Annotated in this window: 50 protein-coding genes and 4 pseudogenes (1 of these 54 cut by a window edge); 18 read left to right on the top strand and 36 right to left on the bottom strand. The window is 71.3% G+C overall.

Features of this window, described 5'->3' with window-relative positions:
• The 6 genes from ABT123_RS32215 to ABT123_RS32190 form a co-directional block, all read right to left on the bottom strand.
• A protein-coding gene (locus tag ABT123_RS32215) for an IPT/TIG domain-containing protein (RefSeq protein ID WP_351321170.1) crosses the window boundary here: on the bottom strand, nt 1-694 show its 5' portion. 326 nt of this gene lie to the left of the window's left edge; only the first 694 of its 1,020 coding nucleotides appear in the window; it begins with the start codon at nt 692-694; its stop codon lies off the left edge, out of view.
• 93 nt (nt 695-787) lie between these two features.
• Nucleotides 788-1,537, bottom strand: a complete 750-nt coding sequence (locus ABT123_RS32210) for an IPT/TIG domain-containing protein (RefSeq protein WP_351321168.1) — start codon at nt 1,535-1,537, stop codon at nt 788-790.
• Between the two features lie 804 nt (nt 1,538-2,341).
• Nucleotides 2,342-8,668 carry a type I polyketide synthase gene (locus ABT123_RS32205; protein ID WP_351321166.1) on the bottom strand — a complete coding sequence of 2,109 codons (6,327 nt, stop codon included), beginning with the start codon at nt 8,666-8,668 and terminating at the stop codon, nt 2,342-2,344.
• A 271-nt stretch (nt 8,669-8,939) separates the two neighbouring features.
• Nucleotides 8,940-10,208, bottom strand: a complete 1,269-nt coding sequence (locus tag ABT123_RS32200) for a beta-ketoacyl synthase N-terminal-like domain-containing protein (protein ID WP_351321188.1) — start codon at nt 10,206-10,208, stop codon at nt 8,940-8,942.
• Nucleotides 10,209-10,379: 171 nt separating this feature from the next.
• Nucleotides 10,380-10,586, bottom strand: a complete 207-nt coding sequence (locus ABT123_RS32195) for a DUF5988 family protein (protein WP_351321164.1) — start codon at nt 10,584-10,586, stop codon at nt 10,380-10,382.
• Between the two features lie 592 nt (nt 10,587-11,178).
• On the bottom strand, nt 11,179-11,586 hold the full coding sequence (locus ABT123_RS32190; RefSeq protein ID WP_351321162.1) for a hypothetical protein: 408 nt from the start codon (nt 11,584-11,586) through the stop codon (nt 11,179-11,181).
• A gap of 1,204 nt (nt 11,587-12,790) precedes the next feature.
• Between ABT123_RS32190 and ABT123_RS32185 the strand changes: the two genes are divergently transcribed.
• On the top strand, nt 12,791-13,093 hold the full coding sequence (locus ABT123_RS32185; protein ID WP_351321160.1) for a hypothetical protein: 303 nt from the start codon (nt 12,791-12,793) through the stop codon (nt 13,091-13,093).
• 156 nt (nt 13,094-13,249) lie between these two features.
• On the opposite strand, the gene ABT123_RS32180 is transcribed toward ABT123_RS32185, so the two are convergent.
• Nucleotides 13,250-13,858, bottom strand: a complete 609-nt coding sequence (locus ABT123_RS32180; RefSeq protein WP_351321186.1) for a DnaB-like helicase C-terminal domain-containing protein — start codon at nt 13,856-13,858, stop codon at nt 13,250-13,252.
• Nucleotides 13,859-14,693: 835 nt separating this feature from the next.
• Between ABT123_RS32180 and ABT123_RS32175 the strand changes: the two genes are divergently transcribed.
• Together ABT123_RS32175 and ABT123_RS32170 are read left to right on the top strand one after the other, a co-directional pair.
• A complete protein-coding gene (locus tag ABT123_RS32175) occupies nt 14,694-14,978 on the top strand; it encodes a hypothetical protein (protein WP_351321158.1) in 285 nt (94 codons plus the stop codon).
• A gap of 82 nt (nt 14,979-15,060) precedes the next feature.
• Nucleotides 15,061-15,431: pseudogene (locus tag ABT123_RS32170) on the top strand (CapA family protein); the annotation flags it as partial.
• A gap of 640 nt (nt 15,432-16,071) precedes the next feature.
• Here the strand turns inward: ABT123_RS32170 and ABT123_RS32165 are convergent.
• The 7 genes and pseudogenes from ABT123_RS32165 to ABT123_RS32135 form a co-directional block, all read right to left on the bottom strand.
• Nucleotides 16,072-16,262 (bottom strand): annotated as a pseudogene (locus tag ABT123_RS32165) (HNH endonuclease); the annotation flags it as partial.
• Nucleotides 16,263-16,537: 275 nt separating this feature from the next.
• Nucleotides 16,538-16,813, bottom strand: coding sequence for a hypothetical protein (locus tag ABT123_RS32160; protein ID WP_351321156.1), 276 nt, complete (start codon nt 16,811-16,813; stop codon nt 16,538-16,540).
• A gap of 218 nt (nt 16,814-17,031) precedes the next feature.
• Nucleotides 17,032-17,307, bottom strand: a complete 276-nt coding sequence (locus tag ABT123_RS32155) for a PLD nuclease N-terminal domain-containing protein (RefSeq protein ID WP_351321154.1) — start codon at nt 17,305-17,307, stop codon at nt 17,032-17,034.
• A gap of 111 nt (nt 17,308-17,418) precedes the next feature.
• A complete protein-coding gene (locus tag ABT123_RS32150) occupies nt 17,419-17,670 on the bottom strand; it encodes a hypothetical protein (protein WP_351321152.1) in 252 nt (83 codons plus the stop codon).
• A 14-nt stretch (nt 17,671-17,684) separates the two neighbouring features.
• Entirely contained in the window at nt 17,685-18,707 is a 1,023-nt protein-coding gene (locus ABT123_RS32145) for a ParB/RepB/Spo0J family partition protein (protein ID WP_351321150.1), read from the bottom strand.
• A gap of 5 nt (nt 18,708-18,712) precedes the next feature.
• Nucleotides 18,713-18,940: a hypothetical protein gene (locus tag ABT123_RS32140; protein ID WP_351321148.1), complete on the bottom strand. Its 228-nt coding sequence runs from the start codon at nt 18,938-18,940 to the stop codon at nt 18,713-18,715.
• A gap of 50 nt (nt 18,941-18,990) precedes the next feature.
• Nucleotides 18,991-19,326 carry a hypothetical protein gene (locus ABT123_RS32135; RefSeq protein ID WP_351321146.1) on the bottom strand — a complete coding sequence of 112 codons (336 nt, stop codon included), beginning with the start codon at nt 19,324-19,326 and terminating at the stop codon, nt 18,991-18,993.
• A 136-nt stretch (nt 19,327-19,462) separates the two neighbouring features.
• Between ABT123_RS32135 and ABT123_RS32130 the strand changes: the two genes are divergently transcribed.
• The gene (locus ABT123_RS32130) at nt 19,463-20,464 is read left to right on the top strand and encodes a helix-turn-helix transcriptional regulator (RefSeq protein WP_351321144.1); all 1,002 of its coding nucleotides are present in this window, start codon (nt 19,463-19,465) and stop codon (nt 20,462-20,464) included.
• A 65-nt stretch (nt 20,465-20,529) separates the two neighbouring features.
• On the opposite strand, the gene ABT123_RS32125 is transcribed toward ABT123_RS32130, so the two are convergent.
• The 8 genes from ABT123_RS32125 to ABT123_RS32090 form a co-directional block, all read right to left on the bottom strand.
• Nucleotides 20,530-21,126, bottom strand: a complete 597-nt coding sequence (locus tag ABT123_RS32125) for an LOG family protein (RefSeq protein ID WP_351321142.1) — start codon at nt 21,124-21,126, stop codon at nt 20,530-20,532.
• A gap of 35 nt (nt 21,127-21,161) precedes the next feature.
• The gene (locus ABT123_RS32120) at nt 21,162-22,451 is read right to left on the bottom strand and encodes a Zn-dependent hydrolase (RefSeq protein WP_351321140.1); all 1,290 of its coding nucleotides are present in this window, start codon (nt 22,449-22,451) and stop codon (nt 21,162-21,164) included.
• 1 nt (nt 22,452) lies between these two features.
• The gene (locus ABT123_RS32115; protein ID WP_351321138.1) at nt 22,453-24,456 is read right to left on the bottom strand and encodes a M13-type metalloendopeptidase; all 2,004 of its coding nucleotides are present in this window, start codon (nt 24,454-24,456) and stop codon (nt 22,453-22,455) included.
• Nucleotides 24,453-25,688, bottom strand: a complete 1,236-nt coding sequence (locus tag ABT123_RS32110) for a JmjC domain-containing protein (RefSeq protein WP_351321136.1) — start codon at nt 25,686-25,688, stop codon at nt 24,453-24,455. Before ABT123_RS32110 ends, ABT123_RS32115 begins: the two co-directional genes overlap by 4 nt.
• 360 nt (nt 25,689-26,048) lie before the next feature.
• Complete coding sequence (locus ABT123_RS32105; protein WP_351321134.1) at nt 26,049-26,555, bottom strand: DinB family protein; 507 nt, start codon at nt 26,553-26,555, stop codon at nt 26,049-26,051.
• 34 nt (nt 26,556-26,589) lie between these two features.
• Nucleotides 26,590-27,771 (bottom strand): cupin domain-containing protein, encoded by a 1,182-nt coding sequence (locus ABT123_RS32100; protein ID WP_351321132.1) that lies wholly within the window; start codon nt 27,769-27,771, stop codon nt 26,590-26,592.
• Nucleotides 27,772-27,818: 47 nt separating this feature from the next.
• Nucleotides 27,819-29,813 carry a carbamoyltransferase C-terminal domain-containing protein gene (locus ABT123_RS32095; RefSeq protein WP_351321129.1) on the bottom strand — a complete coding sequence of 665 codons (1,995 nt, stop codon included), beginning with the start codon at nt 29,811-29,813 and terminating at the stop codon, nt 27,819-27,821.
• A complete protein-coding gene (locus ABT123_RS32090; RefSeq protein ID WP_351321127.1) occupies nt 29,797-31,821 on the bottom strand; it encodes a S9 family peptidase in 2,025 nt (674 codons plus the stop codon). The genes ABT123_RS32095 and ABT123_RS32090 overlap by 17 nt, the downstream gene beginning before the upstream one ends.
• Before the next feature lie 160 nt (nt 31,822-31,981).
• Here ABT123_RS32090 and ABT123_RS32085 point away from each other — a divergent pair, with 160 nt between their 5' ends.
• The 7 genes from ABT123_RS32085 to ABT123_RS32055 all read left to right on the top strand — a co-directional run bounded on the left by ABT123_RS32085 (nt 31,982) and on the right by ABT123_RS32055 (nt 37,736).
• Entirely contained in the window at nt 31,982-33,334 is a 1,353-nt protein-coding gene (locus tag ABT123_RS32085; protein ID WP_351321125.1) for an MFS transporter, read from the top strand.
• Nucleotides 33,335-33,381: 47 nt separating this feature from the next.
• Complete coding sequence (locus tag ABT123_RS32080; RefSeq protein WP_351321123.1) at nt 33,382-34,212, top strand: MerR family transcriptional regulator; 831 nt, start codon at nt 33,382-33,384, stop codon at nt 34,210-34,212.
• 564 nt (nt 34,213-34,776) lie between these two features.
• The gene (locus tag ABT123_RS32075; protein WP_351321121.1) at nt 34,777-35,079 is read left to right on the top strand and encodes a hypothetical protein; all 303 of its coding nucleotides are present in this window, start codon (nt 34,777-34,779) and stop codon (nt 35,077-35,079) included.
• Complete coding sequence (locus ABT123_RS32070) at nt 35,076-35,732, top strand: hypothetical protein (RefSeq protein WP_351321119.1); 657 nt, start codon at nt 35,076-35,078, stop codon at nt 35,730-35,732. Before ABT123_RS32075 ends, ABT123_RS32070 begins: the two co-directional genes overlap by 4 nt.
• 30 nt (nt 35,733-35,762) lie before the next feature.
• Nucleotides 35,763-36,008 (top strand): hypothetical protein, encoded by a 246-nt coding sequence (locus ABT123_RS32065; protein ID WP_351321117.1) that lies wholly within the window; start codon nt 35,763-35,765, stop codon nt 36,006-36,008.
• 49 nt (nt 36,009-36,057) lie between these two features.
• A complete protein-coding gene (locus ABT123_RS32060) occupies nt 36,058-37,050 on the top strand; it encodes a DsbA family oxidoreductase (protein ID WP_351321115.1) in 993 nt (330 codons plus the stop codon).
• A gap of 56 nt (nt 37,051-37,106) precedes the next feature.
• A complete protein-coding gene (locus ABT123_RS32055) occupies nt 37,107-37,736 on the top strand; it encodes a TetR/AcrR family transcriptional regulator (protein WP_351321113.1) in 630 nt (209 codons plus the stop codon).
• A 63-nt stretch (nt 37,737-37,799) separates the two neighbouring features.
• On the opposite strand, the gene ABT123_RS32050 is transcribed toward ABT123_RS32055, so the two are convergent.
• Nucleotides 37,800-38,936: an MFS transporter gene (locus ABT123_RS32050; RefSeq protein ID WP_351321111.1), complete on the bottom strand. Its 1,137-nt coding sequence runs from the start codon at nt 38,934-38,936 to the stop codon at nt 37,800-37,802.
• A 125-nt stretch (nt 38,937-39,061) separates the two neighbouring features.
• Entirely contained in the window at nt 39,062-39,637 is a 576-nt protein-coding gene (locus ABT123_RS32045; protein ID WP_351321109.1) for a hypothetical protein, read from the bottom strand.
• Between the two features lie 296 nt (nt 39,638-39,933).
• On the opposite strand from ABT123_RS32045, the gene ABT123_RS32040 reads away from it, so the two are divergent.
• On the top strand, nt 39,934-41,253 hold the full coding sequence (locus tag ABT123_RS32040) for a cytochrome P450 family protein (protein ID WP_351321107.1): 1,320 nt from the start codon (nt 39,934-39,936) through the stop codon (nt 41,251-41,253).
• A gap of 27 nt (nt 41,254-41,280) precedes the next feature.
• Nucleotides 41,281-42,423 carry an amidohydrolase family protein gene (locus ABT123_RS32035; RefSeq protein WP_351321105.1) on the top strand — a complete coding sequence of 381 codons (1,143 nt, stop codon included), beginning with the start codon at nt 41,281-41,283 and terminating at the stop codon, nt 42,421-42,423.
• Between the two features lie 37 nt (nt 42,424-42,460).
• Here the strand turns inward: ABT123_RS32035 and ABT123_RS32030 are convergent, their stop codons facing one another.
• From ABT123_RS32030 to ABT123_RS32010, 5 genes are all read right to left on the bottom strand, one after another.
• A complete protein-coding gene (locus tag ABT123_RS32030; protein ID WP_351321103.1) occupies nt 42,461-42,871 on the bottom strand; it encodes a VOC family protein in 411 nt (136 codons plus the stop codon).
• 178 nt (nt 42,872-43,049) lie between these two features.
• Nucleotides 43,050-43,994 carry a DMT family transporter gene (locus tag ABT123_RS32025; RefSeq protein ID WP_351321101.1) on the bottom strand — a complete coding sequence of 315 codons (945 nt, stop codon included), beginning with the start codon at nt 43,992-43,994 and terminating at the stop codon, nt 43,050-43,052.
• 9 nt (nt 43,995-44,003) lie between these two features.
• Complete coding sequence (locus ABT123_RS32020) at nt 44,004-44,486, bottom strand: GNAT family N-acetyltransferase (RefSeq protein WP_351321099.1); 483 nt, start codon at nt 44,484-44,486, stop codon at nt 44,004-44,006.
• Between the two features lie 131 nt (nt 44,487-44,617).
• On the bottom strand, nt 44,618-44,983 hold the full coding sequence (locus ABT123_RS32015; protein ID WP_351321097.1) for a hypothetical protein: 366 nt from the start codon (nt 44,981-44,983) through the stop codon (nt 44,618-44,620).
• 14 nt (nt 44,984-44,997) lie between these two features.
• Nucleotides 44,998-46,251: an NsdA family TPR-like regulatory protein gene (locus ABT123_RS32010; RefSeq protein ID WP_351321184.1), complete on the bottom strand. Its 1,254-nt coding sequence runs from the start codon at nt 46,249-46,251 to the stop codon at nt 44,998-45,000.
• A gap of 670 nt (nt 46,252-46,921) precedes the next feature.
• Here ABT123_RS32010 and ABT123_RS32005 point away from each other — a divergent pair.
• From ABT123_RS32005 to ABT123_RS31995, 3 genes are all read left to right on the top strand, one after another.
• Entirely contained in the window at nt 46,922-48,046 is a 1,125-nt protein-coding gene (locus ABT123_RS32005; protein WP_351321095.1) for a radical SAM protein, read from the top strand.
• On the top strand, nt 48,043-48,207 hold the full coding sequence (locus ABT123_RS32000; protein WP_351321093.1) for a hypothetical protein: 165 nt from the start codon (nt 48,043-48,045) through the stop codon (nt 48,205-48,207). Before ABT123_RS32005 ends, ABT123_RS32000 begins: the two co-directional genes overlap by 4 nt.
• A gap of 86 nt (nt 48,208-48,293) precedes the next feature.
• On the top strand, nt 48,294-49,163 hold the full coding sequence (locus ABT123_RS31995) for a GNAT family N-acetyltransferase (protein WP_351321091.1): 870 nt from the start codon (nt 48,294-48,296) through the stop codon (nt 49,161-49,163).
• Between the two features lie 148 nt (nt 49,164-49,311).
• Here ABT123_RS31995 and ABT123_RS31990 read toward each other — a convergent pair.
• From ABT123_RS31990 to ABT123_RS31975, 4 genes and pseudogenes are all read right to left on the bottom strand, one after another.
• Nucleotides 49,312-49,778: pseudogene (locus ABT123_RS31990) on the bottom strand (NUDIX hydrolase).
• 55 nt (nt 49,779-49,833) lie between these two features.
• A complete protein-coding gene (locus tag ABT123_RS31985; RefSeq protein ID WP_351321089.1) occupies nt 49,834-50,454 on the bottom strand; it encodes a TetR family transcriptional regulator in 621 nt (206 codons plus the stop codon).
• Nucleotides 50,455-50,545: 91 nt separating this feature from the next.
• Nucleotides 50,546-51,181, bottom strand: coding sequence for a ScbR family autoregulator-binding transcription factor (locus ABT123_RS31980; protein ID WP_351321087.1), 636 nt, complete (start codon nt 51,179-51,181; stop codon nt 50,546-50,548).
• Nucleotides 51,182-51,271: 90 nt separating this feature from the next.
• Nucleotides 51,272-52,000, bottom strand: a complete 729-nt coding sequence (locus tag ABT123_RS31975; protein WP_351321085.1) for a DUF1838 family protein — start codon at nt 51,998-52,000, stop codon at nt 51,272-51,274.
• Nucleotides 52,001-52,057: 57 nt separating this feature from the next.
• On the opposite strand from ABT123_RS31975, the gene ABT123_RS31970 reads away from it, so the two are divergent.
• The gene (locus ABT123_RS31970) at nt 52,058-53,086 is read left to right on the top strand and encodes a S66 family peptidase (protein ID WP_351321083.1); all 1,029 of its coding nucleotides are present in this window, start codon (nt 52,058-52,060) and stop codon (nt 53,084-53,086) included.
• Here ABT123_RS31970 and ABT123_RS31965 read toward each other — a convergent pair.
• Nucleotides 53,071-54,063, bottom strand: coding sequence for a GlxA family transcriptional regulator (locus tag ABT123_RS31965; RefSeq protein ID WP_351321081.1), 993 nt, complete (start codon nt 54,061-54,063; stop codon nt 53,071-53,073). The genes ABT123_RS31970 and ABT123_RS31965 overlap by 16 nt on opposite strands.
• 70 nt (nt 54,064-54,133) lie before the next feature.
• Here ABT123_RS31965 and ABT123_RS31960 point away from each other — a divergent pair, with 70 nt between their 5' ends.
• Nucleotides 54,134-54,544, top strand: a complete 411-nt coding sequence (locus tag ABT123_RS31960; protein ID WP_351321079.1) for a cupin domain-containing protein — start codon at nt 54,134-54,136, stop codon at nt 54,542-54,544.
• On the opposite strand, the gene ABT123_RS31955 is transcribed toward ABT123_RS31960, so the two are convergent.
• Both ABT123_RS31955 and ABT123_RS31950 read right to left on the bottom strand, forming a co-directional pair.
• Entirely contained in the window at nt 54,468-55,874 is a 1,407-nt protein-coding gene (locus ABT123_RS31955) for an AMP-binding protein (protein ID WP_351321182.1), read from the bottom strand. The genes ABT123_RS31960 and ABT123_RS31955 overlap by 77 nt on opposite strands.
• Before the next feature lie 81 nt (nt 55,875-55,955).
• A pseudogene (locus ABT123_RS31950) lies at nt 55,956-56,362 on the bottom strand (NADP-specific glutamate dehydrogenase); the annotation flags it as partial.

Here is a 56,362-nt window from a genome sequence, read left to right as displayed (position 1 = left end):
TTCCCGTACCTGGTGGTGCGGTCGCCGTGATCTGTGTCGATGACACGACGGTGAAGGAGGTGGCGTTCGTGGCGCCGAAGCGGACTGCGCTCGCGTTGAGCAGACTGGACCCGGTCAGCGTCACCACCGTTCCCCCGGACGTCGAGCCCTGGGCCGGGCTGGCATCGGTCAGTACGGGAGGCGCGGCGTAGAAGAAGTAGGCGGCGGCGGAAACGGCACTGGTGCCGCCGGGCGTGGTCACGGTGACCGCGGCGCCGCCGGGGTTTCCGGCCGGCGTCACGGCGGTGATCTGGGTGGCCGAGTTGACGGTGAACGACGCCGCCGGCACACCGGCGAAGCGCACCGCGGTGGCGCCGGTGAACCCGGTCCCGGTGATGGTGACGCTGGTGCCGCCCGATGTCGGACCGTTGTTGGGCGCCACCGCCGTGACCACCGGGACCGCGGCTACGACGTAGGTGAAGGTCACCGCGTTGCTGGTGCCGGTCGGGCTGACGACCGTCACCGCCACCGCGCCCGCGCTGCCGGCGGGCGTGGTGGCGGTGATCTGGGTGGCCGAGTTGACGGTGAACGGGGCAGGGGTGCTGCTGAATCGCACGGAGGTGGCCCCCGTCAGGCCGGTGCCGGTGAGGGTGACGGTGGTGCCTCCGGTGGTGGGGCCTTGGGAGGGGCTGATGGCACTGAGTGTGGGCGGCATGAAGTGCTCCTGCAACGGCCTGGGTTGGGGCCCGGAGTCGGGCACGGCGGTGCCGCCGCCCGGTGGTGAACCGGGCGGCGGCAGGGCGAGTGCTTAGATGCCGGGGCCTGCGACGTAGGTGAAGGCGCCGATGGCCGTGGCCGCGCCAGCCGGGTTGGTGACCACCACGTCCACCGCGCCGGCGGCAGCACCGGGCGGAGTCACCGCCGACAGCGTGGTGGAGTTCACCACGGAGAACGGTGCCACGACGCCGTCGAAGGTGACCGAGCCGGTGGTGTCGAGGTTGGTACCGGTGATCGTCACGGCGGTACCACCGGACGTGGGCCCGGAGGACGGGTTGACCGTGGCCACGGTGGGAACGTCGACGTAGGTGTAGGAGAAACCGTTGTTGGTACCTCCCGCCGTGGTGACGCTCACCCCGACGGAACCCGCCGCCGCACCCGCCGGCACCGTGACGCTGAGCAGGCTGTCGGAGACAACCGTCGGGGTGGCGGGCACCCCGCCGAAGGACACACTGGTCGCGGTCGACAGCCCCACACCGGTGATGGTGATCGTGTTCCCGCCGGCCAGCGGGCCTGACGTCGTCCCCAGCGAGGACTTGAACGGGGCGCCGACGTAGAAGAAGGGAATCGGGTTGCTGGTGCCGCCCGGAGTTGTCACGGTGAGGCCGACCGTGCCGGTACCTGACGGCGATACCGCGGTGACCTGGGTCGGCGAGACGTTGGTGAAGCTGGTGGCCGGCTTGCTGCCGAACTTCACCGCGGTGGTGCCGGAGAGGTTCGTACCGGTGATGGTCACCAGCGTGCCACCGCCGGTCGACCCCTGATTCGGAGAGATGGGCATGGAGGGACTCCTTGCTGTCAGAACAGGGACAGAGGACACAGCCGACCGGTGGGACACCCGGGCGCCGGAGACACGACTGGCTGAGCGTCACCGAAGTGCAAGGTGAGTTCCGGCATTCGGGGAAGCCGCTTGAGGGGAGGGGAGGAGGAGCGGCTCGATCAGGCTGCGGGGTCTCGCGGAGTACTCCTGCACACGCCTAAAGGAAAAAACCGGCAGGCGCCGCCATTACCACGATCCCCCGGATATGGGATGGGCGGCCCACCGGTTGCTGATTCAAGTGACCCATACGGGTGTATCGCCGACAAGATGCCAACTCCATTTGTCACCCGTATGGAGGAGCGCACACCCGGAGAAGGGGCGAGTGTTGGCGAAGGCCCAGTGCGGGCGGAACGTTTCTTCGCGGTCAGGAAGTTTTCGGCTCATCATGTGATGAGCTCGCCCGGGCGCGACTCCCGGTGACCGGGTCCGACAACCGACCAGTCGGTGCCGCATAAGCGACACCGACTGGTGATCCAACCCCCCTCGAGGGGGCCCATCGCGACTCCGGTACGCCAGCGGCTCCCTGACCAGCAGAGAGCCGCAGGCCATATCAAGGCCACGCCCCCCGAGAGGGATGGGCTGCCCACCGGTTGGATACTCAATTGACGCAGGATTGTGGAATGTGCCACAAGCATCTGCTGACATCGTCACCCCAATGGAGGGGCGCGCCGCGGGGCGTATCGGGGGCACCATTGGTGGCTCGGACAGCGGTCGCCGTCGGCGGTCCCGTCCCGGGCCTGGCGTCGCCTTCGGGTCGCGGTCCGGTCAGGCGCCGGAACGGGTGGGGTTCGCCTCTGGTGCCAGGCCCATGAGGGTGGCGAGGGCCGTGGCGAGGGCGGCCACGGTGGGGTGCTGCCAGATGAAGTTCCCGGCGAGACGGACGGGGAGTTCGGTTTCGAGGCGGACGCGTAGTTCAGTGGCCAGCAGCGAGTCAAAGCCGAGGGCCTTGAGAGGGGTCTGCGGATCCAGCGTGGTGCTGCCGGTACGCAGGATGGCGCGGATGTGGTCGCCCAGGTAGGTCTCCAGGGCGCTCTGGCGTGCGATGCCGGCGGGCAGGGTTTCGAGGCGGGCGCGGATGCCGGAGCCGCCGGACTCGGGCTTGTCCGGAGCCGGGAGGTCGTCCGGCGCGAGGAGGGCGAAGAGGCTGGAGGCCGAGCCCGTGCGGGGGATCCAGGTTTGCGGCGGACCGGGGATGACGGCCGTCTGGACCCGTTGGTGGGCCAGCAGGGTGTGCAGGGCCTTGATCCCCTCGCGGGTGGGAATGGTCTCGTAGCCGCGATCGGCGAAATCGGTGGCCTGCCCCGTCTCGCCCCAGGGACCCCAGTTGACGGCCAGTGTGGGCAGGCCGCCACGGGTGCGCCAGGTGGCGAAGGAGTCGAGCCAGGCGTTGGCGGCGGCGTACGTTCCCTGTCCGGCGTTGCCCAGCAGGGAACTCATGGAGGAGTACAGGACGAAGAAGTCCAGGGAGTGTCCGGTCGTGGCCTGGTGGAGGTTCCAGGCACCGGTGACCTTGGGGGCCCACACCCGCTTGATCTGGTAGTCGCGGATGGTGCCCAGGGCGGCGTCGCTGAGGACCATGGCGCAGTGCACGATCCCGCGCAACGGCACATCGCCTTCGGTGGCGGCCTCGACGAGCCGTTCGGCGGTGCCGGGCAGGGAGATGTCGCCGAGGACGATCGTGGTCTGCCCGGGCAGGTCTTTGACGGCGCGTGCGGTCTCGAGAGACGGGGACCCGCGGCCGTTGAGGATGACACGGCCCGCTCCCTGCTCCGCGAGCCAGCGCGCCGTGGCGAGCCCGAGACCGCCCAGGCCGCCGGTGACGATGTAGGCGCCGTCGGGGCGTACGACGGGAGGCCCGTCCGGCAGGACGGCGGTGGTCTCTCCCCCGTCGGGGACGGTGAGCACCATTTTGCCGATGTGCCGGGCGCCGGCCATCAAACGGAAGGCGTCGGCGGCCCGATCGAGCGGATAGGCGGTGCACAGCAGTGGTTTGAGGCGTCCCGCGGTGATGTGGCTCATGACCTCGTGCAGCAGTGTGCCGAACAACTTGGGTTGGCGTTGCTGGAGTTCGATGAGGTCGACGGTGGAGAAGGTGATGTTGTGGCGCAGCGGGGCGAGTTTGAGGGGGGCGTCGGCGAGGATGTCGCGTACGCCGAGTTCGACGAAGCGGCCGAACGGGCGCAGCGTTTCGAGTCCGGCGCGGACGGCGGGGCCGGTGAGGGAGTTGAGGACGACGTCGACGCCCTCGCCGCCGGTCGCCTGGCGGGTCTGTTCGGCGAAGTCCAGGGTGCGGGAGTCCATGACGCAGCGGATGCCGGTGCCGCGCAGGTAGCGTCGTTTCTCCTCGGTGCCGGCGGTGGCCAGGACGTCCGCGCCCAGCAGGCGGGCGACGGCGATGGCGGCCAGGCCGGTGCCGCCGCTGGCCGAGTGGATGAGGACGCGTTCGCCGGGGGCGAGCCGTGCGACGCGGTGGAGGGCGTACCAGGCGGTGAGGAACGCCGTGGGCAGTCCTGCTGCCGCCTCGGTGGTGAGGCCGGGCGGGACGGGGGCGACGGCGGTGGCGGGAACGGTGATGAAGGAGCCGAAGGCGCCGCCTTCGAGCTGGGCGGCGACCACGGTGTCTGCGGCGCGGACGTGGTCCACGCCCGCTCCCACGGCGGTGACCTCGCCCGCGCACTCGAAGCCGATGCGGTACGGGGTGAGAGGCTCTGAACCGAGCATGCCGAGGGTGGTCAGGACGTCGCGGAAGTTGAGCCCCGCGGCCTGGACGCGCACCTCTACCTCTCCCTCGGCGGGGTGACGGCGGCCGGTTGCCGCCAGTTCGAGGCTGTCGGGATCGCCGAGGCGTCCGACGCGCAGGCGGAACCCGTCCTGGCCGTACCGGACGACCCGGGTGGTGCGGGCAGTGTGTTCGGCCGGCGTGACGGGGGCGCGGTCGATGCGTGCCACATATCGGCGGCCGGCGCGCAGTGCGACCTCGTCCTCGGGTGCGTCGGCGAGGAGTTCGGCGGCTAGGGCGCGCAGCCCGTGGGCTCCGGGATCGGCGTCGACGAGGGTGGGGCGCAGGCGCGCGTGCTCGATCGCGAGGACACGTGCCACGCCGCGTACGGTGCTGTGGGCGGGGTGGCCGGTCTCGTCCGCCGTGACGGCGCGGGCGTGCCGGGTGACGGTGTACAGGCGCCATGTTCCGGCGTGGTCTTCGGCGGCCTGAGCGAAGGCGAGCAGTCGCCTGGCGCGTTGTTCCGCGCCGTGGGTGGGATCGCTGTCGTCGGCGGACGGGGTGCCGCACAGCATGACGACGCCGCGCCAGGGTCCCGCTCCGGCGGCCAGGTGGTTGCGGAAGACGTCGGCCAGTGCGGCGAGCCCCTCCGTGCTCAGGGGTGTTTCGCGGACCTCCACGTGGGCGCCGGCGGCCCGGAGGAGTTCTGCCAGGCGTCCGGCTTCGCCGTCTCCCTCGTCCACGACGAGCCACGTGCCGGGCGGTGCCTGCCTGGCGCGGGGACGGGGCTCGTGATGCCATCCGAGTTCCAGGAACCACTGGTCGACGTTGGGGCCGTCGGCGGGTGCGCGGCGGGCGAACCGCGCTCCGTCGAGGGCGAGGACCGGCCGGCCTTCGGCGTCCAGGACACGGACGTGTCCGGCGAGGGTGGTCGCGGTGTTCTCGGTGACCCAGGCGTGCGCGTGGACGGCCTGTGAGGGGTCGCCCAGGATGCGCAGGGCGCCGACCTGGACCGGCAGGATGGGCGCGGGTGCGCTGTCGTGACCGGCTCCGGCGACCAGCAGTTGCAGACACAGGTCGAGCAGGACGGGGTGGGGGCTCAGCGCGTGCTCGGGAGTGCGGGCGGCGGGCGGAAGCTGTACGCGGGCCCAGAAGCTGTCCCGGTGGTTGTTGGTGTGCAGGCTGGTGATGCCGGTGAAGGCCGGGCCGTGTTCGAGGCCGCAGGCACGCAACCCGGCGTAGAGGGCGTCCGGGTCGAGCGGGACGGGGTGCTTGCGGTCGAGGTCCGGGACGGAGGCGGCGCGAGCGGGCTGGGGTGTGAGCACACGGCGGGTGACCGCCGAGGCGTGCAGCTGCCAGGACCCGTCGGGCTGGCGGGAGTGGATCTCTCCGGTGGCCTGCTGGGAGGCGGCAAGGGTGAGCGTGGTGCTGATTTCGGTGTCGTCGGTCAGGCGCAGCAGGTCGTGGAAGGCGATGTCGGTGATCTCGATGTCCGTGGTGTCCGCGTTGAGTGCGGTTCGGGCCGTGGTGTGCAGGAGGGCGCAGAAGGCCGCTCCGGGCAGGACGGCGGTGCCGTGGACGCGGTGGTCGTTGAGCCAGGGCAGATGGTGGGCCGGGGCGGCGGCGCTCCAGGTGTGGCGGATCGGTTCGCCTGGGATCTCGGTGTGCCGGCCGGGCAGGGCTCCCGCGTCGGCCGGCTGCGCGTCGCCCGAGGTCCAGTGGCGGGTGCGGTCGAAGGTGATGGTGGGGGCGTCCGTCAGAAGGCCGCCGTCGTACAGGGGGATCCAGTCGACGGTGCCGCCGTCGCAGTGGACTGCAGCGAGCTGGGTCCGCAGGGTGGTGGTTTCGTCCAGTCCGCGGCGCAGTGAGGGCAGGACCAGTGCGTCCGGGGTCAGTTCGGCCAGGCTGTCCGTGAGGGACTGGGTGATCACGGGATGGGGCGAGATCTCGATGTAGATCTGGTGGCGGTCTTGGGCGGCGGCGGCCACGGCGGAACGGAAGCGGACGGGCTGGCGCAGGTTGTCGCACCAGTAGGCGGCGTCCAGGAGAGGGCTCTGGCGGGGGTCCTCGGTCACGGTGGAGTAGAAGGGGATGCGGGGCGTACGGGGGCGCAGATCGATGAGGTCCTGGTGCAGATCGGGCAGGAGAGGGTCGACGTGGTGGCTGTGGGATGCGACGTCGACCGCGATCGGCTGGGCGAGGATCCCGCGCTTGCCCCATTGGGTGACCAGGCGGGCGATCTGGTCGGCGTCGCCGGAGACGACGGTGGTGCCGGGTGCGGCCAGGACCGCCACTGAGACGGCGCCGGTCCCGGCGTCGGCGAGGTCGGCCTCCACGGTGGCCTGGTCCAGGGCGACGCTGGCCATTGCGCCTGTCCCGGCGATGCGCTCCAGCAGTGCCGAGCGGCGGCAGATGACGCGGACCCCGTCGGCGAGGGTGAGTGCTCCGGCCACGACGGCTGCCGCGACCTCTCCCATGGAGTGCCCGATGACGGCGGCGGGCTGGACGCCGTGTGCCTGCCAGGCCGCGGCCAGGGCGATCTGCAGGGCGAAGAGGACCGGCTGGATTCTCGGGCATCCGGTGAGGGGTTCGTCCGAGCGGATCAGCTCCAGGACGGAGAACGCCGCCTCCTGCTGGATGAGGGTATCGGCCTCGGTCAGGGCTTTCGCGAAGGGTTCGTGGTGTGCGAGGAGCCCGCGGCCCATGCCGGTCCACTGGGAACCCTGGCCGGAGAACACCCATACGGGCTGGTGGGGAGCGGTGACATCGGCCGTGCCTGAGACGAGGGCCGGATGGGGCAGGCCCGCGACGAACAGTCGGAGTGCCTCCAGGGTTTCGGCGCGGGAGCGGGCCACGACCGCGAGGCGTCCGCGTCCGGGGCTGCGGCGCAGGGCCAGGGTGTGGGCGACGTCCCGCAGCGGGACGCGTGCCCCGTCCCCCTCCAGCCAGTCTGCCAGGCGGCCGGCCGCGGCCGGCAGGGCCCGGTGGGATCCGGCGGCGACCAGGATCACCTCGGGCGGTGCGCTCTCCGGCCGGCGTGGGGCGGGCAGGCCGGCGCGGCGGCTGGGCCGCGGGGGCTGCTGGAGGATCACGTGGGCGTTGGTGCCCGAGAAACCGAACGAGGAGACCGCGGCCAGCCTGACCGGCTGTCGCCCTGGCCACTGAGTCGGTTCGACCGGGATGAAGAAGCGGGTGGCGTCCGCGGCGATGGAGGGGTGCCAGCCGGTGAAGTGCAGGTTGGGAGGGATGACCCCCTGCTGCAGGCACAGAACGGTCTTGATCAGTCCGGTGATGCCGGCGGCGGGCTCCAGGTGGCCGAGGTTCGTCTTGACCGAGCCGAGGGCGCACGGGGAGAGGCCGTTGCCGTACACGGCTGCCAGGCTGGTGAACTCGGCCGGGTCGCCGACAGGGGTGCCCGTGCCGTGGGCTTCGATCAGTGAGATCTGCGCCGGGTCGACGCCCGCCTGGGTGAGCGCCGTGCGGTAGAGGGCCTGTTGCGCGGTGGACGACGGGGCGGCGAGGCCGTCGGAGCGGCCGTCCTGGTTCACGGCGGACCCGCGGACGAGGGCGAGAATGCGGTCGCCGTCCTTGCGGGCGTCGGTCAGGCGTTTGAGGACGACGGCACCACAGCCCTCGCCGCGGACGAATCCGTCCGCGGCGGCGTCGAAGGTGTGGCAGCGTCCGGTGGGGGACAGCATGCCCATCCTGGTGAAGGATTGGGTGGTGCGCGGGGTGAGCGTGAGGTTGACGCCGGCGGCCAGCGCGAGATCGCACTCCTCGCGGAGCAGTGCCTGGCAGGCGAGGTGGAAGGCGACCAGGGAGGACGAGCAGGCGGTGTCGAGGGCGATGCTGGGGCCGTGCAGGCCGAGGAGGTAGGAGATGCGGCCTGCGGCCACGCAGTGACCGTTCGTCAGGATGGAGCCTTCGAGTTCCTGGGGCAGACCGACGAGCTGGTCCATGTAGTCGTTGTAGCTCAGACCGGTGTAGACGCCCGTGCGGGAGCCGGCGAGCCGGTCGGGAGGCAGGCCGGCGTGTTCCAGGGCCTCCCAGACGACCTCCAGCAGGAGCCTGTGCTGTGGGTCGAGGACGTCGGCTTCTCTGCCGGAGACGCCGAAGAAGTCCGCGTCGAACCCCGAGACGTCGGTCAGGTACCCGCCCTGCCGGTGCAGGGCTTGGGCGTCGGCTGACGTCCCGGCCGCGGGTGCCGGCGCAGCCCGGCCGGGCGGAGGCTCGCCCACCGCGTCACGGCCCTCCATCAGCAGGTTCCACAAGGCGGCCGGTGAGTCGATGTCTCCGGGAAGCCGGCAGCCCATGCCGATGACGGCGATGGGCCCGTTCGCGGGGCGAGAGGGGTACTTGTCCAGGGCCACCACGGGAGTCTCCTAGTCGTCCATGAGAAAAGCGGGTGCATGTGGTGCGAGGAGCTGGGGGCGTTCGAGGAGAGGGAGGCGTGCCACATGGCCGGCGCGACGATCGGGGCGGGGCGCGCCGGAGCGTGTGCCCGCGGGCGGCAGGTGGCCTTCCGGGGCGGGTCTGCGGGAAACCGCGGGGATGCGGGCGGGACCTCGTGCTCCCGCGGGGCGCCGTCGGCTTCGGATCGGCGACGGCCCGCGAGCAGCTGAGCCGGGCCGGCGGAGGAGGGGCTCAGACTTCGGGGCTCCCCAGCAGGATGGCGCTCTTCAGCCCTCCGACCTGGTAGTTGAAGGTGAAGGCATAGTCGAAGTCGAGGGGCCGCGTAGCCGTCCCCGGAACCGGGTCGAAGGTGAGGTTGTCCGCAGGCTCCTCGCAGTTGGCTGTGGGACACACCTGGCCGTGGTTCATCATCAGCAGGGTCAGGGCCACCCCGAGGACGCCCGCGGGTGCGCCGTTGTGACCGAAGCAGCCTTCCTGGGAGGACATGAGCAGATCACGTGACGCGGGGCCGTACAGCTCCCTGATCGCGTTGGCCTCGAACGTCGTGACCACCACGTTGCCGTCGCTGCCACCGTGGATGTAGGGCACCTGGTCGATCTCCCAGGTGTCGCCGAGGCACCGCCGCACCGCCGACACCAGCGCCCTTCCGGTGTCGTCGCAAGCGAGCGGATTGGCAAGGCCGTCCCGCGTGGTGGCCTGCGAGAGGACCTGGCCGTAGAGGCGGCCGCCCCGTGCGAAGGCGTGTTCGCGGCTCTCCATGACGATGGTCGCGGACCCTTCGCCGTGGTTGATGCAGTCGGCACGCCGGTCGTACGGACGCATCAACGACTCGAACGACGGCAGGAGGGCGGGCATGTCCTGGGACCGCATGGCGTCGTACGTCTGCTGGGCTCCGGACAGCAGACGCTGGATGTTGTGGATGAGGGGGACGCTGAAGACGTCCACCCCGGTCACCACGGCGATGTCGGCCTCACCGTCGGCGATCATGCGCTGGGCGTTGCCGATCTGGAGGGCGGAGGACGCACAGCCGCACGAAACAGTGAAGTTGGCGCCTCTGGAGCGTGTGAGCGCGCCCTGGACCAGGGCCACGTCCGAGGGGGTGACGGACTGCTCCGCCGCGACGAACATCTCCATCGCCTCGGCAACGGGGAGGGTCGCGGGGTCGGCTCTGAGGACGGCGAGGTAGCTGTCGATGTTGGCGTCCACACCCCCGCGGCCGACGAGGACGGCGGCCTCTTCGAGGTCGCGGTGCGCGTCGAGGCCCGCGTCCGTACACGCCTGTACCAGCGATACCAGCCCGAAGCGGTGGGCGTCCGTGTAATGGCGGGAGAAGAAGTCGGGAATACCGGCCACTCGCTCCTCGAACGATTCTTTCGACAGGTTCACGCTGCCGTAGTACACGCCCTTTTTGACAAGGCATGACATTCCTTGGCTGGCCACCTGCCAGAGTTCGTCGGCGGTGAAGACCGGGGACTGGATGCCCGGAAGGCACAGTCCGATTCCGGTGACTACGGCATCTCGCCCCCGTCCCCCGGTCCGCCTGGTCACGAGTCACCCGCAGATGACAATGGATTCTTCATCGAGATTCCTCTTCAGGATCAGCCGGGGGCGGCTAGGATGGGTCACCGTGCCGCAGCGCGGCTCGTTGATCTGCCGGTCCGGTGCATCGGCCTATTCGGCCACATAGGTGCGGCAGCGCCAGTGGTATACCGGCCTCTGCTCACCTTCGACGGGGCAGAAGCCCGAGAACTCGAAATGCTCGTAGGCATTCCCGCACAGGATTTTGACCTTCGGCTCGTCTTCCACGGATTTCACGCTCCAGACCGTGGGAGCCCAGTCCGGCCCTCCGGTAAGCATCACGCTTATCTTTTCCGACATGTCCAGCTCCTGTGTCGAGGTGGCGGTCCGGAGCGAAATGTGCTAACGCCCCGACCTCTACTGTTGTCGGGGCTCGGATTCGCGGGGCGTTCCGCTTTTCCGCCGGCTTGCGGGGAATTTGACTCCTTCATCGGGCCGAAAGGAGTCATACCGGGGAATCAGGCACCGGGAGACCAGGAGAGAGGTCCGGCACAGGGACCGCAAGAATTGGGAAACCAGCACGGTGACCTCGTCATGTGTGGAAAGGAGCCATGACTCGATACGGAAGCCGAATGTCCTGACACCCTGCCTGCGGACCGCGTCCTATGAAGGAAGGGTGAAGGGCGGCGCCGGTGTCTCCACCCGTCGCCAACCGGGCCGGGACATATGGCTCCCGGCGCCTCTACCGGCACACGGGCGGCCTCTCGTCACGCCGCCCGGGCCGGCCTTCCGCCGCCCGGGCCCGCCACCCGCCGCCGACGACGCGGAGAAGACGGGTGGCGGCCTGCGCGCCGAAAGGGGAGACGCGCCGTGGTCCGGCGACGGCGGAGCCGGGCCGTCGCCGGAGTGGAAGGGCAGGCAACCCCGCTCAGGGGTACCCTCCTGCGAACCGTCAGGTCGCGACGGCCAGCGCCTGGGTGAGCGCCGATGCGGTCGCCTGCTCGGCGCTCAGGGCCGATGCCGAGGCACCCAGCAGGTTGTACACGAGCGCGACCGCGTTGCTCGCGGAGGCGGTGAGGATGTTGGAACCCACCACCGGCGGCTGCCCGGCGCAGTCGCCCATCGCCGCGACGAGCGCGGTGGCGGTGGACAGGTTGTAGGTGCGGGCGGCCGCTGTGTTGTTGGCCTGGTCGGCAACGATCGCAGCGTTGTTGGACGTCTGAGCGGACTGCAGGTCGATGACACAGGCCGAGGGGGCCGCGAGGGCGGGAGCCGCCACGGCAAGCGGGGCGAAGCCCACAGCGGCGGCCGCCGCCATAGCGGCGGTAACGGTAGCCGCGGCAAGGCGGGAACGGTTCATGATGAACTCCCTGGAGGTGATGAACGCGCCTGATTTCAAGGGCGGCCGGCGGGAGCGGATCCCCGCTCTGTCCAGAATCTGCTGTGGGAACTGGAACTCGCCCTGATCGTCTGGCACTTCACCTGCTGGGAATGACGAACGGAACGGGTCGCAGACAAATTCCCGGAGATTGGGATGGGCGACCCGCCGGTTCGTCAATCAGTAAGCACCCAAGCTGGACGGCATCTCTAGGGGCGACTCCTCAAATCACCCGATCGGACGCACTGGCAAGCCCCCCACGCCGCAGGTGCAACTACAGAAACACGCCCCTCATATCAGGTGCAGATCCAGCTGCGACACCTCTCGCACACCGTTCGCAACGCGCATGCGGTGCCCGCTCCGTCATGACCTCGGCACTTCCGGGTGGGCGGTGACCTCGCAAGCACCCAACTCCACAACCCCTCACACTCTTGCCGCGCCCGTCAGCACCGACCCCGCAGCCCCATGGACATCCGAAGAAGCAGTGCATCACGCCGGGCTACGCCATCCGAGTGGTAGTCCTTTATGCACTGTTGCGGCCATATGTCAATTCGCTGGATAACGGGTTGTGTCCAACCGGTGGGCCGTCCATCCTCTCCGGGCAACGACTGCCAACCGTCGCGCGTCGCCTCTCGCGGGGTGTGGACTCGATGCACCTTCCACCGAAGACGTGCCTTCCCATGGCATCGGAGTGTGTTCCCGCTCTCGGCTCCGCCGCGCGTGATCGCGCCGACCGCACACGAGCAGCCGGACAGACCACCGCTCTGCGAAGACGCGGTGGTTTCGCCGACTCCCACCCACGAGGCGGATCCGCGACGCCCACCCGAAGGCGAGCAGGGCGGGCCTAAAGTGCCAGGGCGCTCACCCCCGGCCCTCACGCCGGTGAGCGCGCCACCGAGGGCGATGACGCCCACCGACGGGACAGCCCCGTACGCACACGCGACGCGCCCATTGATCGCCGTCACGACCGCATCCGTCGGGGACAGCGGCCGGCCCCGTCGCGCACCGCAGCACCGTCCACACCAGCGCCAGTGATCCCCGGCGCTGGATCACGATCCACCCGGAGTTCGGACCTGGCCTCACCGGCGTGACGGACGCTCCGTGCGCCCCGGCCTCCCCGACCGCCGGAGGCCGGGGTTGTCGCTGTAGTTCCTCACCACCTAAAACACGAGAGGAGCTGGACGTCATGCAGCCGCGCATCTATGTGGTCGACGTCCCGATACACAACACCACCGACCCGGCCCGGCGCGGCCTGCACGTCTTCACTGGCGCCGCCGACTCCCCGGCCGCGGCCCTGCGCCGCGCGCACGAGGTGTACGAGGCCGCGCTCGCCGCGCACACGGCTGGACTGGAGATCCCCGACAAGCAGCCGGACAGCTGGGGAGCACGCGGGCTCAGGCCCGGATGGCATATGGACTGGGCCGCCGCCAAGGCCGGGCTCTGGCACAACCCCGTCAGCTGGACCAGCCGCAGCGACTTCGCGCTGTAGATCCGTCCTGGGACAGGCGCACCACGGCGTTCGAACCAATTCGCCTGCCCAGCCCCCACGTCATTTCCTCAGCTCTCATGCTCGGTGCAAGTCGCTGACCCGCGACATGACACCGGAGTGAGACCGCAATTGAGGAAATGACACGGGATGTGAGAGCTACACGTCCAGTTCGTTGCTGCGGGTCATGTCCCGCAGGCGGGAGTAGTGGAACCGGTGCGCGACGGTGATCGAACAAGTGGGGCCGTTGCGGTTTTCGGCGAGGATGAGATCGCTCTCCCCCGCGCGGGGGCTGTCGGGGGTGTACGCGTCCTCGCGGTGCAGCATGCCGCTCGCATCCTGCTCCAGCTGCCCGGAGTCACGCAGGTCGGACACTTGCGGCTTCTTGCCGTCCCGGTGTTCGGAGCCGCGATCGAGCTGGGCGCAGCAGATGATGACCGCGCCGGTCTCCTCGGCAATGATCTTCAGTTCGCGGCTGACTTCGCTGACACGCTCATAGGCGCTTTGCCGGGTGGTGCGCTGGTCGGTGTACATGAGCTGGACGTAGTCGACGACGACCAGGGGCGCTTGACCCGTCTGCCGGGTCAGGGCCTTGATGCGGGTGCGGACGAGGCCCGGGGTGACGCGGGGGGTGTAGTCCATCCACAGAGGCAGCGCCGAGAGGTCGGGCAGGCGCGGGGCGATGCACCTCCAGTCGTCGTCGGTGACGGCCGGCCCGCCCTCCATGAGTTGGTGCAAGCTGACGCGGGCCCGGCCGGCCCTCGATATCGACGTCCACCTTCACCTGGACGTGATCGGTCTCCCACACCTCATTCCGGTACACCACCGGGCGCTGGAAGAACACGTCATCGGCGCGGCAGGCATTCTCACCACCGCGCAGCCCGGCCCACCGGCCCGGCGACAGGTCCCGGGCCACAGCCCGGTACAACCTCGCAAGCGACGGCGCCTGAGCACCTCCCCCAGCCTGTGCCGCGACCAGCTCCCGATGCAGAGCGGCCCCGTTCCCACGGCGGAACGCCAACTGCTTCAACACCTCAGGCATGACCGTGAACCGCTCCCGCGACGCCGGGGGCGAAACGATCCTCCTCACGCGCTGCGGTAAGCCACCGGCAGACCGTCCGCTCCGATGCCCCGAGCGTCTGCGCCACCATCCGCCTGTGCGCCGGTGTCAACTCACCCCGGCCCTCCAGAGCCAGCAGACGCCGTACCGCTACCCGACGCAACACACCCACATCCGCCGCCAACCCGACAGACCCCACCCGGCACCCCCGGCACACAGTCCAGGCACACCGAACCCATAAATGATCAAGGAAAGCCCACCCCAGCCGGAACTCCCACCCCACCGACCAGCCCATCCTCAACCAGTAACCAACAGACCCTCACCGCCTATCCAGCCCAGACCAACCCCCTACCCCCCAACACAATCCCCACAATCCCACAAACCCCCACAAAGACCACCCACCCCCCAGACACCTAAACAAGAACCACCCCGGACACAAAAGCGGGAACTCCCACCCGATGCCGAGCCGCCGGAACCGTACTCGACACTCCCGCACCGGCACCGAGATCGGCGCGTCGTCCCGTAGCCGCCTACCGTCGAGGTATGAGCAAGATCGTCGTCGTGTACGAGTTCGACAAGCCGGTGACGGCCCACACCCCCGAGGGCTCGCCACGTGCCGACGAGCGGCACGTCCTGCGCGTGCACGCGGCGCCCGCCGCCCCGGGCATGACCGCAATCCCCGGTCCGCGGACCTTCTGCGGCAAGGACACCTTCGCCATGGAAGCGGCCTCATGGAAGCCTTCCGAACATCCCACTTCCTCGTGGTTCACCCCAGAACACGCGAGCCTGGTCTGCCCCGCCTGCGACGACGCGGTGGGCAGCGACTGAGCGGAGCAACGGGGCCGGTCACCGGTGCCGGTCGCCGAGCCCGGAACCCCAGACCGTGACGTCCCCGGCGTAACCCGGACGGATGCAAGGTGAGCTGATCACACCGTGCCTCGTCGGCGACGTAATACTCGGCCGGGGCATCGACCAGGTACTCCCGCATCCCGGCGATCCGGCGCTGGCGGAGGCGAACATCCGCGACGCCCGCACCTACGTCGAGCTGGCGGAGGCGACGAACGGACCGATTCCCCGGCCGGCCGCGTTCGCCTGGCCCTGGGGCGACGCGCTGCGCATCCTCGACCTGGCCGCGCCTGACGCCCCGGTGATCAATCTGGAGACCAGCGTCACCCGCAACGACGACCCCGCACCCGGCAAGGCGGTCCACAACCGGATGCACCCCGCCAACCTGCCCTGGCCGCCGCCCGCCCCGCCGTGTGCGTACCGGCGAACAACCACCGACCTTCTGCCAGCTGCCCGGCGCCCTCCGCCTACCCAACTGACACCCCACACCCGGGTCAAGTCCGGCGTACTCGTACGCGATGAAGGCATACAAGTCCAGATCTCGAGGGTGCAGCCGACGGCCCCCATCGTCACGCTGGCCTTCGCACACGCTACGACGCAGTCCTCCCGCAATTCCTCGACCGACCCGCTCCAAGAGCAGCCAGCAGCGGAGCAGAACCTGGTACGGACGCCGGAACCTGACCACAGACAGCACGACCATGCGTGATACCGATCGTCACCAAAGTGACCAGCAGGACGCCAAAGACGTCCGTCCAAAATCGGCAACCACTGTCAGTGGCAAAACCTGAATGCACAAACCACTGACCAGGGACAACCCAAACTCCGCGCCCGCCTGCGACGGCCGGCCCACACCGCCCTGAACCTCGCCGTCACCACGGCCATCGGCCTGGCCTTCTACCGCGAACACCTCGCCGACCCCTTCGCCGTCGCCCTCGCAGGCATCAGCCTCATACGCGGCTTCCACCGACGCTGACCACACGGAGCCGGTGCCATCCAAGCGCAAGGGCCCCCAACCCCGGGAAAACGGGGTTGGGGGCCCAAGGCCATGCCGTATGCGGTTACGGGGCTGGGGTGAACTCGCGTATGCCTCCCTGCGGGCCGCCGTCCACGCTGAAGCACCGCTGTTCCACGCCTCCGCGAGCGGGACCATGTGGTCGATGTCCAGCGCACCGGCCGGCGGCACCTTCTGCTCATACACGACGGCCTCGGCAGGAGCACCTCCTGGCGGGTGTTGCAGCCGTTGGCGGGGAGGTCACCGGCATTCCAAACGCGCCGCCGAGTAGCGCTCGGCGGGGCTACAGGTCGGTGTAGGGCGGGATTACGCGGACGATTGCGATGAGGTGCATGTGGGGCAGGGGCAGGGCGTAGAACCAGCCGTCGTCCAGCAGAGGAATGCGGGGCGTAGTCCGCCGGGGATGCCTTTGCGGGGTCCTTCGCCGATGTCGGTGACATCGGCGAGGGCTACGAGTTCGTCGGCGAGGCGCTCGACCTCCGCAGTGGCATGGGTGGGCAGTTCGGGTCGTGCTCCCGCCGCCAGGCTGTCACCGGGCCCCGCCGTGGGGGATGCCGGCCTCGGCGGCGGCCTTGTCGAGGATGTGGCCGATCTCAGCGGCGATCGCCCTCGCCTCGGCAGGGTCGGTGACGCGTGCTGCGCGGGCCTCCAGGCTGCGCAGAAGGGCGACAGCGGTAGCGCGTTCGGCATCGAAGGTCGGCACAGCGTCAGGAGCGATCCGAGCCAGGGCAGCACGCAGCTCCTCCGCGGTTGCGGCCGGCTGGGGGACACTGGCGCCGGAGGAAGGCTCAGATGCGGTACTCACGCCGCCTCCACATCATCGACTGCCGCGGCGCGCCGGTGCGCTGTCGCCAAGGGCGAAACATGCGGTCGTAGCGCGAGGCGATCCTCCCTGTCGCCGCCCCCAGCACCGCACGTGCGTGCTCCAGAACCTGGGCTGCCTTCTCGACGGCGCGGACCAGACTGTCCAGCTCATCCGCCTCACCAGGCTCTAGGACCACCCGGGTCGCACGACGTCGACACTCACCACTCGGGGACCGCGCCCGGGCGGCGTTGGGAGTCGCGGCGGCCGATGAGGAACCAGAGGGCGCTTCCTAGGAAGGGGGCCACGCAGGCGAAGACGATCCAGCCCAGCTTCATTGCTCCGGTGAGGGCAGATCTGGCGATGCTGACCAGGGCCGCGATGAACAGCACTGCGTAGGCGATACCGATGACCGCGACCACACCCAGGGCTACGTAGCTGATCGTGTTCTCACTTGTGGCGGCGAGGGTTATGTGGTGTGTGAGCTGCGGGTTCATCGTTCTTTCCTCGGGGTGGGGATCCTCGGAGTCGCTGGTCGGGCGAACTCCGCTGATGCCAGTGTGGGTGGTCCGGGATGCTCATTTCGTCATACTTTGATCCTGATTCGGTCATCCGGAGGTCGGACAGTTGTTGAATTCGACGCCGAGCCGGCAGGGCACCCGGGTGGCGGGGCGTGCGGTGTCGCCGAGCAGGGTGTGGGCGTGTTCGGGGTCCAGGGTGAATTCGATGCGGTCGCATTCGCGCGGCCGGTCGGGCGGGCCGACCAGGAGGTGGAAGGCGAGGGCGCCGTTCGGATCGCGGGATGTGGTGACCACCGCGTCCACGATTCCGGAGATGGGTCGGGGGGTGTGGGTCGGCATGGTCGGCCCTCCTTTCAGGCGGTGAGAGCGGCCGGGTCGTCTTCGGCCGTCGCCAGGTCGTCGGCGAGCTGGGTCCAGAGCCGGGCGTAGCCCTGGGCGAGTTGGGCCACCGGCTGTTTGCAGTGCGCGGGCAGCACTGCGGTGATCTGCTGCCGGTCCTGGGCCATCGCTGTGCAGGCGCTGAGCAGCCGTAGGACGTTGCGGCCGGATTCGCTGAGCCGGAGGGAGGGGTCCCGGCGCAGGGCGTCGAAGATCCGCAGTAGCCGGTCGGGGGAGGGGGCCTGGGTGGTGGTGGCAGTTGGGCGGCGGGGGGTGAGGGGGATGGGGGAGGGGGTGGCCCCGGTGGGTGTGGGGCGGCCGGGGACTGGGTGTTCGCCGCGTTGGAGGCGGTCACGTACGTCGGCCACGGTGGCCGGTGCGAGGCCGGCCTCGGCGGCGATCTGGCGCAGCGAGGCGCCGGGGTTGGCCCGGAGCAGTTCACCGGCGCGTTCCCGGCTCGCGGAGGCGTCCACCGGGCGGACCCGGCCGTCGCGGCCGATCCGGCGGCCGGCGGGGTCGGCTCCGCTGCCCTTGCGCAGCCGGCCGATCCGGCGGGCGGAGAGCCCGGTGAGGGCGGCCACCGCGCGGTCCGACCAGAGCGGGTGGGCGGCGAGGATCCGGGTGGCGGCGACGTCCCGGTCGGCCAGGGTGAGCGGGCGGCCGTGCACGGTGTTGGTGGCCACGGCCAGCAGCCGGGCCTCGGCCTGGGGTCCGTCGAAGAAGCGGACCCGGATGTCGGTGCGGCCTTGGACAGCGGCGGCGCGCAGCCGGTGGGCGCCGTCGACCACGGTCATGGTGAGGCGGTGGACGAGGATGGGCGGGAGTTCGGTCTCGGTCTCGGCGAGGGTGCGTACCCAGTCGGCGTCCTCGCCGTCCGCCCGGGGGGAGAAGCCGACGGATATCTCGTGCAGCGGGACCCGTGCGACGGGGAGGTCGAGGAGCCCGCGGTCGCGGAGTCCGATCAGACGGTCCGCCAGGTCGAGGGGCCCCTGGTCCACGGTTGTCACTGCCAGCCGAGGTCGTCGTGGCTCCGGGTCTGTTCGGGGGTGGTCCCCCCGGTGGTGGGCGGAGGCGGCGGCGTCGTCCCGTTGTCGGCGTGTGCGGCGCCGGCTCCGAAGGTGCTGAGGACCAGGACTGCGGCTACGAGGGCTCCGCGGATGTGGGAGGTCTTTGGTGACATGTTGTTCCTGCCCTTCCCCTGACGGTTGGTGACGTCCATGAGTCTGCTCACCAGCTCGAGTGGTGGGAAAGGGGATGTGAGACGGGTAAACCGGCCTTGGCCTACTCAGTCCAGCCCTGCCCAGGGGATTCTGGTGGCCAGTTCGGCAGGGCTTGGGGCAGTAGCGGGACCTCGGCGCGGAGCAGGGTCCAGCGGGCCAGCGGCGGGATGGCGGTTTGGGCCAGCTGCCAGAGCCGTACGGCCGCCGCTTCGGCTTCTGCCAGTGATCCGGCCCGCAGGTAGACGCCGACGACCGGCCGGTCCTCGGGGTCGGGGTGCACGCTCACGTGCAGCAGGCCCTCGCGGCCCGCGGCGTGGCCGGCGATCTGCGCCGCGGCCCTGTGCGGGAGCCGGTCGCCGGGCAGCGGGGCCTGGAGATGGATGTGGACGAGATACATCCTTCCGCTTTCCGGATGACGACGGCCGGAAGACGTATTCCGGACGCATTTGCCAACGCCGTATTGATCGGGGCTCGAGTCGCCCTTACGTTCGGTGGAATCACGCATATCGTTTCCCGACCCGAAGCGGACCTCCATGCTTGACCTGCTCGGACTCGACACGGTGACCGAATCCGTGTACCGCGGAATCCTCGACGGGCCGCAGGACGTGACCGATCTGTGCGAACTGCTCGGGCTGTCCGAAGAACAGGTCCGGGGCGCGCTCGACCGGCTCAGTTCGATGGCGCTGATCCGCCCGTCGACCGAGAATTCCGGCCAGCTGCACGCGGTCAGCCCGCACGTCGGCATGGAGGTCCTGCTCGCCCGCCAGCAGGCCGAACTCGCCCGCCAGCAGGAGCGTCTGGAGGCCAGCCGGGCCGCCGCCGCGCAGCTGATCCTGGAGTACGACGGGCGGCGCGGCGGTGCCGGCGCGCCGGACTCGGGGGTGCGCTATCTCGACGGGATCGACTCCATCCGCGACCATCTGGCCGCCCTGCGCAACGAGGTGACCCACGAGCTGCTGACTTTCGCCCCGGGCGGTCCGCAGACCCGGGCGAACATGGATGCCTCGCGGCCGTTGAACCAGCAGCTGCTGGAGCGCGGGGTGCAGATGCGCACCGTCTACCTGGACTCCATCCGCAGCTGTCCGGACACCATGGAGTACGCGCGCTGGCTGTCCGAGCAGGGCTGCCAGGTGCGTACCACGCCCTCGCTGCCCAACCGGATGATCATCTACGATCGCCGGGCGGCGGTGGTCGCCGCGGACACCGGCAACACGGCGGCCGGGGCGGTGCAGCTGACCTCGCAGGGCATGGTGGCCACCCTGCACACCCTGTTCGAGAGCGTGTGGCAGTCGGCCGAACCGCTGGAATCGGCCAGCCGGCCGGTGCCGGGCACCCTCAACCGGCAGCAGGCCGAGGCCCTGCGGCTGCTCGCCCAGGGCCATACCGACGAGGCCATCGCCACCCGGCTCGGCGTCTCGCCGCGTACCGCGCGGCGGATTGCCTCCGGCCTGATGGACGTGCTCGACGCGGCGAGCCGGTTCCAGGCCGGGGTGCACGCCGTGCAGCGTGGTTACCTGCCCGCCGCCCCTGGCTGACCGGCCCGGTGCGGGGGCCGGGCCCGGCGCCGGTTCCGGTTCCGGTTCCGCGCCGGGGTCCCGTCTCATGCCGGGGTCAGTACGGCCGCTCCCGGCGCGGCCAGCAGGTCCAGGGCTTCGTCGGCGGTCTCCGCGCTGTGCACGAGGCCGCGTTCCCGCGCGGTCAGGAAGCCCTCGGCCACCAGGTGGTCGAGCATGGCCAGCACCGGGTCGTAGAAGCCGCGGTGGTTGACCACCACGACCGGCTTCTCCATCAGGGAGAGCTGGTTCCAGGTGGCCACCTCCATCAGCTCGTCCATGGTGCCGATCCCGCCGGGCAGGACCGCGAAGCCGGCGGAGAGCCGGTACATCAGCGCCTTGCGATGGTGCATCGAGCGCACCACGAAGATCTCGCCGCGCGCCCGGTCGCCGCGCTCGCGCTCGTACAGGCTGCGCGGCAGCACCCCGGTGACGGAGCCGCCGCCGGCCAGCACCCCGTCCGCGACCGCGCCCATCACGCCGACTCCCCCGGCCCCGTAGACCAGGTCCCGGCCGCGGCGGGCGAGTTCGTAGCCGAAAGCGCGGGCGAACGCGAGGTGGTCCGCGCGGACTCCCGGGCGGGCGCCGCAGAACACCGCGATTCGCTTGTTCCTGGTGACCGGCGTCCCCGTCCGTGTCCGCATGATCGCTTGCTCCTCGGCTTCCTCGATTGCGCGGTTCACAGCACCGTTCCCCGGGCGACGCGCACGGCCGTACGCAGCAGTACCCGGGCCCCGGCCACCAGGTCCTCCGGGCGGCTGTCCTCCTCGGGGACGTGGCTGATCCCGCCCAGGCTCGGGACGAAGATCATCCCGATCGGGGCGAGGTCGGCGACCACCTGCGCGTCATGGCCTGCACCGCTGGGCAGCACCTCGTGCGCCAGCCCCAGCCCGTCCGCGCTCCGCTCGATCTCCGCGCGCAGCCGGAGGTCCGCGGAGACCGGGTCCGAGCGGGTCTCGGCCACCACCTCGATCTCGGTGCCGGTGGACCGCTCGATCTGCCGGAGCATCCGGCGCAGTACCTGTTCGGCGCCGGCCATCCGCCATACGTCGGTGTCGCGCAGGTCCACCGTGAGGCGGACGGTCCCGGCGATGGTGTTGGGCGTGTTGGGGTGGGGGTCGAGCCGGCCCACCGTGGCCACCCGGCACAGCTGCCGGTCGGCGGCCAGGTTCTCCGCCGCGAGGACCACCCGGGCCGCGGCTGCCATCGCGTCGCTGCGCCCCTCCATCGGGCTGGTCCCGGAGTGTCCGGCGGTGCCGCGCACCTCCAGGGTGAGCACGGTGCGGCCGGTGATGGCCTCGACCACGCCGATCCGGCTGCCGCTGCGTTCCAGTACCGGCCCCTGCTCCACATGGAGTTCCAGATAGGCGGCGATGGAGCCGGCCTGCCAGCAGGCGCTGCCCAGTGCGTCCAGGTCGCCGCCGGCCAGCTGCAGCGCCTCGCGCAGCGGCCTGCCGTGGTGGTCGGTGGGCTCCCGGGGCAGCGAGGCCAGCCGGCCGGCGACCGCCATCGAGCCCCAGAACGGCTGCGGGAACAGGGCCCCTTCCTCGTTGGCGAAGGCCACCGCCACCGGCTCGCAGACGGTGTCCAGGCCCGCGTGGGCGAGGGTCTGGAGCACCTCCAGGGCGGCCAGGACTCCGTACGCGCCGTCCAGCCGGCCGCCGTTGACCACGGTGTCCAGGTGCGAGCCCATCATCAGCACCTGCCGATCGCCGGCCTCCCCGCACCCGGGGGCGCGCACCACGATATTCCCGGCCGCGTCCACCGACGGGGCCAGCCCGGCCGCCCGGGCCTGGGCCATCAGGTACGCCCGGGCCTCGCGGTCGGCGGTGCTGAAGCCTTCCCGGGTGATGCCGCCCGTCACCGGGTCCGCGCCGATCCGCGCCAGGTCGGCGACCCGCCGCAGCAGCCGGTCCGGGTCGATGTCCAGCGTGAGCTGTCCGCCCCGCTCCAGTAGCTGGTCGCTCATGTCACTCGCTCCTCGGCGCTGTCAGCGTGAACCGGTCCGCCGGCCGGATGTGCATGCCGTCGCCCTCGCCGACCCCGAACGCCTCGTAGAACGCGGGGACATGGCCGAGGACGCCGTTGCAGCGGAACCGGGGCGGTGCGTGCGTGTCGTTCTCCAGGCGTTCGCGCATCCGCTCCGGGGTGCGCTTGCCGCGCCACATCGATGCCCACAGCACGAAGAACCGGCGCAGTTCGCGGCGGCGGGCGTCGCCGGTCACCCCGCGGGCGGCGAGGTGGTCGTCGAAGGCGGCCTGGGCCACCGTCAGTCCGGCGATGTCGGCGATGTTCTCGGCGAGTGTGCGGGTGCCGCTGACCTTGGGGCCGCGCGGGCCCTCGGGCGCGTAGCGGTCGTACTGGGCGATCAGCGGGGCGGTGTGGTGCTCGAACGCGGCCCGGTCGGGGCCGGTGCGCCAGGCGCGGACGAAGGCGTGTGCCATCTCGTGGCAGACGATCGCGCCGAGTACCGCGTGGTCGCGGGCCGGGTCGGCGCCGGCGGTGAACACCGGGGGCCGCAGCAGTCCGGCCGGGACCACGACCTGGTTGAGTCCGTGCCGGTAGTAGGCGGTGACGGCCTGGGGCAGCACCCGCCATTCGGCGGGGTCCAGGGGACCTGCGAGCCGGCCCAGTTGGTGGGCGAACAGCCGGGCCCGGCCGCGCTTGACGTTGCCGGCCAGGTCGGCGGGGTCGGTGACCAGCGGCGCGGGCTGGCCGGGCGGGGCGGCGGGCGCGGGCCGGCCGGGGCCGGGGTGCGCGTCGGTGGCCGGGCCGCCGAGTTCAAAGCGCATGGTGTCCAGCAGTGCCAGGTCCGCTGCCCGGCCGGCCGGGCTCTGCCAGTCGGCGCCGGCCAGCCGGTCGCGGAAGGCGGCGGCCAGCCGGTCGACCAGGGCGGAGGCGGCCTTGAGGGTGTGCGGGTCCAGGTGGGTGTGCAGGTAGCGGGCGGCGAGCAGGTCGCCCGCGGCGGTCTGTACGAAGGCGGTGGCCCGCAGCCGGCGGGGCCAGGGGCGGCGTACGCCGGTCAGATCCCGCCAGTAGAAGCTGAAGTGCTCGGCGAAGACCCGGCGCGGGCCGAACGGGGCCATCTCGTGGACGTACCGCCAGGCCAGCCAGAGCCGCAGCGACTCCAGCGGGGTGGTGGCCCACCAGTGTTCGAGGGCGGTCAGGAAGCCGGCGGGCCGGATCCGCACCCGGGCGGCGCCGGGCACCGGGCCGAGCTCCGCCAGCCAGGAGGACCAGGGGAACCCGTGGTCCCGGCCGGCCAGTTCGGCGGCGGTGGCGGGCACCGGGGAGGCGTCCGGGGAGACGTCCAGGGCGGCGGTACCCGTGCTGTCCGGCGGGACGTGCCCGCCGGACAGCAGGGTTTCCGCCCGCAGGACGCGGGCCGCGGCCGATTCGGCGTCGGGCAGCCCGGCGAGGGAGAGCATCGCCGCCACGTGGACGGCGTACCGCTCGCGCAGGCGCTCGCTGCGCGCCTCGCGGTACAGCGAGGCGGCGGGCAGGCCGAGGCCGGACGGGGTGAGGTCGAGTACGTACTCCCGCGCGACGGCGGTGACGGCGGGGGCGGCGGCGCCGGTGACGCCCTGTGCCTGGAGCCGTCCCAGCACCCGGGCCAGGGCCCGGCGGTCGGGGGCGGTGCGGATCGCGGCCAGGTCGGCGGCGAGGGCGTCGGCGCCGAGTTCCTCGATCCGTCCTTCGTCCATGAAGCTCGTGTACAGGTCGGCGATGCGGCGCCCGTCGGGGTCGGTGCCGGGCGCCCGGACCAGGGCGGCGACCTCCTCCTGCACCTGTTCGGCGAGGAGGGAGAGCATGGTGGCCTCGGCCCGGTGCTCGGGCAGCACGAACCCGTCGGCCCAGCGGCCCGCCGCGTACCGGTGGAAGTCGTCCTGCGGGCGGACCGACAGGTCGAGCAGCTCGGGCTCGGCGGCGGGGGCGGTGGTCGGGGCGGGGGTGCGTACGGTGGCGGTGGTCATCGGGCTGCGCTCCCCACGCCGGCGGCGGCCGGTTCGAGCACGCCGAGCCGGGTCAGGGACTCGGCGGCGCGGACCGAGCGCGGGCCGGGGGCTTCCCGGAGCAGCTCGCCGGCCGGGACCGAGCCGCCCGTCTCGAGCCGGCGCAGGGTGGCGGCCACCGCGTCCGGAACGGCCAGGGTGTGGCCGTTGACGGTCAGCCGGGTGCGGCCTCCGTCGCTCGGGCCGATCTCGACCGGGACCGGGCTGCGCCGCAGCGGGTCCTGCGGGGCGAGTCCGGAGAGGGAGGCCAGCCGCTCGAACTCGCGGGTGCGGCCGGTGCCCGCCCGTTCGCGGCCGGCCGTGGCGAGCCGGGCCGCCTCGGCGGCGGGGGCGAGTCGGGCCAGCCGTTCGGCGAGCAGCCCGAGCTTGGCGGCGAGCGCGGCGGCGGCCGGGCTGTCGTCCGCGTCGGGGCCGGTGCCGGTGCCGGGGTCGCCCAGGTAAGGGACGGCGGCGAACTCCTCGTCGGCGGTGAGCGCGTCCACCGTCTCGTGCAGCAGGTCCCGCCAGCGGCGGGGGGTGACGGTGACCGATACGTGCAGGGAGACCCGGTCTCCCGCGGCGGCGGCGTGCGGGGTGCCGTACGGCAGGTAGAGCACGTCGCCGGGGTGCAGGGTGATCTCCAGGGCGGGCTCGCCGAGCGTGCCGTCGGGGTAGGTGACGGGGGCGCCGCGGCGTTCGGCCGCAGGCTCCCAGACCCGCCAGTGCTTGGTCCCCTCGGTCTGGACGACGAACACGTCCAGCGGGTCGTGGTGCGGGGCGTACCCGTCGTGGCCGGCCGGGGTGAGGAAGGCGACCGCTTCGGCGGGTGCGGCGAAGGCCCGGGTGAACGCCTGGACCAGGCGGCGGGCGGAGGGCAGGAAGTGGTGCAGGTAGTTCCAGGTGATGGTGGAGCCGGAGCGGAACAGTTCGTAGACCTGCTCGGGTACGACGGCCTCGGTGAGTGCGGCGCCGTGCTCGGCGGCGACCCTGGTGTAGGCCTTGCCGGGGACGCCCTGGCCGCCGCGGGCCACGCGGAGATAGGCGGGGTGCACGGTCTCCATGGCGACGAGGTCGTCGAGCCGGCTCACCGACACCAGCTCCCGGGCGCGGGCGGCGTCCAGTGCCCCGCGGCGCAGCAGCGGCTGCTCGCCGAAGTGCCGGGAGAAGAACTCCCCGGTGTCCCCGACCAGCTCCTCGAAGGTCCAGTCCGTCACGATCCCGCCTTCCACTCGCGTCTTTCCGTCCTTCCGCACGTGCGGCCGTGCGGGCCAAAGGGGCGGCCGAAGCCGCCCCTTACGGCGCTGCCGGGACTTACTGGATGTTCACGTGGTACGCGGTGGCCAGCAGCTCGGCGGAGGTCTCGATGAACTCGATGTCGTCGTAGGTGTTCTCCATGACAATCAACTCCTTTTATTCTGGCCGGGTTGTTCCCGGCGTTGATGAAATGTTGTCCCACGCCGGGGATTCTGGTCAATCTGTTCAACTGGCGTCGCTTACACACTTGAACGACAAAAAAAGGCTGTGCCCCGCTGCCGGAAAGGACAGCGGGGCACAGCCGTAAATCGTTGGGGAATTCAGACCCCGGTGGTGCCGTCGATTCCCTCGCGGAGGAAATCGGCGTGCCCGTTGTGCCGGGCGTATTCGTGGATCATGTGGAGCATCACCCAGCGGAGCGAGACGTCGAGGCCGTGCCGGGGTTCGTGGACCACCAGGTCCAGGGAGGCGGCTTCCTTCTCGATGCGCCGGGCGTGCTCGATCTCGGCCCGCCAGGCGGCGAACGCGGTGGGTGCGTCCGCGTCGGCGGCCTCGTAGGCGGTCTGGAAGTCGAAGTCCTGCGACCACACCAGCGGGATGTCCTGGCCGTCGGCCACCCGCCGGAACCAGGCCCGTTCCACTTCGGCCATGTGCCGGACCAGGCCCAGCAGGCTGAGGGTGGAGGGCGGCATGGAGGGGGTGCGGAGCTGGTCGTCGGTGAGGCCGGCGCACTTCACTTCCAGGGTCTGCCGGTGGAAGTCCAGGTGGGCGCGGAGCATTTCGCGCTCGTCGGCGACGGTGGGCGGGGAGGTGCGTTCGATGGTCACGGCCGGATCCTCTCATCCGGGCGGCGGGTCCGGCTCAGGCCGCGACCTCCAACAGGCCGATCCTGGCCAGCCCCTGTGCGGTACGGGTGGCCCGTTCGGCGGGGACCCCGGGGAAGACGTCGGCTGCGGCCATCCGTTCGCCCACCGCGAGGCCCGCCAGGGTGACGGCCACCTGCTCCGGTACGGCGATCCGGTGCCCGTTGACGGTGAGCTGGACCCGCCCGCCGTCGGGGGTGCCGAAGTCGACGGCGGCGGCGGTGCGGCGCATCGGCGCGTCCGGTTCCAGGGCGTCCAGGCGGGCGGTCGTACGGAAGGTGTTCCCGGCGGAGTTGCCGGGCATCCGGCGGCCGAGTTCGGCCAGCCGGTCCAGCTCCGGTCCGGGGTCGAGGGCGGTCAGCCGGTCGGCGACGGCGCGCAGCTTCTCGGTGAACAGCGCCTCGGTGCCGGCCGCGCGGTCGGCGCCGATGAAGGGGAACTCGTTGAACGCCGGGTCCCGGACCAGCTCCTCGAAGGTCTGCTTGAGCAGGTCCTTCCACATCCGCGGGCGGACCATGATGGAGAGGTGGACCGAGGCCAGCTCCTCGGCGGCAGCCGCGTGCGGGGTGTCGTACGGCAGGTAGAGCACGTCGCCGGGCTCGAGCAGGACGTCGATCACCGGCTCGCCCAGCTGCTCGGCGGTGTACGAGGCGGCTTCGCCGCGGCGGATGTCGGCCGGGTTCCACAGCCGCCACCGCTTGGTGCCCTCGGTCTGCACGATGAACAGGTCGACCGGGTCGTGGTGCGGGGCGAAGCCCTGCTTGCCGGCCGGGGTCAGGAACGCCACGCAGTCGGTCTTGGCGCCGAAGCGGTCGCTGATGACGCGGGTGAAGTCGCGCAGTGAGGTGTCGAGGTGGTTCAGGGAGCTCCACACGATGGTGGCGCCGGCCCGGAACAGCTCGTAGACCTTCTCCGGGACGATGGCGTCGGTGAGGTCGGTGCCCTGGACGGTGATCGTCTGGGTGAACCCCTGGTCGGGGACGCCGGCGCCCTTGAGGTTGGCCCGCAGGTAGGGCGGCCGGATGATCTCCAGCTGGACCAGCTCGTCGAGCCGGCGCAGCGAGAGGATGTCCTGGGGGTCCTTCAGCGCGCCCTTGCGCAGCAGCGGCTTCTTGTTGAAGTACTCGGCGAGGAATTCCTTCTCGTCGCCGACCAGGTCGGCAAAGGTGTAGCGCGTCATGCCGGTAGTCCGTTCCAGGTGTCCCGGATGCCTCCGGGGGGTGGGTGTCAGTGGCGGAGGGCGGGGGCGTCGCCGAAGACCGTGCCGGGGCCGTGGTCGCGGCGGAACTGCTCGAGGTTCTGCGCGAAGGCGGGGTCCTTCGAGGCGAGCCGTTCGGCGAGCAGCCGGACCCGGTTGGGGGTCCAGGTGTCCGGGTCGGCGAGGAGCTGCGGGGTGCCGGTGAGCAGCAGCAGGCCGGCTTCGGTGTGGCCGCGGTCGAGCCAGGACTGCCAGATCGCATCGCGGTCGGCTTCCTGCCCGGCGAAGAAGGCGGTGTCCCGGGGGTGCGGTCCGGTGGGCGGGGTGGCGTCGGCGGTGCCGGGCTCGCGGAGCAGCACGCGGCGGCCGGCCAGGTAGACGATCCGGATGCCCTTGCGGACGGCGAAGTTCAGGGCCTGGGCGGCGGTGTCGGCGATCGGCTCCCCCTTGTCGTTGAGGGAGGTGTTGCAGACGATCGGCACCCCGGTGGCGTCCCGGAACGCCTCGATGGCCCGGTGCAGCAGCGGGTTGTCGGCGGCGGTGAGGGTCTGGTGGCGGGCGGTGCCGTCGAGGTGGAGGATGGCGGGGACGCGGGCGCGGGCCTCGGGGCGGACCCGGGCGGCCTCCAGCATGTACGGGGAGGGGCGGTCCTGCTCGAACCAGTCGCGGGCGTGCTCGGCGAGCACGATCGGGGCGACCGGGCGCCACCACTGGCGCTGCTTGTATTCGTTGAGGAGGTCCTTGACCTTCTCCGAGCGGGGGTCGCCGAGCAGGCTGCGGTGGCCGAGGGCGCGCGGTCCCATTTCGGCGGCGCCGTCGGCCCAGACCAGCACCGAGTCGGTGAGGTCCTCGGCGAACCGCTCCGGGTCGAAGTCCGCGACCTCCTCGACGAACGGCGCGAACATGGCCAGCGCCTCGTCGGTCTCGGCGGGGCGCAGTTCGTTGCCCTGGTAGGCGGTGGCGATGTGCAGGTCGGCGGTTTCGAAGGCGCCGCCGGTCCACAGTCCGAGCAGGCCGAGGCCGAGGGCGACGCCGGAGTCGTTGGCGCAGGGCGGGGTGAGCAGGCCGCGGAACCGGTACCGGTCCAGCATCCGGGTGTTGGTCTGTACGTTGAGGGCGAAGCCGCCGCTGACCGAGAGGTAGCAGTCCTCGGGGCGTACGCCGCCCAGCGCGGCGAGTTTCTCCACGGTGCGGGCGGTGATCAGCTCGCAGCATTCCTGCACCACCTTCATGACGGCGCTGTGCAGGTTCTCCTCGGCGGTGAACCGGGGGTCGGGGGTGGTGCCGGCCAGCTGCCGTTCCGCCTCCGCGAGGACCCGCCCCACCAGGCCGAACGCGGCGGCCCAGGGCTGTACGTGGCCGCCGGGGAAGGTGAGGTCGCCGAGTTCGGCGGCGGCGTCGAGGTCGACCGCGGTGTCGCAGGCGGAGGCGAGTGCCATCAGGGTGCCCGGTTCCTTGCCCAGCACCCGGTCGGCGGCGTGGTAGAGCGGGGCGGGCGACTCGACCGGGGCGAAGGTGATGTCGCCGCGGACCGAGACGCAGCCGGCGTAGTAGGCGGGCGGCAGTTCCCGCTCCAGGACCAGGTCGGGGGCGGCGTCCACGGCCAGTCCGATGATCACGGACTCTTTGAACAGCCGGGTGTCCAGCAGCAGTCCGCTGAACAGGTGGCCCAGGCTGTGCAGCGGCAGCCCCTCGGCGCCCGCGGGCACCAGGAGCGGCTGGTAACCCGGCAGGCCGGGGGTGCCCCAGCTGACGGCGACATCGGCCGGGGTGAGGCCTTCGCCGGCCAGCAGGTGGGCCAGGAAGGCCTCGGTCCGCTCGGCGGTGTAGAGCGGCCAGGAGTGGTGCTTCTGGCCGCTGATCCGCTCCAGCTCCCAGTGCCGGACGAGTTCGACCCGGTCGGGCGTGCGCCGCCACAGCGAGAGGTTGTGGTCGTGGCGCGGGGAGATGACGGCCCGTTCGCCGGGCGGGGTGAGGTAGGCGGAGAGGATGTATTCGGCGGGCTGGTCAGCGTACGGGGGCACGGTGCTCCTCCTCGGGCATCCGACGGGACCACCAGTCGAGGATCGCCTCGTAGCGGGCGGTGCGGTGGCTGGGCAGGCCGGTGCGGGACATGTCGTGCCCCTCGCCGGGGAACAGCAGCAGTTCGGCCGGTACGCCGCGCATCTTCAGCGCGACGAACATCCGCTGCGCCTGCTCCATGGGGGTGTGCCGGTCGTCCTCGGACTGGATGAACATCATCGGGATGCCGATCCGGTCGGCGTAGCTGATCGGGCTGAGCTCCGCCCACCGCTCGGCGTCGGCGCCGTACAGGGCGATGGAGTTGTTGACCCCGTCGTCGGCGGAGCCGAAGTGGCTGTCGATGGCGTAGCAGCCGCGCTCGCCCATCGCCGCCCGGAACCGCTTGCCGTGGTGGGCGGCGAGCCAGGCGGACATGTAGCCGCCGAAGGAGCCGCCCTGGACGCCGACCCGGCCGGCGTCGAGGGATTCGTCGCGCAGCGCGTGGTCCAGCAGGGCCAGCAGGTCGGGGGCGGTCCGGCGGGCCAGGTCGTCGGCGGCCCAGCGGCCGTGTGCCTGCCCGTATCCAGAGGTGCCGCGCGGGTTGCCGAGCACCACCGCGTAGCCGGCGCGGGCGTAGATCTGGGCCTCCTCGAAGGAGGCGGGACCGTTGAGGGTGTAGCCCCACTGGGTGTACGGGCCGCCCTTGATCTGCAACAGCACCGGGTGCGGGCCGGGGCCCTCGGGGCGGACCAGCCAGCCCTGGAGGGGATAGCCGTCCTCGGCGTGTGCGGTGAACTCCTCGACCGGGCGCAGGCGGGCGCGGGCCCGGAGTTCGGCGCCGAAGGTGGTCAGTTCGCGTTCGGGTTCTGGTTCGCGTCCGGTGCCGTCGCGGAGCACGGTGAGGTCGCCGGCGCTGCCTGCGGCGGACAGCACGGCGGCGATGGTGGTGGTGCCGTCGGGGGCCTCCGCCACGGCGAATCCGTTGACCTGGCGGCGGCCGGTGACGACCGGGCGGGGTTCACCGCCGTCGTACGGCACCAGGACCAGGTGGACCTCGCCGCGCCAGTCGTTGGGGAAGTACACCCCGTCCCGGCCGGGCTGGATCATCAGGGAGGAGAAGCTCAGGTGGTAGGGCTCGGGGTCGGTGAGCCGGACCGGGTCGGCGGACCCGTCGGCGAGGACCGTCCAGAGGCCGTAACTGCTTGCGCCGCGTGCCCGGTTGTCCTCGGTGAGGGTCTCGGCGGCGAAGCAGACCCGGCTGCCGTCCGGGGAGAACCGGGGGCAGCTCATCTCCAGGCCGCCCCGGGTGAGCGGGCGCTGGCCGCTGCCGTCGGGGGCGCACACCCACACGTCGCGGCGCAGGTCGTCGGCGTGGCCGGGGTGGCGGCCGGAGACGAAGGTGAGCAGGGAGCCGTCGGGGCTCCAGGACACCTCGTCGTGGTCGTAGGGGCCCGAGGTGAGCTGGGCGGCGGCCGGGGCGGCGGTGAAGGGGGCTGCGGCGAAGGGGCCCGCGGTGAACGGGTCGGTGACGAACACCTGGCGCGGCCGGTCGAAGGTGAAGCCGAGCCCGTCCGCCATGAAACGCAGCGCGGTGATCCGGCGTGGCCGCTCCTTGCCGGGCGGTACGCCGGGCAGGTAGCGGCCCGGTTCGGGCACCCGGGCCGTGAAGGCGAGCCGGGTGCCGTCCGGGCTCCACACCGGCTGACCGGCGCCGAGCGGCAGGTCGGTGACCGGGAACGGGTCGCCGCCGTCCATCGGGAGCAGGTGGATCTGGGCGGGACCGCCGCCGGGCAGCGGGCGCAGGAAGGCGAGCCAGCGCCCGTCCGGGGAGAAGGCGGGGGCGTTGTCGGACGGGCCCCGGGTGAGCCGGCGGGCCGGCGCGGACCCGTCGGTCGGGGCCACCCACAGTTCGGTCGCGTTGGCATCGGCGGCCAGGTCGGGTGCCGTCACGCTGACGGCGGCCAGACGTCCGTCGCCGGACAGTGCGGGCCGTCCCAGAATTCGCAGCAGATCGATATCCGTAGGGAGCATGGACGGAAAAGTAGGAGCGGAATCTGGGCTGGCTCAACCTCGTTCAACTGCGACGTCCAACTGCGGCAATGCCGCGGTTGGACGGGCGGGTTGAGCAGAGCCGCCGGGGTCCGGCATCATCGTGCGTTCCTGCCCGCCGACCGCAGAGGTGAGGTTACGCATGGCACCGGGGAAGGGTCTCCTGAAGGGGCTGCAGAGGGGGCCGCTGAAGGGTCCGCTGAAGAATCCGGATTTCCGGCGGCTGTGGACCGCGGGATTCGTCTCGGAGACCGGCGACTGGATATTCATGATTGCCATGCCGGTGTTCGTCTACCGGCTCACCGGTTCGGTTTCGGCCACCGCGACGAATTTCATCCTGGAACTGCTGCCCGGTCTGCTGCTGTCGCCGGTGGCCGGGGTGCTCGCGGACCGCTGGGACCGGCGCCGGCTGATGATCGGGGTGAGCCTGGTCCAGGTGCTGGTGCTGCTGCCGCTGCTCGCCGTCGACGGGCCCGGCGACCTGTACTTGGTCAACATCGTCACCTGTGCGCAGGCCGCGCTGGCCACCGTCTTCCAGCCCGCCAAGTACGCGCTGCTGCCCTCGCTGGTCGCCCCGGCCGACGTCGCCGCCGCCAACGGACTGGCCAGCCTGGGCGGCAACCTGGCGCGGCTGCTGGGCGCGTCCTGCGGTGGTTTCGTGCTGGCCGGGCTGGGGCTGCCGGGCGTCCTGGTGATCGACGCGGCCTCCTTCCTGCTGGCTGTGGCACTGCTGGCCCGCCCGTTCCGGGTGCCGCGGCCGGCCGCGGCGCGGGAGCGGGTGTGGCGGGCCTGGGTGGCCGGGCTGCGGGAGATCCGGGACCGGCGCGGGCTGCGGCTGATGGTGCTGCCGGTGGGACTGATCGGCTTGGCGCAGGGTCTGTTCGCGGTGCTGTTCGTGGTCTTCGTGACCGAGCGGCTGGGCGGCGGCGAGGGCGAGACCGGTCTGCTGCGCGGGGTCCAGGCGATCGGCGGCATGGCGGGCGGGGCGGTGATCGGCGTGCTGGCCCGGCGTACCGATCCCGGCCGGCTGCTGGGCCGGGCGCTGCTGGTGTTCTCCGCGATGACCGCCCTGACCTGGAACAGCGCCTACCTGACCACCGCGATCTGGTTCCAGGCAGCGCTGTTCGCGGTGCTGGGGGCGCCGGGGATCGGGGTGTTCGCGGGCCGGATGGCGATCGTCCAGCTGCACACCTCGGACGCCACCAGGGGGCGGGTGCTGGCCTCCTTCCAGAGCGTGTTCGACGGGTTCACCGCCCTGGGCATGGCCTTGGCGGGCTCGCTGGCCGGGCTGCTCGGGCTGCCGCTCGCACTCGATGTGCAGGCCGCGCTGCTGGGGGTGGCGGGGCTGCTGGCGCTGTGGCACTTCCGGCCGACGCGGGTGGCGGGGGTCGCGGGGGTGGCTGGGGACGTAAGCCCGCCTTCTCCTGATGGCGGGCCGGAAGGCTGCGTGGCCGGGGCGGGTGGCCGGTCTCACGACGCCGACCGGGTTGCGTAGGTTGCCTGGTTGACCTTGACCCTGGGGAAGACCGGAGCGTAGCGGGCATGGAGGAAGACGCACTGCTCAGCATCGGCGCGTTCGCCCGGCGGGCGCGACTGTCGCAGAAGGCCCTACGGCTGTACGACCGCCAGGGCCTGCTGCCGCCCGACCATGTCGATCCCGTCACCGGCTACCGGTACTACCGGGAGAGCCGGCTCGGGGCCGCCCGGCTGGTCGTGCGGCTGCGCGGGCTGGACATGCCGCTGGCCGAGGTCGGCGCGGTTCTGGCTGCCCCGGCGTCGGAGGCGGCCCGGCTGGTGGCCGCGTACTGGGACGGCGTCGAGCGCCGCCTCGCGGCCCAGCGGGAGCTGGCGGCGTACCTCCGTAACCATCTGCTCGGAGACGAAGGGGTCCTGGACATGTACGAGATTCAGCAGCGCGAGGTGCCGGAGCAGCTGGTCCTCACGGAGCAGCGGCACATCACCCCGGAGGAGCTTCCGGGCTGGATCACCGCGGCCCTGGACCGGCTGGCTCCGGTGGCGGAGGCACACGGGGGCTTCTTCGGGCACCCGTTCGTCGTCTATCACGGCGAGGTGACCGAGGACTGCGACGGCCCCGTGGAGGTCTGCGTCCCGGTGGACCCGGCGCGGGCGGCCGAGTTCCCGGTGGCCAGTCGGATCGAGCCGGCCCATGTGGAGGCTTACACGCGCGTGACGAAGGCTCAGGTGGGCTATCCGCAGATCCTCTCTGCGTACGACGCGGTGTACGCCTGGGCGGAGGAGGAGGCCCGCACGGTGTCGGCGGCTCCCCGCGAGGTCTACTTCGTGGAGTGGGACGAGGTTGCGCCGACGGACCCGGCTTGCGATATCGCCGTTCCGTTGGCCGACGCCGGCTGAGCCAGGCGCCGCAACACGAAGGTGGGCCCGCGTCCGAGGACGCGGGCCCACCGTTTTGCATGTGATCTGCATCACGCAGACCGAGGCGATCGCTGCGAACAACCGCCCCGAGGGCCCTCCAGGCGAAGGAGTGGCTTGGGTACCGAGTTTCCGGCCTCATGCGCGGTAGCGCACGTGGGCCGGACAGCTCCGGACAGAGCCGGACAGGGGTCGACGGCGTCATCGCCCACCGATCCGTCGGCAGAGCTGTCGCCACCTTGAGATCGCCGCGCCCGACGGCATCTCCCGTGCCGGACAGGCCCGGACAGTGCCGGACGGTTCCGGAGGGCAGCCGGACGGCAGCGCGCGGTTCTGGACGGCGGCCCGCACGGCACCGGGCGCGCTTGAATTGACGGCTCGTCAGATTGAGGTCCGGCGCAGCAACTGGGCATGGCCGGGAGCCCGTTGCGGCCCGCTCGGGGCCGGGTCATGCTGCTGTCCTGCCTTTCGCGAGAGAGGCGTCCGAGGGTCTGCGAAACCCTCTGCACCACCCTCCAGGCGAACGTCTACATCAGGAGTGACTCCATGCTGTGGCTCTACGTTCAGGGGAAGGGCTGGGTCCTCCAGCCCGCCCCGCCCGCCCCCTCCGGGTGTGTCATCACGCCCGTCGTCCACCCCGGCTTCGGCTTCACCCGCACAGCCAGGGCAACCGTCGTCTTCACCGCCCTGCTCGGCCTGGCGTGGATGTGGAGCGACGGGCACGAGATCGAGGTCATCGGCGCGGCTCTCGCGGCAGTGCTCATCGAGATCCTCGCCCGACCGGTGCGCCGCACGGTCCGCCTCGTGCGTCGGGGTGGCGCAGGCAGCCCGTGGCACGGTGCCCGATGACCGCGCGCGAGGAGTTCAGCCGGGCCCTCCTGGATGCCAAGGTCTACAGCGGCCTGAGCATGCGGCAGATCGCCGAAGGAGCGGATCCAGCGCTTCCGGTGAGTCTTGTGGCGTCCGTCCTCAATGGAGGATCCCTGCCGGGCAGAGACCGGTTCGAGCGCCTCCTCACCGGATTGCAGCTCCCCAAAGACCACGCCGACCATCTGCGTGTCCTCCGTAATAGGGCAGTGAACGAGTCCGGTCGGGAACGTCCGCCGACGCCACGCGTGCCGGAGCCGTCGTACGTCGTGAACGGCGGCAACGTCACGATTCAGCAGTACGGCCCGTCGTCGGAGTCGGTTCCGCAGTACGGCCGCCCCAGCCCCCTGCATGTCACCACACCCGCCGACTTCGTCGCGGCCCTCAACGCCGTGCACATCTGGGCCGGCAAGCCGACGCTGCGGAAGCTGGTGGCACTGGGCAACGGCATCCTCAAGCGGAGCACGGTCAGCGACATGCTGAACGGCTGCACGGTGCCCTCGCTGGACCGGTGCACGGCCTTCCTCCGGGCCTGCGGCATCTCCGACGTGGAGGACTGGGTGTTCACCTGGCGCCGGCTGAAGGCCCTGGAACAGCCCCACGCCGCCCCGTGGCTCCCCGGGGCATCGGGCTGAGACCGGTGCGGGCCGGGCAGGGTTTGCTGCATGAATGACAAGATTCCTGCCCGGCTCGCCGAGGACCCTGATGGCGGTCTGTACCGACGCACAGCTCAATGGCTGGGCGGCAATCCGCACCGCGGACGTCGCCAAGGTCCGCCGGCGGGGCGACCGGACCTGCCTGACCATCAGGGCGTTGCAGGGCTGCGGCCCAAGTCGCTCCGGATCCGCGAGGTCGACACGGACGGCCGGTACGAGCAGACCCTGCGGGAATTCGCCGGTCCGCGCCCCTAGATATGCGACTCGTGTTGAATACACGACAGGTGTTGATTAGCTTGGAGACATGATCCGGATCGAGTTGTGGGCAGACGTGGTCTGCGCGTGGGCGTACATCGGCAAGCGGCGGGTCGAGGCGGCGCTGCGGGGGCGGGAGGGAGAGGTCGAGGTCGTGTGGCGGCCCTTCCGGATCGATCCGATGACTCCGGCCGAGGCGGCGCCCCTGGCCGAGGTACTGCAGGGCCCGCTGGTCGACGCGGCGTTGCAGCAGTGCGCGCCGGGGCTGTCCGCGGCCGAGAACCGGGTGCGGGTGTCCGAGATCGCGGCGGCCGAGGGGCTGGGTCCCCGGTGGGGAGCCGCCTGGCGTGCGTCCAGCCATGACGCGCACCGGCTGATCGCCCTGGCGTACGAGCACGGGGGCGCACGGCTGCAGGACGCGGTGGTGGAGGTGGTGCTCCGGGCGCACTTCGTCGAGGGCCTGGACATCAGTCTGGCCGAGACGCTGGACGGGGTCGCCGGTGCCGCGGGGTTCTCGGAGGGCGGGCCGCTGCTGCGTGCGGGTGGTGGTGACGCGGCGGTCAGGGAGTTGCTGCTGCGGGGCAAGGCGATCGGGGTGACGACCTCTCCCACGCTCGTGGTGCACGGTGAGGCGCTGGTGGGTGCGCATGCGCCCGAGGTGATCGCGGAGTTCGTGGCCCGGGCGGCGGAGGTCGCGCCCCGGGTACTGCCGGCGGAGGTGGAGCGGTTCCGGCATGCGGAGACCCTGCTCGACAAGGGTGATCCGCTGGGCTGTCTGTCGTTGCTGCAGCCGCTGATGGACGCGTACGAGAAGGACCAGAACGTACGGCTGCTGGCGGCGCGGGCGTACTTCCGTTCGGCGCAGTTGGGGCGGGCGCGTACGACGCTGGAGGCGTTGGTGGCGGAGGTGCCCGACGACGCGTACGCCCGGCTGATGCTGGGGCGCGTACTGGAGCGGCAGGGCCTGGGCGAGGAGGCCGCCCCGCATCTGCGGATCGCCTCGGCGATGGATCCGTCCCTGACGAGGCCTGCTGTGCGATAAGTGTGGCTTAAATGACAGGTGTTGCTTTTGCGTCATGAGTTGCTGATTCTGGGGGCATGCCGACCAACTCGAACACCAGAGGCGCCTCGCGCGACCCTCGCGCCCGGCGGACCAGGGCACTCCTTCGGGCCGCCGTCCTGGAACTCTCGATGGAGAAGGACCTGGACGGCATCACGATGGGTGACATCGCCGAGCGGGCGGAGGTGAACCGGGCCACCGTCTACCTCCACTACAAGGACCGCGAGGATCTGCTCCTCGACGCCACCGAGAGCACGATGGAGGGTGTCGTCGAGGCGGCGCGGGCCTGCCGGCTGACGGCGGATACGCACCGGCTGTTCGAGGAGACCCCGGTCCACCTGGTGAACCTGTTCGGCCACGTCGACCGGCATCGCGCCCTCTACCGCCGGATGCTCGGCGAGGACGGCAGCCCCCGGTGCTCCGCGCGGCTGGAACGGCTGTTGGCGCAGGCCTGGTTCGAGCAGCTGCTGGCGGAAGCCGGGCCCGGCCCGCTGGACGAGGACACCCTGCTGATGCGCGCGCACTTCCTGAGCGGAGGGATGCTGGCCGTCATCGCCCGGTGGACCCGGGGCGAGCTCGACGGCGAGGAGGGCGAGGGGGGCGCTGGCGGCATGGGTGTCGAGCGCGTCGCGGGGCTGGCCTGGGCCCTGATCCGCGGCCGGGGATGACGGAGAGGGAGACGGAGGCCGCGGGAAGGGCGGTTTGGTGCGCTGCCGGGGGCTCTCGCTGCCTCAGCCCGGGGTCCCGTGTGCTCCCGTGCCGCGGCGGAGCAGGTAGGCGGCGGCGGTGGTGACCAGGAGCGTCATACAGGCGATGAAGACCAGGCCGGCGCCTTCCAGGCCGAGCGGGGCGGCCAGTAGGCCGACGCCGATCACCGGGACGGAGATTCCGGTGTAGGCCACGACGAACAGGGTGGAGATCACGGCTGCGCGGTGGTCCGGGGGCGAGGCTCCGGCTACGGCGGAGAGGGCCCCGCGGAAGGCGAGGCCCTGGCCGACGCCGCCGAGGAGGGCGCTGAGGACCACCAGGACGAGCAGGTCCCAGTGGAGGGCGGCGGCGAGGAGGGCGAGGCCGAGGAAGAGCCCGGCGCAGCCCACCGGGAGGGAGCGGGCGACGCCGACGCGGTCGACGGCCAGTTGGCCGGCGGTGGAGGCGAAGAAGGCGAGGGCGACGATCAGGCCGCTCACGGCGTGGTTGGTCACGTGGAGGGACTGGGCGAGGAACGCCGGGCTGACCGAGGTGAAGACGCCGAACAGGGCGAAGCCCACGAAGGAGGCGATGGCCGCCGGGGCGAAGACCGCCCGTACCTGCGGGGGCAGGGCCAGGGGCTGGGGGCGGACCGTACGCAGGGGCTGCCGGTCGCGGACCGTTTCCGGGAGGCGGAGCAGGATCGCGGCCGAGGCGGCGATCAGGGCGAGGTGGACGGCGAAGGGGAGGATCAGCGGCCAGGGGGCGTACTGGGCGAGGAGGCCGGCGAGGAGCGGGCCGCAGCCCAGGCCGCCCATGTTGGCGGCGGTGGCCACGAGGGTGGCGCGGGCGGCGCCGCCGGCGGGGGCCAGGTCCATCACGTACGCGGTGGCGGCTCCGGTGAAGAGGCCGGCGGACAGACCGGAGAGGAGCCGGCCGGCGTACAGCCAGCCGAGTCCGGTGGCGCAGAGGAAGCAGAGGGCGCTGGCTGCTGCGAAGCCCAGGCCGCAGAGCAGGACGGGGCGGCGGCCGACGGTGTCGGAGGCGTTGCCGGTGAGGAGGAGTACGGCGATGACGCCGAAGGCGTAGACGGCGTACACGACGGTCACCGTCAGCTCGGAGAACCCGAACTTCTCCTGGTAGAGGCTGTAGAGGGGGGTCGGCAGGGTGGTGCCGGCCATGCATACGGCGAACACCGCTCCGCTGAGCAGGCACTGGCGCCAGCCCCGCCGGCCACTGTCAGGGTCCTGACGGTGACCGCGTCCCGCCGTGCCCGGGCGGCGCGGCGGGACGGGGCGGGCGGGTGTCATGCCGGGCGGGGCTGGGGGCGGGTGGTGCCCGGGAGGCAGGTGACGGAGGGGTTGAAGGTCTGGTGGAGGCCCTTGGGGTTCTCCTTCCAGAGCCACAGGTGGAGGGCGTAGTGCACCGGCTGGCCGGGGAAGTTGCCGCGGTTGGGGCCCTTGAACGGAGTGCCGAAGAGGGTGGGCCGGTCCTCGTCGGTGGCGGTGTTCTGGTCGCGGTCGTAGACCACCCACTGGACGCCGACGAGGCGTTTGCCGCCCTTTCCGTCGTCTTCGTAGAAGAGGGCGGCGGGTTTGGCGGGGTCGACGGAGTTGTCGAGTGCGTGGTTGAAGTGGGGGTAGCCGAGGGCGCCCGAGCCGGCCCGGTCGGCGACGCAGTACGTGTCGGGGACATAGCCGTCCCGGACGGCGTTGGCGTGGAGGTGGTAGGGGGCGGTGGCGCGGTAGGTGAGGGCGCGCTCGAAGGCGGCCCGGCCGCTGTCGGGGCCGGCCGCGGTCGCGGTGACCGCGGCGGGGCCGGTGACGGCGGCCAGGGTGAGGGTGGCGGCTGTGGTGAGGGCCAGGGCAAGTGGTCGGGCCATGCGCGGACTCCTTGGGGCGGGCTGGCTGCGGGAGGGAGCCTTTCCCCGGGTTCGGCGGGCCTGCCACAGGGGGCCGCTGGACGGCTGACGGCCGTCGGTGCAGCGGGGCGGGGGTGCCGGTCGCGGCTTTTCCCGGTACGGGCCTGGCCGGGCGGGGTGGCGGGGGCCGGGCGGGGTGGCGGTTGCGGCTCACTCGAACGTGCCATGGGCCGTTTCGGGTTCCGTGCGGGCAGGGAACCGGTGTGTCCGCGGAACGCGAGTGTCCGGATGTCCGGGTGTCACGGAGGGTGCGGAACATGGCGCAGGAGAAGGCGGCACCCGGCAGCGGTGCTGCGCTGCAGGAGATCGTGTCGGCCGTGTCGAAGGGTGCGCCGGAGTACCGGACGTGTCCTCATGCGATGTACGCGGCGCTGCGCGAGCAGGCGCCGGTGTGCCTGCTGAAGCCGCCGCACGGGGTGGACACCTACCTGATCACGCGGTACGAGGACGCCCGGGACGCGCTGTCGGATCCGCGGTTCAGCAAGAACATGCGGGGGGCCCTGGACACGTACCACGCGGTGTACGGGAGCTTCTTCGACGCGCTCGACGACAACGTGCTCTTCTCGGACCCGCCGCGGCACACGCGGCTGCGCCGCACGCTGAGGGGTGCCTTCACGCCCCGCCGGGTGGAGGAGATGCGACCGCGCGTCACCGAGATCGCGGAGGGGCTGCTGGCGGCGTGCCGGGCCGGCGGCGAGGGCGGCGAGCCGGTCGATCTGATGTCGTCGTTCGCGTTTCCGCTGCCGATCGCGGTGCTGTGCGAGCTGATGGGTATTCCGGAGAAGGATCGTCCGGAGATCCTGGAGCACTTCTCGGTGGTGACCCGGGCGCGGTTCGATCCCCGGCTGAAGGCGGAGCTGCGGGCGGCGGAGGAGTGGCTGCAGGAGCGGTTGGGGCAGCTGATCACGCACACGCGCGAGCATCCGTCGGACTGTTTCCTCAGTGACCTCATCCGGGCGGAGGAGGGTGAGGAGGGTCTGGACGACGCGGAGCTGGTGTCGTCGCTGTGGGTCATCTTCTTCGCCGGGCACAAGACCACCGCGTACCAGATCGGGAACTTCGTCCTCAATCTGCTGCTCCATCCGGATCAGTTGGAGATGCTGCGGCGGGATCCGGAGCTGATTCCGCGGGCGGTCGAGGAGATCGTGCGGTTCGAGGGCTCGGTGGAGACGTCGACCTTCCGGTACGCGGCGGAGGACGCGGAGGTCGCGGGGACGCTGATTCCCAAGGGGTCCCTGGTCCAGATCGCCATCACCTCGGCCAACCGCGACCCCGGGAAGTTCGACTCCCCCGATGTGCTGGACGTGACCCGCGAGGGCTTGCAGGGGATGCACCTGGGCTTCGGGCACGGGACGCACTACTGCCTGGGGGCGCCGCTGGCGCGGCTGGAGCTCGAGGTGGCGCTGACCTTGCTGTTGCGGGAGTTCCCGGAGCTGGAGCTGGCGGATGCGGAGGAGAGCAAGGGGGCGTGGCTGAAGGGGCCGGTGGCGGCGTTCCGGGGGCTGGAGCGGCTGCGGCTCGTGCTGGAGCCGGCGGGATCGCTGGCTGCGGTGGCTGCGGTGGCTTCCGAGAAGTGACTTCGACCTGATGGGTGGTGGCTGGGCATGTCGGATTCGGCGCGTACCTCCGGACTGCGTCTTTTGGGGATGCCGGCGGACGAGCTGCAGATCTCCGAGGTGGGGAGCGTGGAGCTCTCCGGGGTGGCGCGGGTCGATTCCGCTGCGGTCCCGGCTGCGGCGGCGCACGCCGTTCAGTCGAAGATCGACATGCATCATCATTTCTGCGCACCGGAATGGCGTGAGTGGGCGGAGCGTCACGGGCTGATCCGGCGGGAGCAGTTGCCGCCGTGGGCGCAGCTCGACGTGGCGGCCTCGGTCGGGTTCATGGACCGTGCGGGGATCGCGACGGCGGTGCTCAAGCCGATGCTGCCGGCGCGCTACGAGTCCTCGGCGCAGCTGCGGGAAGCGATCACCATCACCCTGCGCTCGATGATCGAGGTGGCGCAGTCGCATCCGGGGCGGTTCTCGTTCTACGTGCCGCTGTTCCTGGACGATGCCGATGCCTCGTCGTGGGCGGTGCGCCGGGGGCTGGGGCAGCTGGGTGCCGTCGGGGTGAACGTGACGGCCAATTACGGGGGCGTGTACCTCGGGGATCCTTCGTACGACCGGGTGTTCCACGAGCTGGACGACTGTTCCGCGGTGGTGGACACCCATCCGCACCACCTTCCGGGCGGTCCGCCCGGTGCGGGCGGTGCGGGCGGTCCGGGCGGTCCGGGCGGTCCGGGCGGTGCGTCGACGGTGCCGGGGATCCCGAACTTCCTGTGCGACTTCCTGCTGGACACCACGCGGGCCGCCGTGAACATGATCAGCCAGCGGACGCTGGACCGGTTCCCGAACATCTCGGTGATCCTGCCGCACGCCGGCGGCTTCCTGCCGTACATCGCGATGCGGATGCAGGCGCTCGGGCGGTTCTGCGACCCGCCGGTCGATGCGGGGGCGGTGCGGGACTACCTCCAGCGGTTCTACTACGACACGGCGGGCCCGATGGCGGCTGCGGGAACGCTGCTCGCGCACGTGCCGGCCGATCACGTGATGTTCGGTACCGACTGGCCCGCGGCTCCGGCCGACACGGTGACGGATCTGGCGCTGCCCGTCCTCGATGCCGATCCGTTCATCAGCCCGGCGCAGCTCCAGGGGATCTACCGCGACAACGCGCTGCGTCTGATCCCGCAGCTGGCGACGGTCTGAGAGGCTGGGTCGGCCCCCGGGGGCCGACCCAGCAGCCCTATCGGGTGTAAGGACGGGTAAGGATTTCCATGTTGTGGCCGTCGGGGTCGTCGAAGTACGCGCCGCGACCGCCGAAGAGGGCGTTGGTGCGACCGGCTTCGGTGTGGTGGGGGTCTGCGTAGTAGGTGACTCCGACCGCCTCCAGGCGGGCGATCATGGCGTCGAACTGTGCGTCGGGGACCAGGAACGCGTAGTGCTGGGACTGGATGGGCTCGTCGGTGAGCTGGTAGTAGTCCAGGGTCACACCGTTGCCGAGGTCCACAGGCAGGAAGGGCCCGAAGGGGGCGCCGACTTCCAGGCCGAGGACGGCGGCGAGGAACTCGGCCGACAGCTGCCGGTCCTTGGCGTGGACCACGGTGTGGTTCAGCTGGACGGTGGTGACGGGCGGTTCGTTCGGGGTGTGCGGCATGGGGTTTCCTCTGGTTCCTCTCCGGGTGGATGTTCGATGAGTGGGGCCCGTGGGCGGGCTCCCGTCGAAGACGCGGAGAGGGGAGGGCGGGGCTCTGGCCGCCCGGCGCGCGCTCACGCCATGGCCGGGCGCCTCACTCGTGCATGGCCTGTGGCCGACCCGGTCGTCATGCCGATGATCATACGTCCTGCCGCAGTTTCCGGACAGTACGCAGGCGACCGCCGCCCCGCCCCCGCCTCCGGGAGAGGGCAACGCCGGCCAGGCAGATGGCACCGCCGAGCAGGGTGAGCCGGCCGGGAACCTCGCCGAGGGTGGCCCAGGCGATGAGGACCACCGCGGCGGGCACCGCGTAGGTGGTCGCGCCCATCTTGCCGGCGGTGGTCCGCGACAGGGCGTACGTCCAGGTCGTGAAGGCGAGGGCGGTGGGAAACAGGCCCAGGTAGAGCATGTTCAGGGTGGCCGGCAGCGGTGCCTCCGGCAGCTCGGTGACCAGCTGCCCGGCGAAGGGCAGGGTGACGGCGGTGCCGACGAAACAGCCGTACGTGGTCACCTGGAGCGGACTGGCGTGGCGCAGGGCGGGCTTCTGGGCGACCACGCCGGCGCCGTAGGCGAGGGCGGCGAACAGGCAGAGCAGCACGCCGGTGAGGGAGGCGGGGCCGCCCTGGGAGGTGGACAGGCCGACGACGGCCGCGCCGGCGAACGAGACGGCCATTCCGGCGAGCAGGGCAGGCGGGAAGCCTTCCTTCAGCAGCCAGCCGCTGAGCAGGGCGATCACGATCGGGCCGATGTTCACGACCATCGCGGCGGTGCCGGCGTCCACCTGCTGCTCGCCCCAGTTGAGGGCCACCATGTACAGGCCGAACCAGAGCACTCCGGAGACCAGGATGCCGGGCCAGGCCTTGCGGGGCGGCAGCGGGACCTGCTTGACGAGCAGGACGCAGCCGAGGGCTAGGGAGGCGGTCAGCAGGCGTCCGAGAGCGAGGGCACCGGGGCTGAAGTGCTCGGCGGAGACCCGGATGGAGACGAAGGCGGAGGCCCAGAGGGCGACGGTGACGCCGGCGGCCGTCAGAGCGCGAGAGTCGGTGCCGGTGGCGGTGCCGCTCGTGGAGCCGGTGTGATCCATGACGTGAACCTATTCGGCGTGGGGGCGGCCCGGCCGGATCGATCGGCTCAGGGTGTGCCAGGGGACGGTGTCGCCGGGCTCGAGGAAGTACCGCTCGATCTCGGTGAAGCCGTGGGCGGCGGCGAAGCGCAGGCCGTCCGGGTTGGAGCCGAGGACGACGGTCTCGACGGTGGTGGCGCCGAGGGCGCGTGCCGCGGCCAGGGCGTGCTCGTACAGGCGGGTGCCGAGTCCCGCTCCGCGGTGGTCGGGGAGGATGCGGGCGATGACGGTGGCGGTGGCGGGGTCCTCGGCGGGGGGCCGGACCGTGGAGCAGCCGACCAGGGTGTCGCCGAGGTAGGCGACGTCCAGGTGGTTGCGGCCGGAGCGCTCGCGGACGTCGGCCAGGGAGAGCGGGTCCGCGGGGATGATCAGGTTGTGGACGTACTGCCAGTCCAGAAGCAGGCTTTCGGCCCCGGGCCGGACCCGTTCGAAGCGAAGATCGGTATCGGTCACCGGAGCAGCAGACCCGCTGATCGCCATGCTGTCAACGGAATTCGGCCACGCCTCCGCTCTGAACGGTTTTCAACACTCGACGTCTGGTCCCCCAGTCCTTCGGCTCGGGACTGGGGGCTGCGGACGTCACATCAGATGACGGCCTTTTCGATGGCCTCGAAGATGTCGGCGTCGGTCTCCTGCTGCCAGGACGGCAGGTCGGGCCAGTCGGCCACGTAACCCGGCTTCGGGTCCTTGAAGTGCTTGAACATCTGGGCCGTCCAGCATGTCGCGACGAAGCGGCTCTTCTGCTCGCGGGACAGCCTCGATGTGTGGCCGCCGCTGATCTCGATGAACTGCCGGACCTGGTCGTAGACCGACCCTGCGGCCTCGCGCTCCCACTGCGGGGTGTCCTCCCACGGGGTCACGTAACCGGCCTTCGGCTCCCCGGGGAAGTACTGGTGCACTCCCGCGATCCAGGTTTCCCGGAACAGTCGTGCACCTTCGGTCTGCGACATGCCTACCCCTCTCGTCACGGCGTGCTCAGCGTGGCGATCTCTGCCCCCAGCTCCGCTACGCGGTGGTCACGGCTCAAGGGCCCGAACTCGTCGCACAGAGCTTGGAGTCTACGGGCGACATAGCCGGATGCTGAGGCTCGGGCCAGGCTGACGGCTTCCCGCCCGTACGCCAGAACCTGGTCTGCGTCACGCCGCTTCGCGCCGATGGCGGCCAGACTGGTCAGCACTGCACCCCGGCGCCGATACGACTGCCCCGACGCAAGAGCGGTCTGCGCCAGTGCGGTCTTCAACGTCGCCTCCGCCCGGTCCAGGCGTCCGAGCTGCACGTACCGCGCTCCGCGCTCCTCGGCCAGGCGGGTGCCGTCGAAGCGGAGCCATCCGCCGTTCGTACTGTCCGCGGTGAGGTCCCTGACCTTCTCAGCCTTGTCGAGCGCGCGTTCGCATGCTGCGAGGTCGCCGAGGCCGGCGTAAGCCTCCGCTTTGACCGAGGCGACCCAATGCTGCGTCGAAAGATCGCTGTCCCCTCGCCCAGCCAGCCGCTCGGCCGCGCCCAGCATCTGCGCCGCCTGGCGATAGCGCTGCTCGGACATGTCCACGTAGGCGTGGCGTACGAGGGCGCAGGCCCACAGGTCGTACGCGCCTGCGTCCTTACTGACCGAGGCCGCGAGTGAGTACGAGGCTGCGGCATCGGTGTACCTGTTCCCGTCGAAGGCGACTTCGCCGGCCATCTGGAACAGGTCGGCCGCTGCGCTCAGGAGGGGGCGGGAACTGCCTCGGCTGGCGGCCAGTGCTTCGTTCAGAGTCGTCAGCTGGTCACGGATGACGGGGTAGACCGAGCCCTTCGAACGCGCCAGTTGGTAGACCTGCCACAGGTGGGCGTTCATCCGCTCGAAGTCGGCGGGCGTCCCCCTCAGCACCCCATCGGTGAGGGCCTCGGCCTCGTCGATGGGCAGGGCCGTCAGTGCCCCGCTGACGGTGAGGATGCGGAGGAATTCGCGGCGGATCATTTCGTCGGGGTCTCCCGCGCTCGGGTGGTCACTGGACTGCCGCCCTGTGGCCTCCTGTCCTGCGGCTCGTAGCTCTGTCAGGAGGGCGTCAAGCTCTTGGAGGCTGACTTCGAGGGCGATGGCCAAGCCTCGCCGCTGGGGTGGCTGCGGTTCGATCCTGCCGCTCTCCCAGCGCCCGACCGTCGTGCGGTCCACGCCGAGTAGCCCGGCCAATTTCTCCTGACTGTAGCCCAGGGTCTTGCGCCGTTCGGCCAGCCCCATGACGACCCCTTCCCGCGACTGCGAAGCCTGCGGCACCCGTGCACGGATCTGATCCAAGAATGCGGCATATACGCCGTGGAGTCCGTCGACTTCCGGCGCTTTCCTGGGAGTTGTCGCGAATGGACCGGGCATGACGCAGCGGAAGGGTGCTGATATGGCAACGCAGAACGGCGCGGAGGGACACGTCCACGAACGGCCTTCTCCGCCTCTCGACCTCGCTGCGGAGCCTCGCCTCCTCATGACGCTTCACGTCTCCCGCGACTCCGGTCGTACGTGGTCTCAGACGACGCGTGTCCAGTCGGGTGACCCGTACGTCATCCTCTCGGACCCGGGCCGCTACCCGCCGTGCGAGTGCCCGCGCTGCGGTGGCCAGCCGGTATCCGCCCGTGCACTCAGCCCGGCGGCCGTCACCACCCACAAGTAGTGCTAGCCCCGCCTGCCTGGCCCCTTCTTCTGTATGGAGTTCCTACGTGGAGAGCGCACCACTCGCCCCGTCCCGGCACCCTCGCCCCCCTCGCAACGAGAGCTGCGGGGACTGCGGCGGCAGTGGCGCCGACTCGTCCGGCAAGAGCTGCGGCACCTGCAACGGGCTCGGCGAGATCTACTGCGACGCCGGCCGTCAGGGCTTACGCGCGCCGTCACGTTCCTTGATCTGGAAGGTAGGCCTCTGATGGCCCACGCTCTGATTGCTTCACCGTTCCTCGACGGGCATCTGCTCCTCAAGCCCGGGGCTCGGTCCGGGGCCCGTATCCCCGCCACCGACTACAACGAGCTGCGTCGGGCCGCCGCCGTCGGCGAGCCGCTGCCCGCATGGGCGGTACACACCGCCGCCGAGATGTGGGGCTTGGACCTCATCGGCCGACGCGCGCAGGGCACGGTACTGGTGCGTGAGCCGTCCCCGTACGGCTACTGCCGCGCCTCCTGGGAGATCAACCTCGGCTGCAACTTCGGCTGCAAGCACTGCTACCTCGGCGAGCGCCCCTTCTCCGGCCTCGGCTGGGAGGACAAGGTGCGGCTGCTGGACATCATGCGCGAGGCCGGTGTCCTCTGGCTCCAGATCACTGGCGGCGAGCCCACCATGGACCCGGACTTCCAGGGCGCCTACCGGTACGCCTGGCAGGCCGGAATGATGCTCACCATCTCCACCAACGGCTCGCTGCTCTGGCGGCCGGACCTCCTCAAGCTCTTCCAGGACTGCCCGCCCTACCGGCTGGTCGTCAGCATGTACGGGGCGAGTGAGGAGTCCTTCGACACGCTCACCCAGCGCCGTGGCGCGTGGAAGGCGTTCCGGCGCGGCATGGACGCCGCACGCGAGGCGGGCCTGCCTCTGCGCATCAATGTCGTGGTGACGGAGGACAACGCCTCCGAGGCGGACGAGATGGCCGCCCTCGCCTATGGGTGGAACGTCGAGAACCACGCCTACACGAACATGACGCCCACGATCTACGGCGGCGGCGAGCCGCTGCTTGCTCAGTCCGCCGACCATCTGCGGCAGCGCAAGCCGTTCGTCGGCTGCAACGCCGGACACACCTTCTTCCACGCCGACCCGCACGCCAAGGTGTCGATCTGCAAGGTCGGCCGGGACGACCAGATCGACCTCATGGCCGAAGGCATCGACGGCCTCACCCGGCTCGGCGCCATCGCCGACCGCCTCATGCTTCGCACCGGAGGGTGCGAGGGCTGCGCCCTGTCCGGCACCTGCCGGGTCTGTCGCCCCCTGGCCAAGCACTACCAGGAAGCCAAGGCGCCGCTGCACAGCTACTGCCAACACGGCGACAAGGAGAACGCATCATGACACCGCCCGTACTGGTGGACCTTCTGCCCGGCCCGCCAACCTCGGCCCGCCGTGCGGCGCCGCCCGTCGCCGCCCTCTCGGTGACCGCCGTCCTGGACCTGGACGACGTCGTGGAGAGCGCGGAGTGCTCCTGCGACGCCGGCGACGACAACCCCCACTGACCTCAGATCAAGTCGGTTCCGCTCAGGCCCTGGCGTGTTCGCGTTGGGGCCTGAGCCCTGACCCGCCAACCGCTAGGGTGCCGCTCATGTTCTTCCGCTGGGACTGGCTGCGGCCGGTGCTGACGGCGCCGATCGTGCCGACTCTCGGCCCCGTCCATCCCCACGTGCTCACCGTCGACCTCTTCGAGGACATCCTGCGAGCGGCTGTCATCGACCGGTCTTTCCTCCACTACGACAAGGACCGGCGCTGGAGCAGCGAGAAGGACGAGACGGTCCTCTGCAGCGATGTGGTCCATCAGCCCGACCACACCCTCATTCCCACCCTGACCCGGCGTGGACGCGGCACCGTCAAGGTCTTCGCCTACGGGCACCGTGGCAGCGTCGTGGATGAAGCCGCCGAGCTGGCGATGAAGCTCGCCGCCGTGCACGGCGCGATGCGTGCCCGGGTTGTGCGCCCGCTCGGCCCCGAGGCCGGCTTCCCGCGCGGCACACGCATCCAGCTGAAGGACTTCACCGCCGGCCCGTGCCCCGACCTCGGCGGCCCGGTCCGCCCCGTGACCGACTGGCCGACCGCCGTGCAGGAGACCTTCGCGCCGTTCGCCACGGCCATGGCCGCTGATGGCCTGGCCTTTCTCCACGTCCAAATGCAGGCCGGCCGGTGCGGCCCGGTCCTCGCCGCCGCCGTCGAGGACCGAATCGTGGGCGCGATCGGCCCCATGGAAGTACGCCCCGACGCGATCGGATGCCCCCAGCTCATGCCCCAATACTTCGCCGTCCTGTCCGAGGCGCGAGGGCAGGGCCTGGGCCGCGCCCTGTGGCGGGCCGCGATGCACTGGGGTCAGTCCCACGGCGCCGCCTACCAGCTCCTCCAGACCGAGGTCGGCGGCCCATCCGACAGGCTGTGCCAAGCCGAAGGACTGACCTCCCTTGGCTTCAGCCACACCACATCGGCGTAACCGCGGGTCCGTACGCTGGCCGGCAACTCGGGCGGGCTTCGGACCTGACCGCAAGAGGGTGCTGCGAGAAGCGTCTGCCTCGCGGGTAAGCTGCCGGCCTCGGCGCGGCCGAGCGGGACGTTCCTACGTGTGCCTTTGCCGGTCCGCTCTAGCGTACGACGGGCCCGTTCCCGGCCCGCCAGTCGTTGATGCGTTTGCGGATGCTCGGCACCATGGGGAGGTCGTCCACATCTTCGGGGTGAACCAGGCAACCTCGTGGGACTCGTCTGAGGTGCGAAGTGTTCCGCCGGTCGGCCGAGCCAGCAGACAGATGGAGAACTCCTGCCTGACCTCGCCGTCGTCATAGGCGAAGACGTGGCCGGGGTTGGTGTACGTCCCGACGATGCCGGTGATCTCCACAGTCATGCCGGTCTCTTCCAGTGTTTCGCGGGCCGCGCACTCTCCGATCGACTCGCCCAGCTCCATCTTCCCGCCGGGCAGGGCCCACATGCCGTTGTCCGTACGGCGCTGCAAGAGGACCCGGCCTTCGTCGTCCACGACGACTGCTGACGCCGCCGGCACCAGACTGTTCGCCTTCGGGGCGTTCGGGTCGTCCTCGTAGTCACGCCTGGGCATTGTGTCTGGCCTCCCGGAGCGTAGGCGTGGGGTCCGGCGATCTTCGACAGGAAGATCAGAAGGTGCCGGAGGGGGTCGGGGCAGGGTCCTCGCCGGGTGGGGCCGGTGGGCCCGGTGTGGCATGCAGGACGACCTGCCAGGCTTGGGTTAGTTGTTCGCGGAGGTTGTGGCCGGCCAGTTCGTGGATCTGGGGGGAGCCGTGCAGGGCGGCCTCGATGCCGGTCATGAGCAGGAGGACGAAGACTTCGATGCGCTGGGCGTCGAGGCCGGTCGAGCCGGTCAGGAGTTCCCGCAGGGTGGGGAGCCAGGCGCTGTTCCAGTCCAGGGCCGGGTCCGCGTGGTCGCGGGCCAGGCGAGCCGCCGCCCGGACGGCGGTGTCCTCCTCCAGCAGCGCGGCCAGGGTGTGGGTGAGGTCGATGACCGCTTGCAGGGCGGGCATCGGCGTCCCGTGGAGGTGCCGGAGGCCCGCCCTGGTGGCCGCGCTGCCGCATTCGGTGACGGCGGCGGCGAGTGCGTCCTTGGTGGTGAAGTGGAAGGTGAGGGCACCCATCGAGACGCCGGCGGCTCTGCTCACCCGGGAGAGCGAGGTAGCCGCGTAGCCGTGTCGGTCGAATTCGGCCGAGGCGGCGGCGATCAGAGCCTGCCGCGTCAGCTCAGCCCTGTCTTGCCTTGCCACACACCGGAAGCTACTCGGGCCTCCGTCCCCAGTGGACCCTGCGCCAGCCTGGTCCCGTGATTTTGGCAAATATCTGTATGTGGCATGGAATTTATGTCCGATTTTCGGTCCTCCGGACGGCCTGCTCCAGTTCTGCGCAGACCGCCGGAGTGGCGACCCCCGGCAGCAGGTAGCGCCACATCACCGTGATCCGCTCGGTCAGGTCCGCGTGCTCGTCGGAGATCCGCGACATGATCTGGGTGCCGGTGTAGGCGGCCACCAGGATCCGGGCGAACTCCGCCTCGTCTACGCCCGGCAGCAGTTCGCCCCGCTGCTGCGCGACGATGAGCTCCTGGCGGAACGTTTCGATCCACCACTCGTGGATGGCGAACTCCTGCAGTCCCGACTCGCCCTGCTCGACGGCGAGTTTCACCCCGGCGCGCAGCAGGACGTTGTGCTGCATCTCGGAGGCCAGGTACAGGGTCATGTCGACCAGGTGCCGGAGTCCTCCCGGACCGGGCGGGAAGTGCAGGTCGCCCGCCTGTTCCAGGATGACGGCGCGGGCCAGGCCCTCCTTCGACTCGAAGTGGAAGTACACCGCGCCGGCCGTGACCCCGGCCCGCTCCAGGATCTTGTTGATGCTCGCGCCGGAGAAGCCGTTCTCGTCGAACACCTCGGCCGCGGCACGCAGGAGCACCTCGCGGGTGCGTTGTGCCCGGCCCTGCTTCAGTTGTGTCAGTACTGCCATGTAGGCGCGGCCCCTGTCTCGCCAGGACAATAAAAAGAATGACCTTTATTTTACGTGGGCGACGCTGCACCGCACCAGCCTGGGGACGCGTCAGGGGCGGGCGAGTTTCCGGAAATAGGTCCAGCTGGTCTCGTTGGGTTCGGTCCAGCCCTCCGGGGCGTGGGCGAACTCCGGGTGGCGGTCGGCGATGTACGACCGGATGCGGTCGGGGACCTCTGCGTACGAGGGGAGCTTGCGGCCCCGGCAGTGGAAGGTGAGGCCGCCGGGGCGGGCGCCCTGCTCCATCCAGGGCAGCCAGGGCGACATCCGGGTCCAGGTCATGGTGGCCGGAACGGTCGGCTCGGCGGTGTCGAGGACGTCGGCCGGGGCGAAGAACTGGAAGAGTTCCAGGGCCCGGTAGGTGTCGTCCGCCGAGTTCGCCGGGAAGGACTCGACGGGCAGCGGGGAGGGGTAGGCCAGCGGGATCTCCAGGCTGAAGCAGACCTGGTCCCCGAGGGCGGTGGTGGGGATGGGGAAGGGCCGGAGCCTAAGGTTGGCCGGGTCGTTCCAGACGTGGACGACCTTGGCGTCCTGCCAGGTCTCCAGGATCTCGCGGCTGCCCGGGTCGAGGTAGAAGGAGGCCTCGCGGGAGAGCAGCAGGTAGCCCTCGCCGTCCTCGGCCAGGCGGGAGACGTTGATCCCCTCGAATCCGAAGAGCCGCTGGTAGGGCTCGCCAGGGGCCCAGGACCAGACGTCTCCGGTCCAGTGGTAGGTCACCTCGCTGCCGTCGAGCGAAGCACGGGTGCGGGCGAACGCCCGGAGCAGCTCACTGGGTGTCATGCACCCCACTCTGATATTCCCGGAGCGGGTTCGGCAAGGTGTGCCAGGGTGACCGGTATGAACGTTCGATTCCCTCGTCCCCTCCGTCCAGGTGACCGCGTCGGTGTCACCTCCCCCTCCAGCGGTGTGCCCGAGGCGCTGCGCGCCCGGCTCGCCGCCGGGGTCAAAACGGTGGAGGCCAGGGGGTACGAGGTGGAGCTCGGCCGGTGCATGGACGGCACCGGTCACGTCAGCGCGCCGGCCGCCGAGCGGGCCGCGGAACTGATGCGGATGCTGACCGATCCGGAGATCCGGGCCGTGGTGCCGCCGTGGGGCGGGGAGCTGGGCATCGACCTGCTGCCGCTGCTGGACTGGGAGCGGCTGCGGGCGGCCGAGCCGACCTGGCTGGTCGGGTTCTCCGACCTGTCCACGCTGATGACCCCGCTGACGGTGCTCACCGGGTGGGCGACGCTGCACGGCAACAACCTGATGGACACTCCGTACCGGACGCCGGAGGGGCTTCTGTCCTGGCTGGACGTGGCGGCGCTGGAGCCGGGCAGCCGCTTCGGCCAGCGCCCGCCGGGCCGGCACCGGAGCTCCGGCTGGGACGACTACGCGGCCTTTCCGGAGGTGAGCGAGCTCCTGCTGGACGGGACCGGCGGGTGGCGGCGGCTGGACGGGACCGGCGCAGTCGATGTGACGGGACGGCTGCTCGGCGGCTGCACCGAGATGCTGTGCAATATCGCCGGGAGCCGGTACGGGGACCTCGCCGGCTTCGCCCGGGAGTATGCGCCGGACGGCCTGATCGTGTACGTGGAGGCCTGCGAGGACGACGCGTTCGCCATCTGCCGCAATCTGCACGGCATGCGGCTGGCCGGTTTCTTCGAGGCCGCGAACGCCGTGCTGGTGGGGCGTACCTCGGCTCCGGACCGTCCCTCGATGTCGCAGGACGAGGCGGTGCTGGATGCGCTGGGCGGGCTGGGCGTGCCGCTGATCGCGGATGTGGAGTGCGGGCACGTGCCGCCGTACCTGCCGATCGTGAACGGGGCGCTGGGGCGGGTCGTGCACACGGCGGACCGCAGTGAGCTGGTTCAGACCCTGGTCTGAGGGGCCGGCACCGTACCGGCCGGCCCCGTGCCGAAGGTGCGGCGGTAGGCGCCCGGGGTGGTGCCGAGCGCGTCGTGGAAGCGGCGGCGGAGGTTGACCGCGGAGGCCAGGCCGACCCGGGCGGCGACGGATTCGACCGGGAGGTCGGTCTCTTCGAGGAGGGCGCGGGCCGCATCGATGCGGCGGCGCAGCAGCCACCGGCCGGGGCTGGTGCCGAGCTGTTCGGCGAACCGGCGGGTCAGGGTGCGGGCCGAGAGCCCGGCGCGGGCCGCAAGGAGGTCGACGGTGAGGGGTTCGGCCAGGCGGGTCTCGGCCCAGTCGAGCAGCGGGGCGAGGGAGTCTCCGGGGCGGGCGGCGGCGGCCGGGCGGGCCGCGTACTGGAGTTGGCTGCCCTCGCGCTGCGGGGGCAGCACCATGCAGCGGGCGACCTGGGCGGCGTACCCGGCTCCGTGGTCGGAGCGGACCAGGTGCAGGCAGAGGTCGATGGCGGCGCCGCTGCCCGCGCTGGTGGCCACGTCGCCGTGGTCGACGTAGAGGACGTCCTCTTCGACCCGGACGGCGGGGTGTTCAGCCGCGAGCAGGCCGGTGCGGCGCCAGTGGGTGGTGGCGGTGCGGCCGTCGAGCAGGCCGGCCCGGGCCAGGACGAAGGCGCCGGTGCAGAGCGAGACGATGCGGGCGCCGCGCCGGTGGGCCGCACGCACTGCGTCCAGTACGGGTTCCGGAATCCGCCCGCCGGGCGGCTGCCAGCCGGGGACGAGGACGGTGTCGGCGGTGGCGAGGGCGTCGAGGCCGTGTTCGACGAACAGGGCGTGGCCGTGGGTGGTGGGGAGTGCGCCGGGGTGCTCGGTGCAGACCCGGAACTCGTACGGGGTGGGCAGGCCGGGGCGGTCGGCGGCGAAGACCTCGGCGGCGCAGGCGAGTTCGAAGGGCGACTGGGGGCGGCCGAGGACGGCGACGACCCGGTGCGGGCGCGACATGGCGGGATCGTACCCAGGGGTGTCCATCCGGACTCTGCCCGGGACGTTCCGGGTGGATCACAGTGGGGGCATGAGTGAGCAGCAGCCGGCGGAAACGGGACTGACGGAAACGGGACCCTTGAAGACCGTGGTCCGGGTGGAGGACGTCGAGGCGGTGGAGGTGGTGCCCGGGATCACGAGGCGGCGGCTGCCGGCCACCGAGGGGGCCCGGGGCTGGCTGATCGACTTCGCGCCGGGCACCGAGTGGCCGGCGGTGGACGTGCACGCGGCGGAGGAGCGGTACTTCGTGCTGGAGGGCGAGGTGATCGAGGGCCCGGAGCGGCACGGCGCCGGCACCTACGTGGTGTTCGCCCCGGGCAGCCGGCACCGGCCGCGGACCGAGACCGGGGCCCGGATGCTCGGGATCAGTCTCGAGCCGGAGCCGGGCCCTGGCTCGGACCCTGGCCCGGGTGCGGGTGCGGGAGCTCGTCCGAGTCGCTGAGGAGCAGTTTCTTCTGCGGTTTGCCCATGGCGTTGCGGGGGAGCGTGGCGCGGAAGCGGACCTCGCGGGGGCGTTTGTGGACGGCGAGGCGGGTGGCGACGAACTCGGTGAGTTCGTCGCCGGTGACGCCTTCGGCGACGACGAACGCGACGATGCGCTGGCCGAGGTCGGCGTCGGGGACGCCGAGGACGGCGGCCTCCTGGACGCGGGGGTGGTCCAGGAGGGCGTTCTCGACCTCGCCGGCGCCGATCCGGTAGCCGCCGGATTTGATCATGTCGATGGAGGCGCGGCCGACGATGCGGTGGACCCCGTCGGCGGGGTCGATGGCCGCGATGTCGCCGGTACGGAACCAGCCGTCGGCGGTGTAGGAGGCGGCGGTGGCCTCCGGGTTGTTCAGGTAGCCGGCGAACAGGGTGGGTCCGGTGAGCTGGAGTTCGCCGATCTCGCTGCCGGGTTCGGCAGCGATGCGGGTGCGGATGCCGGGGAGCGGGGTGCCGACGGTGCCGGGGCGGGGGGCGGTGCCGGCCCGCCCGCTGACGGTGATCAGGGTCTCGGTCATGCCGTAGCGCTCCACCGGGCGGTGGCCGGTGAGCCGTTCCAGATCCAGGGAGACGGGGGTGGGCAGCGGGGCGCTGCCGGAGACCAGGAGGCGGGCGCCGGCCAGGGCGGCAGCGGCGGCCGGGTCGCGGGCGATCCGGGTCCAGACGGTCGGCACGCCGAAGAGGAGGGTGCCGCCGGCCAGGGCCGCTTCGGCGTACCCGGCGGGGGTGGGGCGGCCGGTGTGCAGCAGGCGGCTGCCGGTGCGGAGGGCGCCGAGGACGCCGAGAACCAGGCCGTGCACATGGAAGAGAGGCAGGCCGTGGACGAGGGTGTCGGCGGCGGTCCAGTCCCAGGCGGCGGCCAGGGCGTCGAGGTCGGCGGCGAGGGCGGCAGCGGTCAGGACCACGCCCTTGGGCGGGCCGGTGGTGCCGGAGGTGTAGAGGATCAGTGCCGGGTCCGCGGGGTCGGGGGCGGTCCCGGTCCGGTCGGAGCGCCGGGCGAAGTCCACGGTGATCTCGTGGGCGCCGGAGTCGCGGAGGATGTGGTCCCGTTCGGCCGGCCCGGCGTCGGGCGGGACGGGGACCACGGGCACTCCGGCGAGCAGTCCGCCGACCACCGCGGCGACGGTTTCCAGCGAGGCGGTCGCGGTGACCGCGACGGCGGGGGCGCCCGCGATGTCGGCGGCCACCGCACGGGCGGCGCCGAGCAGTTCCTCGTACGAGCAGCTGCGGCCGGCGATCGTGACGGCGTCCGCGCGGTCGCCGAAGGTCCCGTCGAGTGCGGTGAGCAGCACGGCGGCAACTCCTCTGGTAGTCGGGGTTCGCTGTCCAGAGTGCCACCCGGCAGCGGGTGGCACCCTGGCAGGGGTCCCCTAGATCACGCCCTGGGCGAGCATGGCGTCGGCGACGCGTTCGAAGCCGGCGATGTTGGCTCCGGTGACGTAGTCGCCGGGCGCGCCGTACCGCTCCGCGGTCTCGTACGACACCGCGTGGATCGACCGCATGATCGCGGTCAGTTCCTCTTCGACCCGGTCCGGGGTCCAGGCGGTGCGAGAGGCGTTCTGGCTCATCTCCAGGGCGCTGACGGCGACCCCGCCGGCGTTGGCCGCCTTGCCGGGGCCGAAGGCGACTCCGGCCTCCTGCAGGAGGCGGACCGCTTCGGGGGTGGTGGGCATGTTGGCGCCTTCCGACACGGCCCGGACCCCGTTGCGGACGAGCGTACGGGCGCCCTCCGCGTCGAGTTCGTTCTGCGTGGCGGAGGGGAAGGCGACGTCCGCCG

The organism is Streptomyces sp. NPDC002054 (assembly GCF_040296685.1).
Taxonomy (GTDB): Bacteria; Actinomycetota; Actinomycetes; order Streptomycetales; family Streptomycetaceae; genus Streptomyces.
This window is presented reverse-complemented; position numbering and strand designations above follow the sequence as displayed.

Excerpts from the sequence above, each read along its gene's own strand:
- ABT123_RS32000 (WP_351321093.1), top strand. The coding sequence starts at position 48,043 with ATGACACCGCCCGTACTGGTGGACCTTCTGCCCGGCCCGCCAACCTCG.
- ABT123_RS32135 (WP_351321146.1), bottom strand. The coding sequence starts at position 19,326 with ATGTATCTCGTCCACATCCATCTCCAGGCCCCGCTGCCCGGCGACCGG.
- ABT123_RS32065 (WP_351321117.1), top strand. The coding sequence starts at position 35,763 with ATGAATGACAAGATTCCTGCCCGGCTCGCCGAGGACCCTGATGGCGGT.
- ABT123_RS32035 (WP_351321105.1), top strand. The coding sequence starts at position 41,281 with ATGTCGGATTCGGCGCGTACCTCCGGACTGCGTCTTTTGGGGATGCCG.
- ABT123_RS31965 (WP_351321081.1), bottom strand. The coding sequence starts at position 54,063 with ATGTCGCGCCCGCACCGGGTCGTCGCCGTCCTCGGCCGCCCCCAGTCG.
- ABT123_RS32040 (WP_351321107.1), top strand. The coding sequence starts at position 39,934 with ATGGCGCAGGAGAAGGCGGCACCCGGCAGCGGTGCTGCGCTGCAGGAG.
- ABT123_RS32175 (WP_351321158.1), top strand. The coding sequence starts at position 14,694 with ATGAGCAAGATCGTCGTCGTGTACGAGTTCGACAAGCCGGTGACGGCC.
- ABT123_RS32085 (WP_351321125.1), top strand. The coding sequence starts at position 31,982 with ATGGCACCGGGGAAGGGTCTCCTGAAGGGGCTGCAGAGGGGGCCGCTG.
- ABT123_RS31970 (WP_351321083.1), top strand. The coding sequence starts at position 52,058 with ATGAACGTTCGATTCCCTCGTCCCCTCCGTCCAGGTGACCGCGTCGGT.
- ABT123_RS32025 (WP_351321101.1), bottom strand. The coding sequence starts at position 43,994 with ATGGATCACACCGGCTCCACGAGCGGCACCGCCACCGGCACCGACTCT.
- ABT123_RS32210 (WP_351321168.1), bottom strand. The coding sequence starts at position 1,537 with ATGCCCATCTCTCCGAATCAGGGGTCGACCGGCGGTGGCACGCTGGTG.
- ABT123_RS32055 (WP_351321113.1), top strand. The coding sequence starts at position 37,107 with ATGCCGACCAACTCGAACACCAGAGGCGCCTCGCGCGACCCTCGCGCC.
- ABT123_RS32130 (WP_351321144.1), top strand. The coding sequence starts at position 19,463 with ATGCTTGACCTGCTCGGACTCGACACGGTGACCGAATCCGTGTACCGC.
- ABT123_RS32075 (WP_351321121.1), top strand. The coding sequence starts at position 34,777 with ATGCTGTGGCTCTACGTTCAGGGGAAGGGCTGGGTCCTCCAGCCCGCC.
- ABT123_RS31980 (WP_351321087.1), bottom strand. The coding sequence starts at position 51,181 with ATGGCAGTACTGACACAACTGAAGCAGGGCCGGGCACAACGCACCCGC.
- ABT123_RS32070 (WP_351321119.1), top strand. The coding sequence starts at position 35,076 with ATGACCGCGCGCGAGGAGTTCAGCCGGGCCCTCCTGGATGCCAAGGTC.
- ABT123_RS32050 (WP_351321111.1), bottom strand. The coding sequence starts at position 38,936 with ATGGCCGGCACCACCCTGCCGACCCCCCTCTACAGCCTCTACCAGGAG.
- ABT123_RS32005 (WP_351321095.1), top strand. The coding sequence starts at position 46,922 with ATGGCCCACGCTCTGATTGCTTCACCGTTCCTCGACGGGCATCTGCTC.
- ABT123_RS31975 (WP_351321085.1), bottom strand. The coding sequence starts at position 52,000 with ATGACACCCAGTGAGCTGCTCCGGGCGTTCGCCCGCACCCGTGCTTCG.
- ABT123_RS32150 (WP_351321152.1), bottom strand. The coding sequence starts at position 17,670 with ATGCCGACCCACACCCCCCGACCCATCTCCGGAATCGTGGACGCGGTG.
- ABT123_RS32190 (WP_351321162.1), bottom strand. The coding sequence starts at position 11,586 with ATGAACCGTTCCCGCCTTGCCGCGGCTACCGTTACCGCCGCTATGGCG.
- ABT123_RS32015 (WP_351321097.1), bottom strand. The coding sequence starts at position 44,983 with ATGTCGCAGACCGAAGGTGCACGACTGTTCCGGGAAACCTGGATCGCG.
- ABT123_RS32045 (WP_351321109.1), bottom strand. The coding sequence starts at position 39,637 with ATGGCCCGACCACTTGCCCTGGCCCTCACCACAGCCGCCACCCTCACC.
- ABT123_RS32010 (WP_351321184.1), bottom strand. The coding sequence starts at position 46,251 with ATGGGGCTGGCCGAACGGCGCAAGACCCTGGGCTACAGTCAGGAGAAA.
- ABT123_RS32115 (WP_351321138.1), bottom strand. The coding sequence starts at position 24,456 with ATGACCACCGCCACCGTACGCACCCCCGCCCCGACCACCGCCCCCGCC.
- ABT123_RS32125 (WP_351321142.1), bottom strand. The coding sequence starts at position 21,126 with ATGCGGACACGGACGGGGACGCCGGTCACCAGGAACAAGCGAATCGCG.
- ABT123_RS32185 (WP_351321160.1), top strand. The coding sequence starts at position 12,791 with ATGCAGCCGCGCATCTATGTGGTCGACGTCCCGATACACAACACCACC.
- ABT123_RS32195 (WP_351321164.1), bottom strand. The coding sequence starts at position 10,586 with ATGTCGGAAAAGATAAGCGTGATGCTTACCGGAGGGCCGGACTGGGCT.
- ABT123_RS31995 (WP_351321091.1), top strand. The coding sequence starts at position 48,294 with ATGTTCTTCCGCTGGGACTGGCTGCGGCCGGTGCTGACGGCGCCGATC.
- ABT123_RS31960 (WP_351321079.1), top strand. The coding sequence starts at position 54,134 with ATGAGTGAGCAGCAGCCGGCGGAAACGGGACTGACGGAAACGGGACCC.
- ABT123_RS32080 (WP_351321123.1), top strand. The coding sequence starts at position 33,382 with ATGGAGGAAGACGCACTGCTCAGCATCGGCGCGTTCGCCCGGCGGGCG.
- ABT123_RS32100 (WP_351321132.1), bottom strand. The coding sequence starts at position 27,771 with ATGACGCGCTACACCTTTGCCGACCTGGTCGGCGACGAGAAGGAATTC.
- ABT123_RS32030 (WP_351321103.1), bottom strand. The coding sequence starts at position 42,871 with ATGCCGCACACCCCGAACGAACCGCCCGTCACCACCGTCCAGCTGAAC.
- ABT123_RS32155 (WP_351321154.1), bottom strand. The coding sequence starts at position 17,307 with ATGAACCCGCAGCTCACACACCACATAACCCTCGCCGCCACAAGTGAG.
- ABT123_RS32060 (WP_351321115.1), top strand. The coding sequence starts at position 36,058 with ATGATCCGGATCGAGTTGTGGGCAGACGTGGTCTGCGCGTGGGCGTAC.
- ABT123_RS32120 (WP_351321140.1), bottom strand. The coding sequence starts at position 22,451 with ATGAGCGACCAGCTACTGGAGCGGGGCGGACAGCTCACGCTGGACATC.
- ABT123_RS32090 (WP_351321127.1), bottom strand. The coding sequence starts at position 31,821 with ATGCTCCCTACGGATATCGATCTGCTGCGAATTCTGGGACGGCCCGCA.